General features: G+C 71.0%; 31 protein-coding genes, 2 pseudogenes and 1 riboswitch (1 of these 34 only partly in view). Of the genes and pseudogenes, 12 read left to right on the top strand and 21 right to left on the bottom strand.

What is annotated here, in order from left to right; translation table 11 throughout:
* Positions 1–174 precede the first annotated feature (174 nt).
* The gene (locus tag ACZ4LX_RS14175; protein WP_467649672.1) at positions 175–2769 is read right to left on the bottom strand and encodes a SpoIIE family protein phosphatase; all 2595 of its coding nucleotides are present in this window, start codon (positions 2767–2769) and stop codon (positions 175–177) included.
* 604 nt (positions 2770–3373) lie between these two features.
* Between ACZ4LX_RS14175 and ACZ4LX_RS14170 the strand changes: the two genes are divergently transcribed.
* On the top strand, positions 3374–4699 hold the full coding sequence (locus tag ACZ4LX_RS14170) for a geranylgeranyl reductase family protein (protein WP_467649668.1): 1326 nt from the start codon (positions 3374–3376) through the stop codon (positions 4697–4699).
* Between the two features lie 124 nt (positions 4700–4823).
* Here the strand turns inward: ACZ4LX_RS14170 and ACZ4LX_RS14165 are convergent, their stop codons facing one another.
* Positions 4824–7385, bottom strand: a complete 2562-nt coding sequence (locus ACZ4LX_RS14165) for a SpoIIE family protein phosphatase (protein ID WP_467649667.1) — start codon at positions 7383–7385, stop codon at positions 4824–4826.
* 133 nt (positions 7386–7518) lie between these two features.
* On the opposite strand from ACZ4LX_RS14165, the gene ACZ4LX_RS14160 reads away from it, so the two are divergent.
* Complete coding sequence (locus tag ACZ4LX_RS14160; protein ID WP_467649666.1) at positions 7519–7689, top strand: hypothetical protein; 171 nt, start codon at positions 7519–7521, stop codon at positions 7687–7689.
* Positions 7690–8017: 328 nt separating this feature from the next.
* Here ACZ4LX_RS14160 and ACZ4LX_RS14155 read toward each other — a convergent pair whose 3' ends face one another.
* On the bottom strand, positions 8018–8206 hold the full coding sequence (locus ACZ4LX_RS14155; protein WP_467649665.1) for an antitoxin: 189 nt from the start codon (positions 8204–8206) through the stop codon (positions 8018–8020).
* Positions 8207–8397: 191 nt separating this feature from the next.
* On the opposite strand from ACZ4LX_RS14155, the gene ACZ4LX_RS14150 reads away from it, so the two are divergent.
* A complete protein-coding gene (locus tag ACZ4LX_RS14150) occupies positions 8398–10041 on the top strand; it encodes a GMC oxidoreductase (RefSeq protein ID WP_467649664.1) in 1644 nt (547 codons plus the stop codon).
* 154 nt (positions 10042–10195) lie between these two features.
* Here ACZ4LX_RS14150 and ACZ4LX_RS14145 read toward each other — a convergent pair whose 3' ends face one another.
* The 8 genes from ACZ4LX_RS14145 to ACZ4LX_RS14110 form a co-directional block, all read right to left on the bottom strand.
* Entirely contained in the window at positions 10196–10675 is a 480-nt protein-coding gene (locus tag ACZ4LX_RS14145; RefSeq protein WP_467649663.1) for a carboxymuconolactone decarboxylase family protein, read from the bottom strand.
* On the bottom strand, positions 10672–11751 hold the full coding sequence (locus ACZ4LX_RS14140; protein ID WP_467649662.1) for an NAD(P)H-dependent amine dehydrogenase family protein: 1080 nt from the start codon (positions 11749–11751) through the stop codon (positions 10672–10674). The genes ACZ4LX_RS14145 and ACZ4LX_RS14140 overlap by 4 nt, the downstream gene beginning before the upstream one ends.
* 284 nt (positions 11752–12035) lie before the next feature.
* Positions 12036–12914 carry a transglycosylase SLT domain-containing protein gene (locus ACZ4LX_RS14135; RefSeq protein ID WP_467649661.1) on the bottom strand — a complete coding sequence of 293 codons (879 nt, stop codon included), beginning with the start codon at positions 12912–12914 and terminating at the stop codon, positions 12036–12038.
* 3 nt (positions 12915–12917) lie between these two features.
* A riboswitch (cyclic di-AMP (ydaO/yuaA leader) is annotated at positions 12918–13103 on the bottom strand.
* 415 nt (positions 13104–13518) lie between these two features.
* On the bottom strand, positions 13519–16317 hold the full coding sequence (locus ACZ4LX_RS14130; RefSeq protein WP_467649660.1) for a DUF5682 family protein: 2799 nt from the start codon (positions 16315–16317) through the stop codon (positions 13519–13521).
* The gene (locus ACZ4LX_RS14125) at positions 16314–17426 is read right to left on the bottom strand and encodes an ATP-binding protein (protein WP_467649659.1); all 1113 of its coding nucleotides are present in this window, start codon (positions 17424–17426) and stop codon (positions 16314–16316) included. The genes ACZ4LX_RS14130 and ACZ4LX_RS14125 overlap by 4 nt, the downstream gene beginning before the upstream one ends.
* Before the next feature lie 184 nt (positions 17427–17610).
* Positions 17611–19086 (bottom strand): VWA domain-containing protein, encoded by a 1476-nt coding sequence (locus ACZ4LX_RS14120; RefSeq protein WP_467649658.1) that lies wholly within the window; start codon positions 19084–19086, stop codon positions 17611–17613.
* Positions 19083–20471 carry a hypothetical protein gene (locus ACZ4LX_RS14115; protein WP_467649657.1) on the bottom strand — a complete coding sequence of 463 codons (1389 nt, stop codon included), beginning with the start codon at positions 20469–20471 and terminating at the stop codon, positions 19083–19085. Before ACZ4LX_RS14115 ends, ACZ4LX_RS14120 begins: the two co-directional genes overlap by 4 nt.
* Complete coding sequence (locus ACZ4LX_RS14110; RefSeq protein ID WP_467649656.1) at positions 20471–20974, bottom strand: hypothetical protein; 504 nt, start codon at positions 20972–20974, stop codon at positions 20471–20473. Before ACZ4LX_RS14110 ends, ACZ4LX_RS14115 begins: the two co-directional genes overlap by 1 nt.
* Positions 20975–21217: 243 nt before the next feature.
* Here ACZ4LX_RS14110 and ACZ4LX_RS14105 point away from each other — a divergent pair, with 243 nt between their 5' ends.
* Positions 21218–21649, top strand: coding sequence for a DUF6083 domain-containing protein (locus ACZ4LX_RS14105; RefSeq protein ID WP_467649655.1), 432 nt, complete (start codon positions 21218–21220; stop codon positions 21647–21649).
* Positions 21650–21744: 95 nt separating this feature from the next.
* On the opposite strand, the gene ACZ4LX_RS14100 is transcribed toward ACZ4LX_RS14105, so the two are convergent.
* Together ACZ4LX_RS14100 and ACZ4LX_RS14095 are read right to left on the bottom strand one after the other, a co-directional pair.
* A complete protein-coding gene (locus ACZ4LX_RS14100) occupies positions 21745–22530 on the bottom strand; it encodes an SGNH/GDSL hydrolase family protein (RefSeq protein ID WP_467649654.1) in 786 nt (261 codons plus the stop codon).
* A complete protein-coding gene (locus ACZ4LX_RS14095; RefSeq protein ID WP_467649653.1) occupies positions 22517–23086 on the bottom strand; it encodes a PadR family transcriptional regulator in 570 nt (189 codons plus the stop codon). The genes ACZ4LX_RS14100 and ACZ4LX_RS14095 overlap by 14 nt, the downstream gene beginning before the upstream one ends.
* Before the next feature lie 522 nt (positions 23087–23608).
* Between ACZ4LX_RS14095 and ACZ4LX_RS14090 the strand changes: the two genes are divergently transcribed.
* Positions 23609–25819, top strand: coding sequence for a HelD family protein (locus tag ACZ4LX_RS14090; RefSeq protein ID WP_467649671.1), 2211 nt, complete (start codon positions 23609–23611; stop codon positions 25817–25819).
* Here ACZ4LX_RS14090 and ACZ4LX_RS14085 read toward each other — a convergent pair.
* From ACZ4LX_RS14085 to katG, 3 genes are all read right to left on the bottom strand, one after another.
* Entirely contained in the window at positions 25782–26303 is a 522-nt protein-coding gene (locus ACZ4LX_RS14085; RefSeq protein ID WP_467721180.1) for a hypothetical protein, read from the bottom strand. The two genes, ACZ4LX_RS14090 and ACZ4LX_RS14085, sit on opposite strands and share 38 nt — an antisense overlap.
* A 77-nt stretch (positions 26304–26380) precedes the next feature.
* The gene (locus ACZ4LX_RS14080) at positions 26381–26929 is read right to left on the bottom strand and encodes a nitrobindin family protein (protein ID WP_467649651.1); all 549 of its coding nucleotides are present in this window, start codon (positions 26927–26929) and stop codon (positions 26381–26383) included.
* Between the two features lie 144 nt (positions 26930–27073).
* Entirely contained in the window at positions 27074–29305 is a 2232-nt protein-coding gene (gene katG, locus ACZ4LX_RS14075) for a catalase/peroxidase HPI (protein WP_467649650.1), read from the bottom strand.
* A 236-nt stretch (positions 29306–29541) separates the two neighbouring features.
* Between katG and ACZ4LX_RS14070 the strand changes: the two genes are divergently transcribed.
* The 3 genes from ACZ4LX_RS14070 to ACZ4LX_RS14060 all read left to right on the top strand — a co-directional run bounded on the left by ACZ4LX_RS14070 (position 29542) and on the right by ACZ4LX_RS14060 (position 33694).
* Entirely contained in the window at positions 29542–29958 is a 417-nt protein-coding gene (locus ACZ4LX_RS14070) for a Fur family transcriptional regulator (RefSeq protein WP_467649649.1), read from the top strand.
* Positions 29959–30047: 89 nt separating this feature from the next.
* Positions 30048–32117, top strand: coding sequence for a DUF4139 domain-containing protein (locus tag ACZ4LX_RS14065; protein ID WP_467649648.1), 2070 nt, complete (start codon positions 30048–30050; stop codon positions 32115–32117).
* Between the two features lie 8 nt (positions 32118–32125).
* Positions 32126–33694, top strand: coding sequence for a mucoidy inhibitor MuiA family protein (locus tag ACZ4LX_RS14060; protein WP_467649647.1), 1569 nt, complete (start codon positions 32126–32128; stop codon positions 33692–33694).
* A gap of 118 nt (positions 33695–33812) precedes the next feature.
* Here ACZ4LX_RS14060 and ACZ4LX_RS14055 read toward each other — a convergent pair whose 3' ends face one another.
* A complete protein-coding gene (locus tag ACZ4LX_RS14055; RefSeq protein WP_467649646.1) occupies positions 33813–34199 on the bottom strand; it encodes a VOC family protein in 387 nt (128 codons plus the stop codon).
* A 183-nt stretch (positions 34200–34382) separates the two neighbouring features.
* Here ACZ4LX_RS14055 and ACZ4LX_RS14050 point away from each other — a divergent pair.
* Positions 34383–35143 (top strand): annotated as a pseudogene (locus ACZ4LX_RS14050) (aminotransferase class V-fold PLP-dependent enzyme).
* A 55-nt stretch (positions 35144–35198) separates the two neighbouring features.
* Here the strand turns inward: ACZ4LX_RS14050 and ACZ4LX_RS14045 are convergent.
* The 4 genes and pseudogenes from ACZ4LX_RS14045 to ACZ4LX_RS14030 all read right to left on the bottom strand — a co-directional run bounded on the left by ACZ4LX_RS14045 (position 35199) and on the right by ACZ4LX_RS14030 (position 39696).
* Positions 35199–37060 (bottom strand): annotated as a pseudogene (locus tag ACZ4LX_RS14045) (CocE/NonD family hydrolase).
* Between the two features lie 465 nt (positions 37061–37525).
* On the bottom strand, positions 37526–38428 hold the full coding sequence (locus ACZ4LX_RS14040; RefSeq protein ID WP_467649645.1) for an SAM-dependent methyltransferase: 903 nt from the start codon (positions 38426–38428) through the stop codon (positions 37526–37528).
* Positions 38429–38737: 309 nt separating this feature from the next.
* Positions 38738–39226, bottom strand: coding sequence for a hypothetical protein (locus ACZ4LX_RS14035; RefSeq protein WP_467649644.1), 489 nt, complete (start codon positions 39224–39226; stop codon positions 38738–38740).
* Positions 39217–39696 (bottom strand): molybdopterin-dependent oxidoreductase, encoded by a 480-nt coding sequence (locus tag ACZ4LX_RS14030; protein ID WP_467649643.1) that lies wholly within the window; start codon positions 39694–39696, stop codon positions 39217–39219. The genes ACZ4LX_RS14035 and ACZ4LX_RS14030 overlap by 10 nt, the downstream gene beginning before the upstream one ends.
* A gap of 306 nt (positions 39697–40002) precedes the next feature.
* Here ACZ4LX_RS14030 and modA point away from each other — a divergent pair, with 306 nt between their 5' ends.
* The 3 genes in view from modA to ACZ4LX_RS14015 are tightly spaced (each overlapping or abutting the next) and all read left to right on the top strand, a layout consistent with a single transcriptional unit that may run on beyond the window.
* Entirely contained in the window at positions 40003–40830 is an 828-nt protein-coding gene (gene modA / locus ACZ4LX_RS14025; RefSeq protein WP_467649642.1) for a molybdate ABC transporter substrate-binding protein, read from the top strand.
* Positions 40827–41684 carry a molybdate ABC transporter permease subunit gene (gene modB / locus ACZ4LX_RS14020; RefSeq protein ID WP_467649641.1) on the top strand — a complete coding sequence of 286 codons (858 nt, stop codon included), beginning with the start codon at positions 40827–40829 and terminating at the stop codon, positions 41682–41684. The genes modA and modB overlap by 4 nt, the downstream gene beginning before the upstream one ends.
* Positions 41681–42377, top strand: the 5' portion of a protein-coding gene (locus ACZ4LX_RS14015; protein WP_467649640.1) for an ABC transporter ATP-binding protein. 392 nt of this gene lie beyond the right edge of the window; 697 of the gene's 1089 nt are visible here — the first part of the coding sequence; the start codon lies at positions 41681–41683; the stop codon falls past the right edge of the window. Before modB ends, ACZ4LX_RS14015 begins: the two co-directional genes overlap by 4 nt.

Raw genomic sequence — 42377 nt, 5'->3', positions numbered from 1 at the left:
CTCGGCGGCCAGGGCCAGTACGAACACGTCATCAACAACACCGGATCCCCCACATCCGGCACCACCACCGTCCCGTCGAACGTGGTGTCCTTCCCCTGACGCCGTGTGCGCGGTGAACGAACCCTGCGGGGCCCGGCAGTTGCTGCCGGGCCCCGCCCTGTCGGGGGACAGCCCTCAGCCGGAGGGCGGGGAGCCGTCCAGCGTCTGCTCGGACCAGATGACCTTGCCGCGCTCGGTGTAGCGGGTGCCCCAGCGCTCGGCGAACTGGGCGACCAGGAACAGCCCTCGCCCGCCCTCGTCGGTCGTCGCGGCATAGCGCAGGTGCGGGGAGGTGCTGCTGCAGTCCGACACTTCACAGATCAGCGCCCGGTCGTACAGCAGCCGCACCCTGATCGGCTCGGAGCCGTACCGGATCGCGTTGGTGACGAGCTCGCTCAGGATCAGTTCGGTGACGAATCCCTCCTCGTCGAGGCCCTGGTCGGCGAGCCAGCGGATCGCCTCCTTGCGAACGCCCGCGACGGCTGCGGGGTCCGGTTCCACCTGCCACTGGACGCGGCGCGCCGGGTCCAGAGTGCGGGTGCGGGCGACCAGCAGGGCGACGTCATCGCCCGGGCGGGCGGGCAGCAGGGCCTCCAGCACGTCGTCGCAGGTCTCCTCCGGCGTGCGGTCGCGTCCTGCCAGGGCGTTCCGCAGCTCTGCCAGACCCTCGTCGATATCCCGGTCGCGGCGCTCCACCAGACCGTCCGTGTACAGCACCAGACGGCTGCCCTCGGGCACCTCCATCTCGATCGCCTCGAAGGGCATGCCACCGATCCCGAGTGGGAGACCGCCCGGGATGTCGGGGAACTCCACGGTGCCGTCGGGCAGGACGAGGGCCGGTCCGGGGTGGCCGGCCCGAGCCACCGAGCAGCGTCCGGTGACCGCGTCGTAGATCGCGTACAGGCAGGTGGCCCCGGTGATCCCTCCGCCGGTGGACCCCTCGTCCTGGTCCATCCTGCCGACGAGTTCGTCGAGATGGCCGAGGAGTTCGTCCGGCGGCAGGTCCAGTGTGGAGAAGTTGTGCACCGTGGTACGCAGCCGGCCCATGGTGGCCGCGGCGTGCAGACCGTGCCCGACCACATCCCCGACGACGAGCGCGACCCGGGCGCCGGACAACGGGATCACGTCGAACCAGTCCCCGCCCACCCCTGCCTGGGCCGGCAGATAGCGGTAGGCGACGTCGAGGGCGTTCTGCTCGGGAAGGCCGCTCGGAAGCAGGCTGCGTTGCAGGGTCACCGCCATCTCGTGCTCGCGGGTGTAGCGCCGGGCGTTGTCGACACTGACCGCCGCCCGGGCCACCAGTTCCTCGGCGAAGGACAGGTCCTCGGAGTCGAAGGGGGCTTCGTTCTGCGCGCGCCAGAAGTTCGCCATGCCGAGAATGACCCCGCGCGCGTGCAGGGGCACGGAGAGCAGCGAGTGGAATCCGTACGCGAGGATCCGCGCGGCCTGCTCGGGGTCGGCCCGGCGCCACTGCTGGGACGTGGTCAGGTCGGGCACCACCCAGGTGTGGCCGCCGCTGCTGCCGAGGCCTTCGGCGCTGGTGGGCACGAAGCCGACCACGCGGCCCAGCGGGTAGAGCGGATGCCCCGGGCCGACGCCGCCCACGGCGGTGCGGCGCATGTCCATCACGTCTCCGGCCGGTGTCTCCGGTTCCTCCCCGCGCAGCACGGAGTCGGCGAGGTCGACGGTCACGCAGTCGGCGAACTCCGGCACGGCCACCTCTGCCAGCTCCTGCGCGGTCGTGGTGACGTCGAGGGTCGTGCCGATGCGGGCCCCCGCCCGGTACAGGAGCAGCAGCCGCTCACGCACGGTCTCCGCCCGGCCCGTGACAGCCTGCAGTTCCGTGGTGTCCCGAAGGGTGGCGACCATGCCGGGCGGACCGCCGCGTTCACCGGTGGGGCGGAGGTTGACGGCAAGCAGCCGCTTCCCGGCGGGTCGCACCTCGTCCGTGGCGATGTGCCCGGAGGCCAGCAGCTGCGCGGTGCGGGGGTCCAGTCCCAGCTCCGTCATCTCGCGGCCCTCGGCGCCGGGGGGCAGCTCCAGGAGCCGGCGGGCCTCGTCGTTGGCGAGGGCCAGCCGGCTGTCGGCGCCGATGATGAGGACGCCTTCACGGACCGCGTGCAGCACCGCGTCGTGGTGTTCGTACATCCGGGTCATCTCGGCCGGCCCGAGGCCGTGCGTCTGCCGGCTCAGGCGGCGGCTCACCAGACCCGCGCCACCCGCTGTGAGGGCGAGTGCGGCCACTGCGGAGCCGAGGGCGAGCGGGATGCTCGGGTAGGCGAGCTTGTTCACCGTCTCGACCTTGATGCCGACCGACACCACCCCGGCGGCCGTGCCGTCGCGCCGTTCCACGGGCACCACCGAGTTGACCGCGAGTCCCCGGCTGGCGTTGACGGTGCGCGTGATGGTCTCGCCCTCCAGCACCTCTTTGTACGGGCCCAGAATGTGTTTCCCGATCAGTGCGATGTCGGGGTGGGTGTACCGGATGCCGTTGGTCCCGGCCACGACGACGTACTCCACGCCCGCGCTGCGCCGGACCTCCTCGGCCCGGGGCTGCAGGACGGCTGTGGGATCCCGGCTGTCCAGGGCGGCCGCTACTCCGGGCGCGTGGGCGAAGGTCTCCGCGACGCTCAGCGACTGGGTCCTCGCCTCGTGCATGCTGTCCCGTCTGCCCTGCACCAGCAGGGCGACGACGGCCACCACGACGAGCAGCGTCACGATGCCCAGCATGAGGACGAACACCTGGCCGGCCACCGAGTGGACGCTCAGAAGGGAGCGCAGCCGAGCGCCGCGTGAGGACCGCCCGGGGTCCCGGCCGGAGGTCGCACGCTCGCCACCGCCCGGGGGTCTTTCAGCCTGCCGATGCGGCTGCCGGGCGGAGTGGTGAAATCGCGTCCGGAATCGACCTGTACCACCCACATCTTCAGGTTTAACACGATTCGCCGTGGCCGCCCGTCCGGGACTGGGCGCGTTCATGACCGCCGGACGTGTGAACGGCGCACGGTGCGGGCATATGACGGATTACCGACAGGAGGTGGTACCAGTGGGCCGCATCAGGATCGTCCGACGCCCCTCACTTCCGTCCCGGCCGCCGCCGCTCGATCTGCGCACTCCGTCCGGACGCCCGCTGCCGTACTGACTCTCGCGCTCCGCTCATCCGTTCCCCTCGGGGCCGCACTCCGTGCGGCCCCGAGGCGCGTTCCGGAGAGGTTCCGACTGCCTTCGGGTCCCGGGGTGTTGATCACCCTCCGCGGAGTGGGGTGAACCGGCAGGATGTCGGTGTACAGGGTCACCGTCCGCGGGCGGTCGCCGGCCGTACCAGGAAAGGGTTCCCATGCGGGAAGCGCACGCAGACCGGTCCGCCCCGGACGAAAGCTCCGCCCCCGGCCTGTCCGAGGAGGCTCAGGTGATCGTGGTGGGGGCGGGCCCGGCCGGCTCGTCCGCCGCCTTCCACCTCGCCAGGGCGGGCGTCGACGTGCTGCTGCTGGAGAAATCCGTGTTTCCCCGCGAGAAGGTGTGCGGTGACGGCCTGACCCCGCGCGCGGTGCACCAGCTGATCCGGATGGGCGTCGACATCAAGGCGCCGGGCTGGACGCGCTCGCGTGGGATGCGCTGGGTGACGGGGAGCCGGCAGGTTCAGATCGACTGGCCCGCACTGGGCGGCTATCCGGACTTCGGCCTCACGCGGAGCCGCCACGACTTCGACGACATCCTGGCCAACCACGCGGTAGCGGCAGGGGCCCGGCTTCGTACCGGCGTGAAGGTGACGGAACCCGTGACCGACCGGGCCGGCCGCATCACCGGGGTCACGGCGGAATCCGTTGCGGGAGAGGCGGTCGTGCACCGCGCGCCGCTCGTCATCGCCGCGGACGGCGCTTCGGCGCGGCTCGCCCTCGCGATGGGGCTGGAGCGGGACACCAAGCGGCAGATCGCCACGGCGGCCCGCCGCTACTACCGGAGCCCCGAGCGTTCCCGGGAGGAGTTCCTGGAGCTCTGGGCCGATCTCCGGTATCCCCGGAGCGACCGCTATCTGCCGGGGTACGGCTGGATCTTCCCGATGGGTGACGGCCGCGTCAACGTGGGCCTCGGCGCGATCCCCCACCGCCGCCACGGCAAGGCCGACCTGCGGGCCGCCCTCGACCGGTGGCTGGCCCGGACGCCCGAGGCGTGGGGGCTGCGCGAGGAGAACGCCGAGGGTCCGGTCCGCAGCGCGGCGCTGCCGCTGGGCTTCAACCGCCATCCGCTGTACACCAGGGGGCTCCTGCTGGTGGGAGACTCGGGCGGCATGATCAGCCCCTGGAACGGTGAGGGCATCGGTCAGGCCCTGGAAGCGGGCGAGGTCGCGGCCGAGGCGGCCGCGCTGGCACTGGCCCTGCCCACGGGGCCGAGGCGGGAGAGGGCTCTCCATCACTACCCGGTCGAGATGAACCGCCGCTGGGGCAGCTACTACCGGCTCGGCAACACGGCCGCGGACCTGGTATTCAGCCGTTCGGGCTTCCAGCCCGTACTCAACCGTTATGTGCTGGGCTCCCCGTTCCTCCTCAACACCCTGGCCCGGCTGCTCACCAACCTCACGGACAAGCCCTCGCGCGATGTGATCGACCACGTCCTGAACACCGCGGTGCGTCTCGTCCCCGCCCCGAACGCGCACCGGCGCTGAGCGACCGCCCAACGGCACCGGAGGGGACCGGTGCCTGCACGGACGCGCGCGGGACCAGGTCCGTGCGCGGTTCGTCGATGCCGTGCGGCCGGGTCACCGGGGGTGGTGCGCCTGTGGCACCGGGTCACCCGGCCGGTGCGCCCGGTGCCACCTGTGGCGGGTCAGGAGGCGGTGGGGAGAACGCCCGGGGCCACCGGGCGGCGAGAAGCAGGGCGATGTCGTCGGGACGGTCCGCCGCCTGCCTGGCACGGCCGATCACATGGTCGGCGGTTTCGGCCAGGGAAGCCGGTCCGAAATCGGCGATCGTACTGCGCAGCCGCTCGACGCCCACGTCGATGTCCGTCCCCGACTCCTCGACCATGCCGTCGGTGTACAGCGCGAGCATCTCGCCGGGGGCGAGGTGCAGATCGGCGACCGGGTAGGACGCTTCGGCGTCGATCCCGAGGACGATGCCGCCCGGCAGGTCCATGACCTCGGCCGTGCCGTCGGGCCGGCGCACCACGGGCTGCGGGTGACCGGCCCGGACGGCCTGCGTGCTGCCGTTGGCCGGGTCCATGACGATGTAGCAGCAGCTGGCGAACAGCCCGGGGTCGAGATCGATGAGGAGCCGGTTGGTGCCGCTCATCACCTCCTGCGGATCGTGCCCGCTGAGCGCGAAGGCCCGCACCGCGCTGCGCAGCTGGCCCATGGTCGCGGCCGCCGTGACTCCGTGCCCCTGCACGTCCCCGATGACCAGGGCGAGCTTCCCGCCGGTCTCGATCACGTCGTACCAGTCGCCGCCGACGTCCATTCCCTGGGTACCGGCGAGATAGCGGCCGGCGGTGTCGACGCCGTCCATGACGACGGGCAGCCCGTGGGGAAGCAGGACGTCCTGGAGTCCACGGGCCAGGGCCGCCTCGGTGTCGTAGCGCTGGGCCCGTTCCAGTGCCTGCGCGATCAGGCCGGCGAGGGCGGTCAGGACCGTACGCTCCTCGGGGCTGAAGCCGCGCGGCTGGTCGAAGCCGAGGATGCAGGAGCCCACGTGCCGTCCGGACGCGATCAGGGGCAGGAAGGCGCGTGCGCCGACGTCCGTCTCCATGGGAATGCCGGGGTATGCGGCGGCCAGTCGCTGCATGGATTCGAAGAAGATGGGACGGCCGGTGGTCAGTGTCTCGACGCCGGGGATGCGGGCGTCGAGGGCGACGCCGTCGAACCGGTCGAGGAAGCCGTGGGGGAAGCCGGTCTCCCACTCCAGGTAGAGGTGTCGCTCCTTCAGCAGGTAGATCGCGAGCTGGCGTCCTCCGAAGGCGGGGAGCAGTTCCTCGGTGACCACTGCGGAGACCTGCCTGGCGGTGACCGCCTCGGTGAGGGCGATGGCCAGGGCGACCGGCCGGTAGAGCGCGGCGGAGCGGTCGGCCGGGGAGCCGAGGCCCAGCCCGGGTGAGACGACGGAACCCGGCGCGTAGACCGGCTCCTCGGTGGGGGTGAGTACGGCGGAGAGGCCGTCGCGACCGGGGTACAGGGAGACCGAGAGCCAGGGAGGAGGGGTGCGCCTGGCAAGGAAGTGGACCGGGGCGTCGGAGAGCATGGCGGCACGGTAGTGGTCCTCGTAGGCGGGGTTCGCGAACCACGGCAGGGCCTCCCAGAGCACCCGTCCGACCAGCTCGGACCGGGTGTGCCCGAGGATCTCCTCGGCCAGGTGGTTGACGTAGGTGATACGGGCGAAGCGGTCGAGGGAGAAGATGCAGCGCGGCAGCCGGTCGGCGGCCTCCGCGACGACCGGGCCGATCCCGAGGTCCACCAGGAACCCCGTCAGACGGGTGGTGGTGCCGGGGTCCGCGGCATTCTCCGTGCGGCCGGAGATCTCCAGCAGGTGCGAGCGTCCGTCTGGTCCGCGCAACCGCATCCTGCGGACGACCGCCCCGCCCGAGCCCACGGCCTGGCGCCCCAGTGCCCACAGCCCGTGGACGTCCTCCGGAGCCAGCCGTGCCGCCAGCGCTCCGACGGTTCCGGGGAACTCCTCCGGCCGGGTGCCCAGGATGGCGCACAGCTCGTCGTCCGCGTCGACGGCGCCACTTGCGAGGTCCCAGTCGAAGCGGCCGATCCGTACGGGTGGCGAACTGCCTGCCGGAAGCTGAACGGGAAGCGGCTCCTCGTTCCACTCCGGCTTCGTCCCCGCGGACTCCAGTCCGGCCAGCGCGGAGCCGAGTCCTTCGGCGACGCTCCGGAGTCTGCGCCGGTCGGCTGTGCTCACCGGCTTCCCGGGCGTCGCCGGGCGCATGACGACCAGGACCCCGACCGGTCTGTCCCCGCTGATGACCGGGACATAGAGGGAGCCGAAGGGGAAGGGCAGGCCTGCCATGAGCTGCGGGAAGCGGCGCATCGCCTCCTCCGCGTCGGCGAGGTGCACGGCGTGGCCCGAGCGGAAGGCTTCGGCGACCGGGAACGGGCGGTTCACGTGCATCCGCCACCAGGGACGGAACAGCGATCCCGGCAGCCCCGCGAGCACGGCCAGCCGCAGGAGCCCCGGGGTGAGGGAGGTCAGGTAGACGCCGCCCGCCTGTCCGCCGGCGGATTCGATCGCGTTCACGACAGCCTGGGCGAGCACCAGAGACAGTTCGTCCGGCGCCCGGCCGTTGTCCCGTCCCCCGGAAAGACCGCCGCTCGCGTTGAGCGGGATACGCCGGGCAGCGCCGTACCAGGTCACACAGCCAGCATGCTCCTCGGCCGCTGTGCCGCGCACTTCAGAGAGCGAGGTGCCGGTGGCCGAAATGCACCCTTCGCTCTTCTGTGTGAGCCTGGAGGCGACCCATCATCCGACATCCGCGAGGAGGCAGATCATGGGCAAGAAGCAGAGCCGGCACAATCGCGGTGCCCGAACCGGGGGTCATGAGCACGCCGCGGCCACCGAGACCAAGACACAGACGGACTCGAACCCCGAACCCGACGCGGTGAAGGCGATCTCCGAGCAGGTCTCCCACAAGCGCGAACGGAAGTTCGGCCACAACTGACCCCAGAGTGAACGCACTTGCGCGATCCGCGGGACGGCAACGGCGGAGCGGCAGCGACCGGGCCCCAACCGGGCCATGACGTTGCCGCCGCGCCGTGGCCGTCCCGCGCCCTGAACCCACCCTCACACCGCAGCCCTACCCTCGGACGCCGCCCCGGCGTTGCCGTCGATTTGAGATCGGCGCCGCTGCGGCCCGGCGTCGCCCGCGCCGCCGGAAGCGGGCTTGTCCAACAGACCCCCGGAAGTGGGCTTGTCCAACAGACCCCGGGCACAACGAACCCCAGGCCTCCGCCCGAACGGGCGGAGGCCTGTTGGAGGGTTCCGGCGCTCTACTGCTCGCCGGTGGGCGGGCGGCGTTCGCCGATCTGGTCATTGAGCTTCTGCTGGGCGGAATCGACGTGACCGCTGTGCTTGCCGCCCGTCTTCTTGTCGATGAAGTCGCCACCCTTCTCGACTCCCTGGCGGGCCTGGTCAGGATGGCCCTTGATCAGGCCCTTGATCTTGTCGAGCATGCTCATGACTTTCCTCCTGACGGAGCGCTGACCCTCCCAGCATCCACGCGATACCCCGCCGTCGCACCCCGGGACGTGACGGCCCGCCACCGGCCACAGCCGTTCGGGGCCCGGAAATTACCCACAGGTATGTAGTGACTTCTCGCGCGGACGCCAGTAGAACTCGTTCCCATTCGATCGAAAGTGAGGAACGTCACATGACGGCTTCGAGCTTACCCCACAAGGGATCGAGCGGTGTCTCGCGACGCAGATTCATCACTGGAACAGGTTCCATACTGGGAGCAGCGGCACTCTCGGGGAACGCCGCCTCGGCCCAGGCACGTACCACCGGGGCAACCGCCACCCTCGGCAGTGGGGACCACATCCCGGTCCTGGTGATCGGCACCGGGTACGGGGGTTCCGTCGCCGCCCTGCGGCTCGCCCGTGCGGGAATCCCCGTCCACATGGCCGAGATGGGAATGGCCTGGGACACCCCCGGGGCGGACGGGAAGATCTTCGCCAACACGACAAGTCCGGACGGCCGTTCGTACTGGTTGCGCACCAAGTCCAAGCAGCCCCTCAGCAACTTCCTCGGCTTCCCCATCGACCGGGCCATCCCCCGCTACACCGGCATCCTGGATGCCGAGGACTTCAGCGGCATCACCGTCTACCAGGGGCGGGGTGTCGGCGGCGGGTCGCTGGTCAACGGCGGAATGGCGGTGACGCCCAGGCGCGAGAACTTCGGTGCGATCCTCCCCTCGGTGAACGCCGACGAGATGTACGCGACGTACTACCCACGCGCCAACTCCGGGCTCGGGGTCGCCACCGTCGATCCGGCATGGTTCGACAGCGTGGACTGCTATCAGTACGCCCGGGTCGGCCGCAAGCACGCCCAGCGCTCCGGCTTCCCGTTCGTGTTCGTGCCGGACGTGTACGACTGGGACTACATGGAGCAGGAGGCGGCCGGCACCGTACCCAAGTCGGCGCTGGACGGGGAGATCCTCTACGGCAACAACTACGGCAAGAAGTCCCTGCAGAAGACCTACCTCGCCGAGGCCCGGGCGACCGGAAAAGTCACCATCTCGCCTCTGCACCAGGTGACTTCGGTCGCACCGGCCACGGGTGGCGGCTACACCGTCGTCATCGACGAACTCCGCACCGACGGAAGCGTGGCGACCACCAAGACGGTCACCGCGGACAAGGTGTTCTTCGCCGCCGGCAGCGTCGGCACGAGCAAGCTGCTGACCCGGCTGAAGGCCACGGGCGCGCTGTCCGCTCTGAACGACGAGATCGGCAGGGGCTGGGGCGACAACGGCAACGTCATGTGCGGCCGCGCCAATCACGTGTGGGACGCGACCGGCGCGGTCCAGTCCAGCATCCCCTGCGGAGGCATCGACAACTGGGCCGCCGGGGGTGCGTTCGCCGAGGTCGCACCGCTGCCGACCGGGATCGAGACGTTCGCCTCGTTCTATCTGTCGATCACGAAGAATCCGAACCGTGCCCAGTTCTCCTGGAACGCCGCCACGGGCAAGGTCGATCTGAACTGGCAGACCGCCTGGAAACAGCCCTCCATCGACATGGCGAAGACAATCTTCGACAAGATCAACGCCAAGGAGGGGACGATCTACCGGACCGACCTCTTCGGCGTCTACAAGATCTGGGGCGACCACCTCACCTACCACCCGCTCGGCGGCGCGGTCCTGAACAGGGCCACCGACAACTACGGTCGCCTGCACGGCTATACGGGCCTGTACGTCATCGACGGCGCACTGATCCCCGGCAACACCAGCGTCAATCCGTTCGTCACCATCACCGCGCTCGCCGAACGGAACATCGAGAAGATCATCGCCACCGACCTGTGACAGCGGGCCCTCGACCGGCCCGTGACGGCGGTGCCATGGGGCGAACCGTCCAGTAGGAGGCAGTGGTCGGGCCTCCTGCTGGATACGCGCCACGACCCGGTCCGTTCGTCCGGCAGGCAGGCACGCAGGCAGGCAGGCAGGCAGGCAGGCGGATTCAGTGCCCCGGCAGCACGCACACGGCATCGAGACCCAGCACATGGTTGAGCCTGCCGAACGCGAGCCAGGAGCCGATGCTCATACTGAGTTCGACGATCTCGTGCTGGCTGTAGTGCGCGGTCATCCGGGCCCAGAAGGCGTCATCCAGGCCGTGGTGATCCAGGGCGTACCGCTCGGCGTACTCGGCCGCCAGCCGGGTCCGGTCGTCGAAGGCATCGGTGTCGCGCCAGTCGCTCACCGCACCGGCGAACTCCTCCTCGACCTTCTGACCGTCGCGTTCGGTGCGCCAGTCCAGACAGAAGAGACAGCCGTTGATCTGCGCGACGCGCAGCCTGGCCGCCTCGAACTCCCGAAGCCCCAGCGTCGTGTGCTGGTACACCGACAGGGAGAAGTTCGCGGCGGCCATGCCGATACCGGGAACCATGTCGCCCCATACGTAGCCGATCGGCTCCTGGCCCTCGGGGATGTCGATGATCATGGCTGCTTCCTTCCGAGTCGGCCGGCTGCGGGACGCAGGGGGACGTCGAGCGCGTCGTAGAGTCCGGGTTCCGCTTCCACCAGCCAGTCGACGGCGTTCACCAGCCGGCCGACCGCGGTGGCGTTGCCGCCCGCCGACCGGTTCTCGTCCTCGTCGGTGGCCTCGACGGTGACCTCGATACGCGGGCGTCCCTCGATGATCACGCGGTGGGCACCGGCCCCGTCGGGCGGCGACGGCCAGTCCGGAGCGCAGGACGGATGGATGCGGGTGATGTGCTCGATGACGATGCGGGGTTCACCCTCGACGATGCCCTGCACCTCGAAGCGGACCGCGCCCTGGGTACCGGCCCCGAACTCGCCCATCGTCCGGGTGGTGACGGTCGCTTCGAGGGGCCGCCTGGCCATGGTCTCGCGGATGTCGTCGAGTTCCACGCCCAGGGCCCGGGCCATCAGCCGTATCTGGCCGCCCCACACCATGGTCGGGATGGAGGCCGCGAGCATGAGCGGCTCGTACTCCATGGGATGTCCCATGCCGATCAGGTCGCGGACCGCGGCCGGCTGATCGTAGGTGGAGTAGTCGAAGATCTCCTGGCAGCGGATCGCGTCGACCGTGCTGCCGAGTCCGCTGATGAGCAGGGGCAGCACGTCGTTGCCCCAGCCGGGATCGACTCCGGAGACGAAGAGCGAGCCGCCGCCGCCGGCGACGGCGGCGAGCAGGGGTTCGCGGAGTTCGGGCGGGGCACCGCGCTGGTCGTAGAGGGCGTAGAGGGCCGGCGTGACGACGACCGCGCCGCCGGCCACCGCCCTGGTGATGTCGGCCAGGGCCTCGTCGGGGCGGATGTCACCGGAGGCCGCGTACACGACGGCTCGGGGGCCGGTGGCCAGTACCGCGTCGATGTCGCCGGTCGCGGCGACGCCCAGATCGCGGTCCAGGCCGGCCAGGCGGCCCGCGTCCCGGCCTGCCTTGGCGGGGTCGTGGACGATGACGTGCGCGAGTTTCAGGGCCGGATGGGCCTCTACGGCGCGGATGGCCGCGCGGCCGACATTGCCGGTACCCCAGACCACCGTGGAAATCATGCGGCGGAGGGTAGCGCGCGGGATGAAAGGTTCATAGTGCCATCGCGCACCGGGTTCGGAGCGGGCCGGGCCGGGCCCGGCGCCACTCACCGGCCGGCCTGACCGGGCTGTGGCGGAGGCCGTACGGGGTCCGGCCCGGCGCCCGCGGGGAGCGGTGCGCGGTATCCGTACGTCACGGCCCATGAGCCGGATCACGTGGAAAAGGGGCAGGAGGGAGCGTTTCAGCTCCCTCCTGCCCCTTTCACCTGGTCACCGCTCCGCGCGGGAGAGGGACCTCGGGTGGCTCAGTAGGCCCCGAAGACGTTGTCGATCGAGCCGTACGTGGCTGCGGCGTAGTTGCACGCTGCGGTGATGTTGGCGACCGGGTCCAGGATGTCCAGCGAGGTGCCGGGCACGTGGTAGGCGTCGAACGTGGGCTGGATGACCTGGAGGAGACCCTTGGACGGGGTGCCGGCGGCGGCGTTCGAGTCCCAGTTGTTGACGATCTGCGGGTTGCCCGAGGACTCGCGGATGACGTTGCGGTAGATGCCGTCGTAGCTGCCGGGGATACCGTTCTCGGCCATGACGGCGAGCGACTCCTTGATCCAGCCGTCGAGGTCGTTGGTGTACGTCGTCGCGGCCTGCGTGGAGGCGCTCGCAACGGTCTCCATGGCGACGGGCTCCGCCGTCCGCTCCGAACGGTCGGCGCGGTCGGTGCTCTCGGCGCGGTCGGCCGACTGCTGCGAGGCCTCGGCGGAGGAGTTGTCCGCCTTGAATTCGCTCTTGGCCGCAGCCTTGGGGGCGGCAGTCGAGGACTTGGCGCCGATGGTCAGCTTCAGGCCCGGGTGAATGAGGTCGGGGTTGTCGCCCACCACGCTCCGGTTGTCCTGGTACAGCCGCTCCCACCCGCCGCTGAGGGAATACCCCCGGGCGATCTTGGAAAGGGAATCACCGGAGACCACGGAATAGCTGGAGGACTTGGCCCCCTGTGCGGCAATTTCCCTGACCGACACGGAAGTCGAGGCTGCGGCCTTTTTCGCGACGACCGCCTGGGCGGGTGCGGCGGAAGCCGACCCGGCAGCGATCAGGGGGAGCGCCAGAACGGCTCCGCCCGCGCTCACGGCGATGAAACCGCGGGTCAGGGTGGTGGACTTGAAACGGCTGTGCTGACCCTTGAAGGGCATGGCGCTTTTCCTCTCCGCCGCCTGCGAGGTGAGCTGTCGGGTTCGGACTGGAGATGTCCGGCCGCACATGGCGACTTCACCCCTAGCCGTTCCGGATTCCGGAACGGCGGCAAACCTGGGTCCCCCGCTCCTGCCGCACGTGAAGTGGTCGGGTTACCGGACGGCGGCAGGATTCGGCGTTCCATCCGGATTGACGGTGACCGTAAGCGAGAAAGGCAGGGCGAAACAAGCCCGGAATTGGTGATCACAATTGATTCGCAAGATCAATAAAAGGAAATGTGCGACGCCGGTCACACCGGGGCGGGGCAACTTTCTTGGCGCGACAGGGAACCGAGGTCCGCGGATCCGCGTCGGGGGGCGAAAACGTGATGCCGACCACTGTGACCGAAAAGGGCGATTTGCCACGCCTTCGGGGATCATGAGCCACAGGCAAGCCGCTTTCGCGAACCTGTCACACCTTCCCGGCATGTCGCACAAACAGGACAGCTGGGGGCTCGCGGCCCGTGCGGCGCAGGCCGGCGCCTCAGCACCCCGTAGGGGCCCGGCCCACCGCGTGACGCGGTGGGCCGGGCCCCTACTGAATCCGTAGGCCGCTCCCCTGACCTCAGCCGGCCAGCAGCGCCTCCAGCGCCACCGCGGTGTCCGGGTACCTGTCCGCCAGGGCCACGCCCGACCCACCGGAATCGGGGCCCTCCCACGTCCCTTCCCAGCCCAGCAGCGCCGCCACCGCGTCGCAGGTCCCGGGGTGCGCGGCGAGCAGCGTGCAGCCGCGGGCGGCCTCCCGGCGGCCGGCCGCCGGCGCCTCCGGCTGCACCCGCCACGGCGGTATCCATGTGTCGAGCGCCCCGAGACGGCCCGGAAAGGTCCGTCCGGCCTCGCGGATGAGCAGGGGGGCCAGGTCGGCACCGCCCGCGCGCAAGGTGGTGACCAGAGTCGGCAGCCAGGGCAGGAGCACCGGGTCAGGCAACCGTCCGAACGCCTGCGACACCGCCTCCACCACGAAGTCCGTGAGCCCCGGTACGGGTTCCAGCGCGTGGACCAGGCCGCTGAGGTAGCGCGGGTACGCGGGCACCACGAGGGGGTTGTCCAGCAGTTCGTCACACCGCGACCGCAGCTCCGCACGGGAGAGCTGCCCGAGCCGCACCTGCGCCGCCCACAGGAGCGCGGTCCTCGACGGCTCCTGGGGGTGCGACTGGGCCAGGGCCAGCTGGAGCTGGGCGCGGTCACAGCCGAGCGACAGGGCCAGGTTCTCCATGCTGAAGAGGAAGCCGAGCATCGCCGCGACGTGGCGGACCGTGGCGTCGTCGTCGGTGAACGACATGGGCAGCAGGGTGCAGTAGTGCGCGTACCCGGCCTTGACGAAGGACTCGATCCAGGGCGGCAGGACCGGCTCACTGGTGCGGTAGTAGGCCAGCAGCCGCCGCACCCGGCGCAGTACCTCCGGTGCCCCGTCGACGTTGCGTTCGGCTCCCAGCACCTCCAGCGCGCGGGTGCCCAGCTCGTCGGCCAGGCGGCTGCTGCGCAGGTACAGCGTCGCGTCCTCGACGGCTTCCAGCACGCTCGCAGCGGTGGCCTGCGGAGCGTAGGCCGAGCGGCGCAGCCGCTGCTCCAGGACCTGTTCGATGCTGACGCCCTCGTAACCGAGCTCGATGAGGGCCCGCTGGTGGGTGCCCAGCGCCAGGTCCCACGACTCCTGGATCGACCGCTCCCCCAGACTCCGCTCGCCCATGATCGGCCTCGCGGCGCCCGGTGGCATCAGCCGGCGCAGTATCCACAGGACGTCGGAACACCGCTCCAGCTCCGGCCGGGCGGCGATGTCCAGGAGCGCCCTGCGCACACCGCGCTGCTCCAGTCGGAGATCCAGAGACGCGAGCCGGTCGTGCACATCGCGGGCCAGCGGCGGGAGGGAGTCGTAGCCGACCTGGCCGACCCGGTCGCCCCCCATCATGATCTCCACCAGACGGCGCACATCGCGCCGCCCCGGCACGGTGTCCTTCTCGATGCAGGTGACGGCCGCGTCCTGGAAGTCGTACGGCGTCGGCCTGGCCCGGTCGCGCATGCCGGCCAGCAGGATCGACGTCTCGAACACCGCGATGGCGTCGGCGGTGGAGGCGAGATAGCCGTTGCGGCGGGCGGCGCGCACGATCTCGACGCACCAGCCGAGCAGTTCGGCCTCGTCGAGCCGGTCGAGGACGGGCGGCTTCCGGAGGAAGCCGGACAGCTTGTCGGAGGGGTCGGCCGCCGGTCCCGAAACCGGCGCGGGCACGGTCTTCCTGGCCCTCGGCTTCTTCCCGCCCGCCTGCCCGGTCAGACGGAACGGCTCCACGCGGGTGCGCCGCAGGTTCTTCGCCCAGAGAGTCGCGGCGATCGAAACCGAGCCGGCGACCAGACCGAACTGTGCCTCGATCGCCGCGTGGCTGGACGGGATCAGTCCGTGCTGCCACTTGGTGGCGGTGCGCGGGGCGATCTCGAAGGTGTCGCTGCCGTGGACGCCGAACTCCGCTACGCGGCTGGCCGCGTGGAAGGCACCGCAGACGTAGAGACCGTCGGCGGGGTCGGTGCCGCTCGCGGCCAGGTGGGTGCGGATCCGCGTCCACATGTGGCGTTCGCGGTCCTCGTCCACGCGTACCCGGTGCGGGTCGCCCGGAGCGAGGTGGCGGAAGAGGCTGCCGATCAGAAGCATGACCTGGCGGTAGGTGTCGTGGTCGCCCTCACCCAGCGGCAGTTCCACGTACTGGTGCCACCACTCCGACCAGTGCCGCACCTTGCCGTGCCGCAGCAGGTGCTCCTCCAGCTCGGCGAAGCGGGGCCGCAGGTCACCGATGCCCACACCGACCGCGTCGCCGTGCAGTGCGGTCTCCTCCTCGGCGGGCGGTGTGTCGGAACCGGACGGCTCCGGGCCGTCGTCGGGGTGTTCCGCCCGGGCGTCCCATTGGTGGACATGGTCCGACGAACGGTCCACGAGGACCAGTTCGACGCCCGGTGTATCGAGTGCGTAGGCGATCGCCTGGTACTCGGCCGAGGCCTCGGTGATCGGGGCGACCACCGACAACGGGGCCCATTCGGCCGGGAACCCGTCGATCTCGGTCGCGAACGCCTGGACCGCCACGGGAAGCCTGCAGTTGCGCAGCTCGGCCAGGAGCGGAGCCATGTCCTCGCACAACTCCAGGTAGATCACCTTCGGCCGCTTCTCCCGCAGCCGGCGCGCCATCGCGATCGCCGAGGCGGGTGAATGATGGCAGACGGGAAATATCTCCAGGGGCTCCCGCACGGCACGGTCCACGTCGTCGACGATGCCGAGAAGGATGGACTCCAGGGCGTCGGGTCCGTCGGCGAACGTCGCGGCGGCCTCCCTCAACTGGGTGCGCAGCTCTTCGAAGCTCCGCTCGTGCGTGCCGGTCACGACAGGGTGGCGATCGTCTCGCGGCCGCCCTCCAGGAACTCGGGCCAGGCTCCGCCCTCTTCCTTGCTGCGGGGCTCGACGACACCGTGCAGGTACTTGTTGAGGATGGCCAGATCCTCGGGATCGCGCCGGGCCAGGGAACCGACGAGTGAGGATGCCAGTGTGCGGGCGGTCAGATCGCGTTCGCCGAAGAAGTTGCCGTGCAGGATCGCGTCCTCCAGTACGCCGATCTGCTCGGCGGTGGACAGGGCGGACTCCAGTTTCTCGTCGTCGCTGCCGGCCGCGGCCGCCGAGGCCCGCAGGTCGGCGAAGCTCTGCAGCAGCACGTCGAGGAGTGTCGGAGGCACGTCGAGCTCGATGCTGTGCCGGCGCAGCAGTTCCTCCGTACGGAAGCGGACGATCTCCGCCTCGCTCTTCTTGTTCGTCACCACCGGGATGCGGACGAAGTTGAAACGGCGCTTGAGCGCGGACGACAGGTCGTTGACACCCCGGTCACGGCTGTTGGCGGTGGCGATGACCGAGAATCCGGGCTGGGCGAAGACAATGCTGTCGCTGTCCAGCTCGGGAACGGAGATGTACTTCTCGGACAGGATCGAGATCAGCGCGTCCTGGACGTCACTGGTGGAGCGGGTCAGCTCCTCGAAGCGGCCGATCGCGCCGGTCTCCATCGCCGTCATGATCGGTGAGGGGATCATGGACTCCCGCGACTGTCCCTTGGCGATGACCATGGAGACGTTCCAGGAGTACTTGATGTGATCCTCGGTCGTGCCTGCCGTGCCCTGGACGACCAGCGTGGAGTTGCGGCAGATCGCGGCGGACAGCAGCTCGGCCAGCCAGCTCTTGCCGGTGCCGGGATCGCCGATGAGCAGCAGGCCTCGGTCGGAGGCCAGGGTGACGATGGAACGCTCGACGAAACCCCGGTCGCCGTACCACTTCTGTGTGATCTCACGGTCGAGGCCGTCGGCACGTTCGGAGCCCAGGATGAACAGCCGGACCATCTTCGGCGAGAGACGCCAGGAGAAGGGCTTGGGGTTGTCGTCGACGGACTCGAGCCACGCCAGTTCCTCGGCGTACTTGATCTCGGCGGGGGCGCGCAACAGGTCGGACATGAGAGGCCCTTTCCAGGAGTTCTGGTCATTGGTGGGTGGAAGAAGGAGCGGTTCCGGGTGCGTGCGGCTGTGCCGCGAAGGGGTCCCTTTGTCCGCGGAGCCATGGGGGGTGACCGGACCGCGGCAACGCCGCGGCTGGGCGTGTAGTACTGACGTGTGATGCCCCCGGTTGCCGGGACAGCCCTTAGGCGAGGAACGTCTTGAGCTCGTGGACGAGCTTGCGGATGTGGCCGGAGATGACCGGCGTGCCGAGGGCTTTGAAGCGCTCGCGGAACCAGGGATTGACCTCCTGGCGGCCGGAGCTGGTGACCGAGCCGACGGGGATGAACTTCACTCCGGAACGGTGGACGGCCTCGATGCCCTCGAAGAGCGGCTGGGAGCGGTCGAACTCGTAGAAGTCGGAGATCCACACCATCACGGTGTCCGCGGGGTCGGTGATCTTCGGACGGGCCATCGCCATCGCCACGGGACCGTCGTTGCCGCCGCCGAGCTTGGTGCGCAGCAGGGTCTCGAAGGGGTCGTGCACCCAGGGGGTGAGGTCGAGCGCCTGGGTGTCGTACGCGATCAGGTGGACGTCCACCTTCGGCAGTCCCGCGAAGACCGACGCCAGGATGGTGCAGTTCACCATGGAGTCGACCATCGAGCCCGATTGGTCCACGACGACGATCAGCCGCTGGGGTGTCGTCTTGCGTGCGGTGTGCCGGTAGTAGAGGCGGTCCACGTACAACCGCTCCTCCTCCGGGCTCCAGTTGGTGAGGTTCTTCCAGATCGTGCGGTCGAGGTCGAGATTGCGGAACACCCGCTTGGGCGGGACGGAACGGTCCACGGCTCCCACCGTCGACTTCTCGACCTGGGTGCGCAGTACTTCGGCGACCTCGTCGACGAAGCGGCGTATCAGGGCCTTGGCATTGGCCAGGGCGATACCCGAGAGGTTGTCCTTGTCCTGGAGCAGTTGCTCGATGAGCGACATGCTGGGGTTGAGCCGCGCCGCGAGGGCGGGGTCGGCCAGCACCTCGCGCAGGTGCATCCGCCGGACGAGGTCGGCTTCGAGGGCGCCGAGCTCCGGCCCGATCGCGGGAATCAGCTGGGCGAGGCCGGGACTCGGAACGCCTGCGGAGCCCGCTCTCCCGCTGCGGCCGCCGCGCAGATCGCCGGGGGCGCAGCCGAGCGCACGCTCCAGCCAGCCCGCATCGGACTGCCAGCGCGCCAGTTGTCCGGCGGTGACCGTGCCGGAGCCGGAGGAGAAGACGTTGAGGAGCACCTTCGACACCAGCGCCGCCCTCCGCACCTCCGCCGCCCGGTCCCGTGCGCCGTCGTCGTCCGTCCCGGGGGTCATCAGGCCGTCGAACTCGTCGGCCAGTTCGGGGTGGCGCTGCACGACCGAGTCGACCGAGGTCTGCGGGTCGAGCAGCGCGGACGGCAACCGGAGGTCCTCGACGACGGCAAGGCTCGCCGACTCCAGCGCGGGCTGCTCCTCGGGGTCGAAGAGCCGGGCGAGGAGGCGCCAGTACAGGACCTGACGGCGGTTCTCGTGCGGATCGGCCTCGGGGGCGCGCGGCGACACGGCCGGGTCCGGCGTCGGCGCGGGCGCGGCGGGCCCTGTCCCAGCCGGGGCGGGCAGGGCGGGCGGGTCCGGCTGGTCCGTCATGTACTCCGTCATTTCCGCAACAGCCTTCCCGCGCGCTCCCTGAGTACGGTCACGGCGTCGGTGGCCGCCTTCTCGGCCTTGGCGCCGGACTTGTCCGTGGTGCCGCCGGCCCAGCCACCGGCGTGCAGCGCGACGGTCTTCTTCCGCACGGTCGTCTCGACGGCCAGGGGCTGGAGGCGGTAGGCGCCGGCATCCCAGCGGAGCAGGGCGATACACGCGCCGGATCCGGCGACGGCCTCCGGCGTGAGCGGCCCGGCGGCCGGGATGCGGTCGGTGTCGACCTCCAGTGGATGGCCGGCCACGGTGAACGTCAGTGCGCCCTCGCCCTGTTGCACGGTGTATCCCTCAAGGAACACCGGCACGGCGATGCGTGCCGGATGGCGGTCCAGCGGTGCCGTCACCGCGGCGGTGGCAGCGGGCAGGGCGACCCGGGCCGAGACGAAGGCGTCGGCGGGCTCTCCCCGGCGTGCGTGCGCGTCGCTCCAGATCAGATCGCCCTCAGCGGTGACCGGCATGGCGTCGAGATCCATCGAGCGGCCTTCACCGGCAGCTGTCAGAAGGGACATGTGCGGCCGGAGCAGCTGCCAGAGGCCCGCTCCGACCACCGTGTCGGGCTTGGGCGCCGCGACGGCGGCCCGCACCAGACGGGGTGCGCTGCCGTCGGCGGGCTCGAACACCGCGTGGACCTGGGCCTGCGCGGCGGTGGGGTGTTCGTGCAGGTCGACGCCGAGGGGCAGGAGCCGTCCGGTGACCGTGTCCGTCACGGACGCCTCCGCCGCACCGGGCAGCGTCAGCAACAGCGCGCGTGACCACAGGTCGGCCCAGCGGCGCGCCGGCACCCGTTCCGTGTGCCCACCCGGGCAGGACGCCGCGAGTTCGGCCAGGAATCCGTCCAGCAGCATCGCGAGCCGTCGCAGCGCGGGGTCCGGGAGCATCGCGGAGACCACGGGCGCCGCCCCCGCGACGATGTCGTGGTCCATTCCGTGCCAGCCCGCGCGCGCCAGATCGGCGAGCCAGGAGCGAGCGGCGGCAAGCAGATTCACCGGGGTCCGGTCCTCGGGTGCGGGTACGGCGGCCCCGCCGCCCGGTCTGCCGGTGGCTTCCTCGACGCGGCTCATCAGCGCGTCGTGGACGGAGCCGAGCAGCGCGGTGCGGGCGGCTGCGAGGGCGACGAAGTCGTCCTCGTCCGCGGATCCGTCCGCGGTCCTCCCGGCCGCCTCGGCGACTCGTGTGGCCAGTGGCGTCCCCGCGACGGCGTGGGCGAACTCGGCCAGTCCGGCAGCCCGGTCGGGCCGGGGGCGCAGCAGACCCTCGGTGAGGGCCTGGTCGAAGAGGTCGACGGCCGTCAAGGCCTCGTCGAGCCCCGGAACGGTTTCGAGGAGCGGATCGGTACGCATCACGCCACCGTCCTGGTCGGCGGGAACCACTGCATCTCCGGCAACGGCGAGGTGCTCGGCCCGAGTTCGAGGTAGGCCAGATGGCGCAGGAAGCGGCTGAAGACGGGGGCGGCTTCCTCGGTGTCCCCCTGCGAGGGCCAGGTCCCGCTCATGCGGGCTGTGATGTTCTGCGCGCTCGGCTCCTCGTCCTCGGTCTCCACCTTGAGGTAGCCGGCCACACGCGCGGCGCCGTACTGGAGCACCGCCTCGTTGATCAGAGCCTTGATGTGATTGCAGAACGAACCCCGCGCGCCGCCGCAGGGCCTGTTGTTGTTGGTACTGCAGGCGAACGCGTACGCGCCGGCGGCGACCGACGAGACGTAGACCCGCCCGATGTCCGAACCGCTCGACACGACGCCCTGCAGGCGCCCGTCGGCCAGCTCGACGAACGGGACCTTGGCCAGTTTGCGTGGTCGCGCGGGGGCTGTCACCCGCGCCGTGCTCGACCTCTCCCAGTCCGACAACGCACCATCTCCTATGCACCGAGGGGGTGTCCGCGCCACATCGGCGGAACACCACTGAACCTACGCGCGACCACTGACAACGCCGGTGGCTCACGTACTCGGGACAGGACGGCCGGACCGGTGCCGCCGGCTCCGGTCCGTTCTCCGTACGGTGCGTGGCGGCGCACAGAGCGGGTTCTTCCGGCCCGGGACGGCCGAATCGCGGCCTACCGGACCCAACGGCACGTATGGACCCTGTGGAGTATGGGGGACATCGAGAATTCCGCCACCGGTCCGGACCGACCCGACGACGCGACGCAGGCGGCTCTCGAAGGCGCCACCGCCCCGCCTCCGCCCGCCCCGCCCTACTGCCCGCACTGCGGCCTCGCCCAGGACCGCCGCGCGACCCACTACGACGGCCACTGGGTCCTCCTGGAACCGCACGTCCTCGTGGCCGCCCATACGGTCCCGCCGCGCCGGCGCTGGCACCTCACCCCGGACGGCAGGGCCATGAACCTGTGGGACGCCGAACCGCTGCCCGGTGCCCGGTGCCGCATCGCGCACCGCTCCGTCTGTCCCTGTCTCGCCCGTGAGGACGCCCCCGCGTGGGTCACCGGTCTCCGGCAAAGGAACGAGCGCCGGGCACAGCGGCTGTTCGAGCTCCCGGACGAACAGGACCCGCCCGACGCCTGCTGAGGGTGCCCGGCTCCTGCGGCCACCTCGGTCACGCGGCCCGGCGGACGTACGGCTCCTGCCCGTCAGGCGGCGGGACAGCCCTTGCGCGCCCCGGATCAGCGTGGACCGGCGCCCAGCGGCAGAAGCTGCGGACGCTTGGCGGTACGGCCGTCGCCGGACGACCGGCCGCGCAGGCGGCGTCCCAGCCATGGGCCCAGGAACCCGGCGGCCCAGCGCAGTTCGGCGCCTGCGGCCTCCAGCCCCCTGGGGCGCGCGTGGGGCGGAAGGGGGTGTGTCCAGGCGTCGTCGCTGCCGGGGAGGCCGATGGCCTGGGCGACGGCAGCGGCGATCCGCGCGTGACCGAGGGGGCTGGCGTGCAGCCGGTCCGTGCTCCACAGCCGTGGATCGGTGGCGACAGGGTGCAGGGCTGTTTCGGCGACCGCGACCCCGTGGCGGGCGGCCGCGGCGCGGATGTGGGTGTTGAGTTCCAGGACCCGGGACCTGACCGGCCGGGCGATGGGCGCGATCTCTGCCACGTCGGGAACGGTCACGGTCGCCACCTGCGCCCCGGCGGCCGTGAGCGCGGCGAACATCTCCTCCAGCTGCCCGGCCACCGCGACGACGTCGAACCTCGGCCGGAGCAGGTCGTTGACCCCTGCGACGACGGTGGCCAGGTCGGGGCGCATGTCCAGTGCGGGTTCCAGCTGTTCGGCGCGGACCTGGCCGGCGATACGTCCGCGGACGGCCAGATTGGCGTACTGGACACCGGGGTTGACAGCTGTGAGCTGCTCGGCGAGCCGGTCGGCCCAGCCGCGCAGGCCGACGGTGTCGTCCCCGTCGCCGACCCCTTCGGTCTGGCTGTCGCCCAGCGCGACGTACCGCAGGTACTCACCGTTCGGCATGGGTCGACTGCCTCTCCCGCAGCACGGCCGCGATCCGCAGGCACCAGTCCCGGTGGCCCTGTTCGAACGCGACTCCGCGCAGGCACGTCAGGTAAGGACCGATACGGTCACCGTGGCGGAGGAACGCGTCTTCGTCGGCGTCTCCGCGCATCTGCCGCAGCAGCTTGTCGAGAAGCCCGATCTTCGCTTCGGCGGCGGACACGCGGTCTTCGAGCTGTTCGATCACCCGCGCGGTGCCGATGCGGTCGGCGGACTGGACCTTGACGAGGAGATCGTCGCGTATGAACGAAGGTTTCGACGGTGTCGCGGCGAACTTCTCCAGCTCTTCCCGCCCGGCGTCGGTGACGCGGAAGAGCCGCTTGTTGGGCCTGGTCTCCTGAACCACCTGCCGGCCCACGACCAGCCCTTCCTTCTCCAACCTGGCCAGCTCGGTGTACAGCTGCTGGGGCAGGGCGTGCCAGAAGTTCGCCACGCCGATGTCGAACGCCTTCGCCAGTTGGTATCCGCTGTACTCACCGTCCAGCAGCGCCGCCAGCACGGCATGTCGCAAGGCCATCGAAGCAGCCCCTCCCTCTCGCGCCCGTCGGGACCGGTGACACCGGCCGCAACCCATCGTACTCAAGAATATGACTAGTCAAATCCTTACGTACAAGCTTGAGCACTCGACCTGCTTCACGGTCACAGGCGGCTCACCATCTCGGGGGTGAGCCGCCGCGCCGGCACATCAAGGGCCCCGGTGACCTCGCACAGCCGGACGCGCTCACGCGGGCACGACCGGGGCGGCGGGCGGACCCGGCCCCCGAACGGACACCGGTTCGCCGCCCGGGGCAGCACGGGCGCCCCGACGCGGAGGACCCGGGACAGAGGGCTCGCAGCGGTTGAGGGAAAGCCAGGATTCCAGTGGCCCAACTCTTGACGGACAGCGCAAGAAAGCCTCCGTTCCACAATTGTGGAGTGGAGGCTTTCCCGGGTATATTGATTCTTTCTGTGCACTCACAGAAAAGGCCCCTCAAGGGGGGCCACTAAGAAGCACCATATCCGTCAGGGAGCAATGTTGTCAACTCGGGAAATCGATGAACTGCAAAAGGAGCAGGAATTCATCGACCGGCTGTACGGCCGTGTCGACGCGCTGCGCGGGATCGCCGCTCAGCATGTGGAGGACGCTCTGACGCCGGTCGGCAACGGGTTGCAGGCCCGTCTCGAACGCGATGTTCTCGTCGCCGAACGCTCGGGTCTGCTGGCCGCCCTGAATGCGGTGGACGGCTCACTGTGTTTCGGTCGCATCGATCTCTCCGACGGCACCGCGCACCATATCGGCCGCATCGGAATCCGCGAGGACGACACCGCGCACACGCCCCTGTTGATCGACTGGCGTGCGCCGGTCGCCCGCCCCTTCTACCTCGCCACCGGTCACACGCCCATGGGTCTGCGCCGGCGCAGACATATCACCACCGAGGGCCGTTCCGTCACCGAGCTGCACGACGAGATCCTCGACGTCGGTGACCGGCAGCGCACCGGATTCGAGGACCCGAGCGGCGACACCGTACTGCTCGCGGCCGTGAACTCGGCACGCACCGGCCGCATGGGCGACATCGTGCGGACCATCCAGGCGGAGCAGGACCGCATCATCCGCGCCCCGCACCGCGGTGTACTCGTCGTCGAGGGCGGGCCCGGTACCGGAAAGACGGCGGTGGCACTGCACCGGGCGGCCTTCCTCCTGTACGAGCACCGTGAGCTGCTCGCCAAGCGTGCCGTCCTGATCGTGGGCCCCAACCCGGCCTTCCTCAGCTACATCGGCGAAGTACTGCCGGCGCTCGGCGAGACCGGAGTGCTGCTCGCCACGCAGGCCGAGCTCTATCCCGGGGTCCACGCCGACGGGACCGACACTCCCCGTGCCGCCGCGGTCAAGGGCGGTACGCCGATGGCCGAGGCACTCGCCCTGGCCGTGCGGGACCGGCAGGTGCTGCCCGAGCCCGGTGCCCCGCTGGTCATCCGGCACGACGACGGGGACCTGATCCTCGACTGGGAGATCGCCTACGAGGCACGGCAGGCGGCTCGCGACACCCTGTTGCCGCACAACCTCGCCCGCCCGCACTTCGCGTTCCGGATCATCGACGCCCTCACCGCACAGCTCACGGAGCGCATCGGGGCCGATCCGTACGGCGGTCCCAACCTCCTCGGCCCCGACGACATCGCGCAGCTCGGCAAGGGCGTCGCCGTCAGCAGGGCGGTGCACGGCGCCGTCGACGAGCTGTGGCCGCCGCTCACTCCGGAGGGATTCCTCGGCGACTACCTGGCCGATCCCGTCCACGTACCGGAGGCGGACGCCGAGGCGATCCGGCGCGCGCCCGGCGAGGGACGGTGGACCCCTGCCGATGTGCCGCTGCTCGACGAGGCGGCGGAGCTGCTGGGCGTCGACGACAGTGCCGAGCGGGCGGCCGCGGAGGCCGAGCGCCAGGAGCGGATCGCGTACGCGCAGGGCGTCCTGGAGCTGTCGAGGGGTTCGGAGTCGTTCGAGTTCGAGGACGAGGAGTCCGAGGTCCTGGCCGCCCACGACATCATCGACGCCGAGCGGATGGCCGAGCGGCAGGAAGAGGCCGATCACCGCAGCGCGGCCGAGCGCGCCGCCGCCGACCGCACCTGGGCGTTCGGGCACATCATCGTCGACGAGGCGCAGGAGCTGTCGCCGATGGCGTGGCGGCTGCTCATGCGCCGCTCGCCGACCCGTTCGATGACCCTGGTCGGCGACCCCGCGCAGACCTCGGAGGAGGCCGGCGTCGGCTCATGGGAGAGGATCCTTGACCCGTATGTCGGTGACCGCTTCGAGCATGTCTCGCTCAAGGTCAACTACCGTACGCCCGCCGAGATCATGGAGCTGGCCGCCGGAGTGCTGCGCGCCCACGACCCCTCCTTCGAGCCGCCCGCCTCGGTGCGGTCGACCGGCGAGACGCCGTGGCTGAGGGAGGCCGGGGACGACCTGGCGGGCACCGTGGCCCGCGCGGTCCTGGAGCTGACGCCCGAGGAGGGACGACTCGCGGTGATCGCGCCCCGGGCGCTCCACGAGGAGATCAGTGCTCCGCTGGAGGGCGTCACGGCCGGCGCCGAGCCCGATCTGACCCATCCGGTGGTCCTGCTCGACCCCCGGCAGGCCAAGGGGCTCGAATTCGACCATGTACTGGTCGTGGAGCCCGCCCTGTTCGGGACCAGTGACCTGTACGTGGCGCTGACCCGGGCCACTCAGCGCCTGGGCATCATCCACCGGGAGGCACTGCCCGAGGCACTGCGCTGAGCCCGCTCACGCGAGAACGGGGTCGGTGAGGTCGAGGCGCGGCCGGTTTCTCCAGTTCATGGGTGAAAACGGCGGTCGCGCCCTCGTAGCGCACTCCCACGAAGGGGTTGGACTTCCGCATGACGGCCACCCACCGCAAGGAGCGGTCGCTGCCGAGCCTGGCGAGGTAGCCGACGTTGCCCATCCCGCTGCCGCCGCCGCGCATCCATCCCGTTCCGTCCGGAAGCGGGCTCTCGAAGTGGGGGTCCACCTCGGTGGTCCCGCTCTCCCCGATGAGCCGGGCCACGTCGACCGGCCCTCCGAGGCGGAACGGGATCGGCCTGCCGGCGTCCGGGTGGTAGGCCCCGGGACCCTCGACATGCACCTCCAGGCCGGCGTCGTCCGGCCGGTACAGCGCGTCCTCGTAGGGCATCTCACCGGCCGCCCACAGCCGCCCGACCATTCCCACCGATCCACTCCGCCGCTTCCATGGTCCCGTACGCACGGCACGATTTCCTCACGTCGCCCCACCGCACCCGGCTGTCCGGACCTGCTCTCCACGACACGCTTGCGGAACAGCCCTCAGTCCCGGTCCGTCCGGTGAAGCCGCGCCGAGAGGTGGTGCTGGAGCGGCCGGCCGACCGCCGCGAGGTCGTGGACGAAGTCGAGCGTGCCGTCGGCCGTGAGCGTGTAGCGCCGGCGGGTGGCGTCGACCTGCTTGGCGGTGGGAGTGAGAGCGACCTGGTGGGTGGCGAGGTCCGCCACGCCGTCGGCCGCGTGGCCGGTCAGCATCTCCGTGACACCGGTGGGCTGAGTGACCAGCGCCTCGACACGCCCGTCCGGCTGCATCCGCCACCAGCCGCTCTCCCGCGCCGAAGGCCGCAGCGGGTCGCCGTCCGCGTCCAGCAGCCAGGCGCGCGCCTCGTAGCGGAGGAACGGCCGGCCGTCATGACTGAAGGTGACCTCCTGCCCGTACACGAATTCCTCGGCAAGGGTCGGATACCCACCGCGGCCCCCGCCCGTCCAACTGCCCAGGAAACCGAGCAGGGGCTCCAGCAGGGGGTGCGGTGCGGGCAGCGCGTCCGGCCGAAGGGCATCGGCGTACGGGGGCTTCCGGGCGGGGTCGGACATGAGGTGCGCTCCTGGGTCGGGGCCGTTGCCGGTTGGCAGCGTAACCAGGCCGCCCGCCCGGGCGAAGTATCCGGGCCCGTTCCGGCGACGTTCCGGGGCCGCAGTGTTCCGGGCCGGCCCTCATGGACCGGCCCGGACTCACGCTCAGACGAGGTCGAACCGGTCCAGGTTCATCACCTTGTCCCACGCGGCGACGAAGTCCTTGACGAACTTCTCCTTCGCGTCGTCGCTCGCGTAGACCTCCGCGACGGCGCGCAGTTCGGAGTTCGAGCCGAAGACGAGGTCGGCACGGCTGCCGGTCCACCGGACCTCGCCCGTGGCGGCGTCACGGCCCTCGAACGTGCTCTGGTCGTCGGACGTGGCCTTCCACGTCGTGCCCAGGTCGAGCAGGTTGACGAAGAAGTCGTTGGTCAGGGACCCGGGCGTCTCGGTGAGAACACCCAGTGAGGACTGCTGGTAGTTGGCGCCCAGGACACGCAGACCACCGACGAGGACGGTCAGCTCGGGGGCACTGAGGTTCAGCAGATTCGCCCGGTCGAGCAGCAGATACTCGGCGGGGAGCCGGTTTCCCTTGCCGAGGTAGTTGCGGAACCCGTCGGCGGACGGTTCCAGCTCGACGAATGACTCCACGTCCGTCTGCTCCTGCGACGCGTCGACGCGGCCCGGCGTGAAGGGCACCGCGATGTCGAAGCCGGCGTCCCCGGCGGCCTTCTCGACGGCGGCGCCGCCCCCGATCACGATGACGTCGGCGAGGGAGACCCGCTTGCCGCCCGACTGGGCGGAGTTGAAGGCCTCCTGGATCCCCTGAAGGGTGCGCAGCACCGTCGCCAGCCGGTCCGGGTCGTTGACCTCCCAGCCGCTCTGCGGTTCGAGGCGGATGCGCGCACCGTTGGCGCCGCCCCGCTTGTCGCTGCCCCGGAAGGACGAGGCGGACGCCCACGCGGTGGAGACGAGCTCGGACACGGACAGGCCCGAAGCGAGGATCTGCGCCTTGAGGGAAGCGATGTCCGCCGCGTCGGCAGGCTCGTACGTCCGGGCCGGAAGCGGGTCCTGCCAGACAAGGGTCTCCGCCGGGACCTCGGGACCGAGGTAGCGGACGACCGGGCCCATGTCGCGGTGGGTCAGCTTGAACCAGGCGCGGGCGAAGGCGTCGGCGAACTGGTCGGGGTTCTGGTGGAAGCGCCGGGAGATCTCCTCGTAGGCGGGGTCGAACCGGAGCGACAGGTCCGTCGTCAGCATCGTCGGCGCATGGGTCTTCGACGCGTCGAACGCGTCGGGGACCGTACCCGCGCCGGCACCGTCCTTCGGCCGCCACTGGTGGGCGCCCGCGGGGCTCTTGAACAGTTCCCACTCGTAGCCGAAGAGGATGTCGAAGAAGCTGTTGTCCCAGGCCGTCGGGGTGTCGGTCCAGATGCCCTCAAGACCGCTGGTGATGGCGTCGGCGCCCTTGCCGGTGCCGTACGCGCTCTCCCAGCCCAGGCCCTGCCGCTCCATCGGGGCGGCCTCGGGATCGGGGCCGACGTTGTCCGCCGGTCCCGCACCGTGGGTCTTGCCGAAGGTGTGTCCGCCCGCGATCAGGGCGACCGTCTCCTCGTCGTTCATCGCCATGCGGCGGAAGGTCTCACGGATGTCGCGGGCCGCGGCGATCGGGTCCGGAGTGCCGTTGGGGCCCTCGGGATTGACGTAGATGAGGCCCATCTGCACCGCGCCGAGGGGGTTCTCCAGCTCACGGTCGCCCGTGTAGCGCTCGTCGCCCAGCCAGGTGGTCTCGGGGCCCCAGTAGACGTCCTCGTCGGGCTCCCACACGTCCGCGCGTCCGCCGCCGAAGCCGAAGGTCTTGAAGCCCATGGTCTCCAGGGCCACATTGCCGGTCAGGATGATGAGGTCGGCCCAGGAGAGGTTCTTGCCGTACTTCTTCTTGACCGGCCACAGGAGTCGGCGGGCCTTGTCCAGACTGGCGTTGTCCGGCCAGCTGTTGAGCGGGGCGAAGCGCTGCTGACCGGCTCCGGCGCCGCCTCGGCCGTCACTGATGCGGTAGGTGCCGGCGCTGTGCCACGCCATCCGGATCATGAAGGGGCCGTAGTTGCCGAAGTCGGCGGGCCACCAGTCCTGCGACGTCGTCAGCACCTCGGCGATGTCACGCTTCACCGACGGAAGGTCGAGGCTGTTGAACGCCTCGGCGTAGTCGAACTCCTCGCCGAGCGGATTGGCCACTGCGGGGTTCTTGGCGAGGATCTTCAGGTTGAGCCGCTCCGGCCACCACTGGCGGTTGCCACCGCCCTGGGTCGGGTGGGGCGCACGGCCGTGCGCGACCGGGCAGCCACCGGCCTCCTCGGCCTTCGGGTCGGTGACGATCGCGTCGTGGTTCTCAGTCATGGAAATCCTTCCGGACGGGGCGGATCACGGTGCTGAGGAACTCCGGACGGTGGAAAAGCCGGGCCGGGATACCGGGGCGGGCCCCGTCTCCTGACGTCTCGTACTTTTCCGCGCTGCTGTCCTGTCCCTTGGCCGTCGGCCGGAACCGATCCTACGATGGACATAGTCCAAGTCAATACGAACGACAGGCGTGTACGGATCCATTCGTCGGACAACGCACAGTTAGGCTGGTGAGCATGAGTGACCTGCTGCAACGGCTTCGCGCACGTGGCTGGCGGATGACCTCTCAGCGCAGGGTGGTCGCCGAAGTGCTCGCCGGTGAACATGTCCACTTCACCGCGGACGAGGTGCTCGCACGCGCCGCTTCCCGGCTGCCGGAGATCTCCCGCGCCACCGTCTACAACACACTCGGCGAGCTCGTCGCGCTGGGTGAGGTGACCGAGGTGGCCACCGACGGCCGCGCCAAGCGCTACGACCCGAACGCCCACCACCCCCACCAGCACCTCGTGTGCTCGGGCTGCGGCACCATCCGGGACGTCCATCCCGTCGGCGATCTCCTGGCGGAACTGCCGGAGTCGGAACGGTTCGGCTTCACCGTCTCCGAGGCCGAGGTGACCTATCGGGGCCGGTGCCCGGAGTGCGGCCCCGTCTGACCCGCACGGATGACCCGCACGGAACGGCGGACCGGCGGGCCGGCCGGGCGTAGGCTTCGCTCACCATGGACGCGGCGGGGGCGGAGCGCATGACAGCTGAATCAGTACCGAGGTGGGAGTCGGCCCTCGATTCCGTCGTCGTGTACGCACAGGGCGCGCTCTGCCGCCGCCTGGCCCGGGGCGGCGTGCCGTCCGGTGGCCGGATACGCGTGACGGGGCTGCCCCGCTCGCTGGACCCGGGCTCGTTGCGGATACGGGCCGCCGGCGCCCCGGGGGTGCGTGTCACCGAGGCCCGGGTGGAAGCCGAGGCCGAGTTGACCGGCGCGGACGCGCCGGACACCGCACGGGCCGAGTACGAGCGGCTGAGCGACGCGTGCGCCGCGGCGCGGGCGCGCCGGGACCGGCAGCTGAGTGCGATCGAGGAGGTGAGGGCAGTTCAGCCGGTGCCGCCTCCCCGCAGGCGCGAGGACCCGCACCGCCGCACCCCGGCCGACGCGTGGCTGGAGCTCGCCGACTTCGTCGAGGAGCGGCTGACGGTGCTGCACGACCGCCTTGCCGGACTGGAGGAGGCGCTGCGCCGGGCCGAGCACGAACTCGCGGTCGCCACGGACAGGCTGGAGCGCGGCTCCACCGACACACCCTCAGCACATGTGGAGACCACGGTCTGCGCTCTCCTGACGCTCGTCGGTGCCGGTGACACCGACGGCGCCGAGGTGGAACTGGAGCTGGAATACGGGGTGCCCGGCGCTGTCTGGGTGCCCACGTACCGCCTCGCTCACCGTCAGGGAGACGGCAGCGGCCGACTGGTGCTGCGTGCCTCGGTCGCCCAGCGGACCGGCGAGGACTGGACCGGCGTACGTATCGCCCTGGCCACCGCCGACCTCAGGCGCCACACCGGCCTGCCGAGGCTCCGCTCGGTCCGGATCGGGCGCGGCCAGCCCGCCCCCGCGCCCTCCGGCTGGCGCGAACCCCCGGCGGGGCTCCTCGATCTGTTCAACGGTTACGACGCGGCCGGTCCCGCCCCGGAGAGGGCGACCGGACCCGTGGCCGCCGGGGCGGGCGCGGCCCCCATGGGCGCGGCGGCCGGATCCGCGCACAGCCCCGGTCCGCCGCCTCCCCCGCCGCCTCCCCCGCCGTCGCCGGCGGCACCGGGCGGCGTTGTCCCGGAGACCCTGGGCCATGGGATGCCCGCCTTCGCGCAGCCGCCGGCGGGCCTGCCGCACCACAGGCCCCGTTCCGGGGGCCGGTCCTTCGGGGACGCCCCCGCGCCGCCGGCTCCCGGTGCGGCCACGCCGACGCCCCCCGCGCCGCCGGTCACCGGTCCGCCGCAGCCGAGCGGCGCCGAGCTCGACTACGCCGCCCTCACGCTGTGCGGCCCGGACGAGCAGGGCGGTCGCAGAGGCCGGCTGTTCTCCGGCTCGCCCTCCGATCCGGTGGCGGCCGAGTTCCGCCGCCGCGCCGAAGCGGTGGCCGCGCTGCCGTTGCCCGGACACGCCGTGCGGCCACGCGAGTCGGCCGGGTCCTTCGACCACCGCTTCGATGCCGCGGCGCGCGCCGACATTCCGTCGGACGGCACCTGGCACACCGTCACCGTCGGCGAGATCCCGGTCGGGCTGCGCACCGAGTACGTCTGCGTGCCATCCGTGGAACAGGCCGTGTACGCCACGCTGCTGCTCTCCAACGCCACCGGCCAGGCACTGCTGGCCGGCCCGGTGGAGGTCAGCGTCGACGACGAGTTCCTGCTGACCGCCGCGCTGCCCACGCTGGCCCCCGGCGGGGTCCGCCGGGTGGGGCTCGGGCCCGCCGAGGGCATCCGGGTGACGCACCGTACGAGCATGCGGGAGTCGACGTCCGGCCTGCGCAACAACACCTCCGTGCTCGACCACCGGGTCCACGTCGAGCTGGCCAACCGGCTCACGAGGCCCGTCACCGTGGAAGTCCACGAGCGGATCCCGGTGACCTCCGAACCGGACGTGAGGATCGAGGAACGGGCCAGCTGGACGGCACCCGACGAGGGCGTGGGACCGGACCGGCACGCACCGGGCACCCGGGTCTGGCGGCTGGACCTGCCGGCAGGGGCCACCGCCGCTCTCGACGGCGGCTACGAGATCCGTATCCCGGCCGGCACGTCCCTGGTCGGCGGCAACCGCAGGAGCTGACACACCTCATGTCCACGGAACCGAACCCGAAGCCGGTCGCCCTTCCGGTCACCGCTGTCACCTGTCTCGAGGATCGCGCCCATGTCGAGCGCGCCGCCGTGGTCGGCCTGGAGGCCGGCGTCCAGCGGCTGCGTCTCGGGCCGGTCAGTGCGCAGGCCGTCGACCGGACCCTCCATGCCGAGCTGACATCCGAGCACCCCGCGACCGTGCTCGACGTGCGGATCGTGCGGAGCTGGACGCCGCGCGACCCGTCGCCGCCCACGGCCGACGCCTCCGCTCTGCTCCGGCGCGCGCACCGCCTCGAAGAGGAGCAACTGGCCCTGGAGCAGCGACGCGACCGGCTACGCACCCGCCTCGGTCTGATCGGCCGCCTGGCCGCCGATCTGCTGCGGGACATCGGCGAAGGCGCCGGATCGGGGGAGACGGAGCGGGACCGGTGGACCCGCGAGCTGGACCGGATCGATGCCGAGCGAGAGACTCACGGCGAGCGACTGCGCGCACTGGAAGCCCGGTTGTCCTCCCTCACCGACGAACTCAGGGACGTGCAGCAGGCGCTGTATCTCTCGGAGGACGAACCTGCTGAGCTGTCCGCCCACATCGAGCTGACCGTGGAGGCCGCGGTCGCCGGGCCCGTCGGGCTGCGGCTGAGTCATCTCACTCCGTGTGCGCTGTGGCGCCCCGCCTACCGGGCCGTTCTCGAAGGGGACTCGCTGACACTGGAGACCGACGCGATGGTCTGGCAGCGCACCGGCGAGGACTGGTCCGGTGTGCGGCTGACCTTGTCGACGGCCCGCTCGGCGCAGGCCACCGAACCGCCACGGCTGAACGAGGACCGGCTCACCCTCAGGGACCGCTCGGCGGCGGAGCGCCGCACGGTCGACGTCGCACTGCGCGAGGAGGAGACCGCGTCCCTCGGGCCGGCCTCCGTTCCGGGACTGCCGGGGGTGGACGACGGCGGCGAGGCGCGGGTGCTGAAGTCCCCCACGCCGGTCACGGTGCCCGGTGACGGCCGCGCCCACCGGGTGCCCCTCTCCGCGTTCACGACGTCAGCGCCCAGCGAGTACGCCTGCTCGCCGGAGCTTTCCCCGCTGGTCACCCAGGTCGTGCGGTTCGACAACCTGTCCGGCCACGCCCTGCTCGCCGGACCCGTCGACCTGGTCCGGGGCAACGGATTCAGCGGTCGCGGCACGCTGGACTTCACCGCCCCCGGCGCCCCGGCCGAACTGGCCTTCGGCAGCCGCGACGACTACCGGGTCGTCCGCAGGGCGGCCGAGTCCCGCGACTCGACCGCCCTCACCCAGCGGACCGTGGTCACCCGCACAGTCCGGCTGCACCTGTCCCGGTTCTCCGCCCCGGGCGAGCACGGAGACCGGGTGGTCGCGCTTCGGGAGCGTGTTCCCGTCTCCGAAGTCGAGGCGGTGACCGTACGCGTACACAAGGATTCCTGCTCCCCGCCGCCCGACACGATCGACGCCGACGGCATCGCCCGCTGGGACGTCACCCTCCCGCCCGGCGGCCGGAGCACGGTGACCCTGGTCTACGAACTGTCGGCGAGCGCCAAGGTCACCGGGCTCTGAGGCGAGGGCGGGCCACCGTCGCCGGCCCGGCGGTCCGCCCTCGGCCGATGCCCCCACCACGCGCGTCATCTCCCGTCGGGCGGGCTCCCGGCGTGGCCGCGGCTTCGCCCCGGCCTCCTCAGGAGTGCGACATCGCCGCACGCTCGGCTTCGCTGCGGAGCACACAGAACTCGTTGCCCTCAGGGTCAGCCAGGACCGCCCAGCCCGCCCCGTCGGGTTCACGGCGATCGGTGACAAGAATGGCTCCGATACCCAGCAGCCGTTCCACCTCCTCCTCGCGCGACGCCGTCGGGCGCAGGCACAGGTGCACCCTGTTCTTGACCGTCTTGGGCTCCGGCACCTGGTTGAAATGCAGCACGGGGCCCACGGGCAGCATCACCTCGGTCTCCAGGGCGCCCGGTTCGTCCTCCGGATGCAGGGGGCAGCCCACCACCTCGCTCCAGAAACTTGCCAGGGCATAGGCGTCCGCACAATCGATCGCTACGTTCTGCACTACCGAGATCATGGAGATGAGCCTGCCTCAGGCGACGCGGGCAGCACCAGCGAAAGGCGTCGCACCTCTGTCGGTCGGGCGGGGGACGCCGGCTCCGGCGCCCCGGCCGTATGCCCCTGTATACGGCCGGGGCAGGATCGTTCCGGGAGCCGCCCCGGCCCTCCAGCTCAACCCCACTCATGCCAGGGAGAACGCATGCCCCTCGACGTCACCGCGCTCCGCGCGCAGATTCCGGCCCTGACGACGGGGTCGGCCCGCTTCGACGCGCCCGGCGGTACCCAGACCTCGCAGCCGGTGATCGACGCGGTCGTGGACGCCTTGTCCCGGCCGCTGGCCGTACGGGGCAGGCAGAACGAGGGCGAGCGGAACGCGGAGGCGATCGTGGCCGGGGCGCGGGCTGCGCTCGCGGACCTGGTGGGTGCGGAGCCACGCGGCATCGTGTTCGGGCGCAGTTCCACCCAGCTCACCTACGACCTGGCGCGGACCCTGGCCAAGGACTGGGGACCGGAGGACGAGGTGGTGGTCAGCCGCCTCGATCACGACGCCAACATCCGCCCCTGGATACAGGCGGCCGAGGCCGTCGGCGCGACGGTCCGGAGCGGCTGGCGGCGGCCTTCGAGCAGATCGAGGCCCACGAGGACGCCCTGCGGGTCCGTATCGAGAAGGGCCTGTCCGCTCTCGACGGGGTCGTCGTACGCTCGCGCGCGGCCGTGCGCACCCCCACCCTGCTGATCACCTTCCCGGGCCGGTCGGTGGCGGACGCGTCGCTGTTCCTGGCGGAACAGGGTGTCGACGCGCCCGCAGGCTCGTTCTACGCCCTCGAAGCCTCACGCCACCTGGGGCTGAGCGACGCGGGAGGGCTGCGGATCGGCCTGGCCCCGTACAGCAGCGAGGAGGACGCCGACCGGCTGCTGGCAGGTCTTGCGGCCTTCCTCGCGCAGACACCGTGCGGCTGACACCGGCCACACGTCCGCCCGGCGTACCGGCTGACGTCCCGGCTGACGTTCCCGCTCAGCGGGAGCGGCCGGGTGTCAGCCGGAACGATCCCTCCGCCGCGGGGAGCCGCACCGTGTACTGACGCAGGTAGGTGTCCAGGAAAGGGGAGCGGGCACCGGCGGTCGCGACATCGTTCGCCGGGTCGTCCAGGGCCAGTGCGAGCCCGGCGCCCTTCACCTGGACCGTCTCGCCCGAGGGGGTGTCCCGCCAGGAGCCCGACTGGATGGAGCCGATCTCCACCGCCAGGACATGTCCGGCGGCCAGCGTCCAGTCGGTGGCCTTGAGGTCGACGGTCAGCCTGCCTGTCTCCACCAGGGACACCTGCTCGTCGAACATGACGGCCGTGCCGTCCGGGGCGACGTCGTACAGCTTCACCATGACGTTGCCACTGCCCTTCGCGGTGAAGGAGAGCCGGGGGTACCCGTGACGCGGACCGCCCTGGCGAGCGGTTCGGACCGGACGAAGAAGCTGGATGCCACCTCGCCGGCGGCCCGGCGCCCGGCGGGTGTCACCGGTGCGGCCGGGTCGAGGGAGGGGGCGTTCTCCATGTCCCACTCGCCGGAGGGCCGCAAGTAGGCACGCGGCCCCGGGCTGCCGCTCCCGGCAGCGGCGCCGAGTGCCGACGCTCCCCCGTCGTCCACGTACGCACCGTCGCCGAGCGCGACGTCCACCGAACGGGACTCGCCCGGCCAGGTGCGCTGGGCGCGCCAGGTGCCGGTGGAGTCCTCCACGGAGTAGGCCGGGTACGAGACCGTGGGCCGCTTGCCCTTGAGGTACTGGTCGTAGAAGGAAAGGGTCTCCTCGTACCACCCTTCGCGGCCCATGGAGAGGCGGCCGTCGGGGGCACGGTCGCCGCCCCGGACGTGTTCCCACTGCCCGAGCCAGCCTCGCTCGGGGCCCTTGTGGTTGTCGAGGTACTCCTCCATCTCCTCGGGTTTGGTGTTGTTCTCGATGAACCCCTGGGTGACGAAGAGCGGGGTGTCGGAGCCCTTGGCCTTCCTGGCGAGGTCGCGGGAGGTCCAGTAGCGGCTGTACTGATCGGTCGTCCGGTAGCCCGCGGCGTTCTGGGTGAGGCATTCCGGATGCGCCTGTTCGTAGGCGGCGTTGGCCCGGTAGCGGGCGTCGTCGTCCGCCAATGCGGCGAGCGTGGCTATGGAGTTGTAGGCGTTCGCGGTGCCGGTGACGTTGGGGCGGGGCACCCCGTTGGAGTAGATGTACTGGTACATGTCCCAGACCGGTTCCTGTGCGACGACCGCCTTCAGCGCACGCTGGTCCAGGTTGTTGCCGATGAGGCCGGTGGAGGCGTCGTAGGACTTTCCGTACATGCCGACGGCGCCGTTGGACCACGGCCGGTCCGCCGCCCAGTCGATGGCCGCCCGGACATCGGCCTGTTCACCGGGGCCCGCCCAGTCGAGGCAGCCGGTGGAGCCGCCGAAGCCGCGCAGGTCCACCATGACGAAGGCGTAGCCGTGGGCGAACAGGCCCGTGCCTTCGATGAAGTCCTGGAAACGGGACGAGGGACCGGTGTGACTCCAGCCCTCGGGACCGGTCTGGCCCGAATGCCCGAAGTAGGGACCTACCGACAGGATGACGGGGACCCGCGCACCCTTCGGCAGCCCCTCGGGGAGCAGTACGTCGGCGTGCAGTTCGGTACCGGAGTGATCCGAGGAGGGGAAGTAGTGCTGTGTCCAGACAGCGCCCTCGGGAACCCGGTCGTTCTCCTCGTGGGTGACGGGACCGGACGGACCTGCGGTGCCGGCGACGACGGCGGGCTCCGCCGCCGCGGCGGGGGTGACCTGCCCTGCCAGGGCGCCGGTCAGGGCGAGAGTGGTGACAAGGACCGAGGTAGCCAGGGCTGCCGCGCGATGTGCTCTCACATGCTCCTCCGGTGTGTGGTGAGCCATGGTGCGGGCGGCGCCGATCGCTGTCGGCCCGCCACCCGTCGAGACTGCTTCACGGGCCGCAACACATCCGCGAATAGACGCGAACATGTCAACAAACTGACAGTGAGGGAGCCTACGATCACCGTGTTCACGGATCAACGCCTCCACATGTACGGCTTGTTACCGCCGACCGTCCGGTAGCGGCGGTCGGCGCCGGGAGCCGGATCCGAACCGGCGGTGAAACCCGACAGGAAGGCGTCGTACGTCCGCCCCCGGTCGCGCCGCGGACCTTCCCGCGTCCCGGCGCTGAACGTCACCACGGCCCCGGCCGACGCCGGCACCGCCCCACGGCGCGGAGTCCCCCGTCCGCGGCAACGCGAGGGCCGACTGCGGACAGCCACCCGCTCCTTGGCCACGCCACCGGAGCCGTGATCCGGGCGCCGGCACCGCCGAAGGACATCAGACCTTGATGCCCAGCCCCCCGTACACGTTGATGTCGGCGTCCGTGACGTCGTTGATGTCCTTGTACCGGACCTTCTCGATGTCTTCGAGACCTGCCAGATAGGCCTCTTCGGGCTGCTCGGGAACCGGGGCCGCGTTGTCCGCGCGCCAGTGGTGCACCGGCACCACCCCCGGGGCCGCGACCTCCAGTCCGGCCTCCGTGAAGAAACGCTCGACATCCTTGCGGCCACGGAGCACGAAGGTGAAGCCCCGCTCCGTGTAAGTGCGTTGGACCGCGCGTATGTTCGCCGGATTGAGGTCCTCGGTGAGGTGACTGAGAACAAGCCGGCTTCCGGCGGGCAGCGCGTCCACCAGCTCGCGAACGATCGGGTACGCCTCCTCGTCCTCCACGAAGTGCAGGATCGCGACGAGACACAGCGCGATGGGGCGGCTGAAGTCAAGAGTCTGCGCGGCCTGTTCAAGAATCTGCGCCGGACTCTTCAGATCGGCGTCAACATAGTCAGTACGTCCCTCGGGGCCACTGGTGAGCAGCGCGCGGGCATGGGCAAGGACGACCGGATCGTTGTCGACATAGACCACCCGCGTCTCAGGGGCAGCGCGCTGAGCGATCTGGTGCACGTTCTCCGCGGTCGGCAGACCGGTGCCGATGTCGAGGAACTGGCGGATGCCGTCGTCCTCGGCCAGCGTGGTGACGGCGCGCCGCAGGAAGTCGCGGTTGTGCCTGACATCGAGATAACCGCGCGGGTTGGCGGCGAGACCGGCGGCTGCCGCGCCGCGATCCGCGGGATAGTGGTCCTTTCCGCCGAGGAAGACATCGTAGACGCGGGCCGGGTGTGCCTTGCTGCTGTCGATCCTCCTTCTCAGCTCCGCGGGGTCCTGCTTGAGGGCGTCACCGGACATGGTGCCTCCTGATATGGCGAACCGGAGTAATGGTCAACAACCTAACGCCCAGGCCGACGTGGTGGTGCCCGCACCTGCCCGCCACTTTGCTCCGCACCCGCCCGGCGTCTTCGCCCGCTCCTCCCCGGTACCGCCGTCCTTCCCCCGACCGCTTCCCGACAGCGCGCGCGGGGCACCGCCCGGCCCGTCCCGGTGTCTGCCGCTTCGTCATGTGATGCGGTGTGCCAGGGACTTCCGGTCCCGGTCACCCAGGCGCCGCCTCGCACCCGCTGTCCCGGTCACCCAGGCGCCACCTCGCACCCGCCGCGGTCAGGCCCCGGACGGTCCGCCGGATCCGGCGCACTGCCCCGCGCCCGGATCCCCGGCCAGGAACTCCCTCACCAACCCGGCCGGATTGGCATCCCCGGTCAGCCGGAACATCGCGTCCGGGTCGAACATGTCGTAGAGGATCACCGGCGGCGGCTGCCCCAGGGTCCCGGTGATCCGACCGCTCGCGTGGAGGCGCCGAGCCGCCCCGACGCACACCTCGTAGAACCATTCGGCCAGCGGCTCATCGCGCTCGTGCGGCTCTTCGCCGTCCTCGTACCAGAGCCCCCGGCGCTCCGCCTCCCGCCGGTGCGCCTCCGCACCTTCCGGATCACGCCCGACGCTCCGGACGCCTTCGAGCCCCGTCCCGGGGAAGTACGCGTAACTCCAGCGCGTCTCCCAGGAGTCCGCAGCCGTCCGCGCCGAACTCGCCGCGTCGGCCCCGGTCGTGCAGCCCACACTCGTACGGACAGCACCGGGTGTCACTCCCACGAGGAGTACCCACCGTCCACGCGTACGGCGTTGATACCGCTGATGTGCCGCGCGCCGCAGCGGTCCTGCGGCAGGACGAGCTGGGGGCCCGCGTGGTCGAGCGGGGTGCCGTCGATGGTCACCGCGAGCAGCACCCGGGCCCGTCCGAAGTCGGGATCGATCTCCGCCCAGGACAACAGGGCATGGTGGCCGTCCGCGCCGGACACCGCGACCAGGAAGCGGAGGCGGTCCTTGCGGCGTCCCAGGTCGAATCCGGGCCCGGCGCCCACGAGTACGTCGTACAGCAGCGGGCCGGTGAAGCGGTGATGCCGGATTCCGCTGGTGGCGCACTCGAAGCTGACGTCCGCCGCGTGCTGCGGCCAGGCGAACAGATCGGCCACCGTCAGAAGGACCGGGCGGGCCAGATCGCCGCCGAGGGCGATTTCCGGGACAGCGCCGGCCGTACCGGCACCCGGGAGGGACTGACTCATGGGCTACCACCTCCCGGGAAACCGTACCCGGACCCACCCCCCGTATAAACGCACATGCCAGCCACCGCGATCACGATTCCGACTGATGCGAACCAACAGCAGACTTCCTCCTGGCACCTGCGGCAGTATGATCAGCGCATGCACGGCTGCCGGGCGGTCTGCCGCGAGCCGGTGGGAGATCCAGGGCCGGAGCCCGGCGCTCGGGCGAGTGCTGTGAACGATTCGGCCGACGTGGCCGTCGAGTAGCCGTAGACGGTGCGCGAGGGCCACAGGGGAAAGTCCGTCAGAACAAGAGGGAGCAGATCCGTGACAACCCGTACTGCGCGCCGGACCCGCCGGACCGTTCGGGCGGCCGGCGCAGGAGCTGCCGCCCTGCTGGTGCTGAGCGCCTGTTCGTCGTCGGACGACTCCTCGTCGACGACATCGGACTCCTCCGCGTCCGGCTCTTCCCGGAAGCTGTCCGGGACAGTCACCGTGTTCGCCGCCGCCTCCCTCAAGGAGAGCTTCACGGCCCTGGGCGAGCAGTTCGAGGAGGCGCACCCCGGCACGAAGGTCACCTTCAGTTTCGGCGGCAGCGACTCCCTCGCCGCGAGCATCACCGGCGGCGCCCCTGCCGATGTGTTCGCCGCGGCCAGCCCCAAGACGATGAAGATCGTCACAGCCGCGGGGGGCGCCTCCGGCGCACCGGCCACATTCGTCCGCAACCAGCTGGAGATCGCCACCCTGCCGGGCAACCCGGACAAGATCGCCTCTCTGAAGGACCTCACCAAGTCCGGCCTCAAGGTGGTCCTCTGCGACAAGGAGGTGCCCTGTGGCGCGGCGGCCCAGAAGGCCCTCGACGCCAGCAGGCTCGAGCTCACGCCCGTCTCCTACGAGCAGGACGTGAAGTCCGCCCTGACCAAGGTCGAGCTGAAGGAGGCCGACGCGGCCGTCGTGTACAGGACGGATGTCCGCACGGCGGGTGACAAGGTGGAGGGCGTGGACTTCCCCGAGTCGGCCGACGCCATCAACGACTACCCGATCGTCCAGCTCAAGGACACGAAGAACGCCGAGGCCGCGAAGGCCTTCATCGCTCTGGTGCAGTCCTCCGCAGGCCAGGAGATCCTGACCGGGGCCGGGTTCCTCAAGCCGTGACGACATCCGACAAGCTCGACGCCGAGGCCGGACCCCTCCGGGGCCGGCCTCGGCGTCGGCGCGTCCGGAAGGGCGGCGGAGCCGCGCCGCTGCCGCTCCTGGTGCCCGCGCTGCTGGGTGTGGCGTTCCTGACGGTGCCACTGATCGCCTTGCTGGTGCGGGCTCCCTGGCGCAGCCTGCCCGAACTGCTGACCAGCGCCGAGGTGTGGCAGGCGCTCCAGCTGTCGCTGGTCTGCGCCACGGCCGCCACCGCCGTGAGCCTGGTCATCGGTGTGCCGCTGGCCTGGCTGCTGGCCCGCGTCGAGTTCCCCGGCCGCGGCCTCGTGCGAGCCCTCGTCACGCTGCCGCTCGTCCTTCCTCCCGTGGTCGGCGGTGTGGCCCTGCTGATGGCACTCGGCCGCAACGGCATCGTGGGCACGTACCTGGACGACTGGTTCGGGATCACTCTGCCGTTCACCACGGCGGGGGTCGTGATCGCGGAGGCCTTCGTGGCGATGCCGTTCCTGGTGATCAGCGTCGAGGGCACCCTGCGCGCCGCCGACCCGCGCTTCGAGGAGGCTGCCGCCACTCTCGGCGCCTCCCGCTTCACCGCGTTCCGCCGGGTCACGCTGCCGATGATCGCGCCGGGCATCGCCGCGGGTGCGGTACTGGCCTGGGCCCGCGCCCTGGGCGAATTCGGCGCGACGATCACCTTCGCCGGCAACTTCCCCGGCCGGACCCAGACCATGCCGCTTGCCGTGTACCTGGCGCTGCAGAGCGATCCGGAGGCGGCCATCGCCCTCAGCCTGGTCCTGCTCGCCGTGTCCGTCGCGGTGCTGGCGGGCCTGCGCGACCGTTGGATGACAGCAGGATGAACAAGACGTCCGATTCCGCCCGTAACGCCCGCTCCGGAGTGTCCGAGGAGGGCCTTGACGCCCGTCTCGTCGTCGAGCGCGGCACCTTCCGGCTCGATGTGACGCTGACCGCCGCACCCGGCGAGGTCGTCGCCCTCCTCGGCCCCAACGGCGCGGGCAAGACCACGGCCCTGCGTACGCTCGCCGGTCTGACACCGCTCTCCGAAGGCCATCTGCGGCTGGACGGAGCGGCGTTGGACCGCATGCCGCCCGAATCCCGCCCCGTCGGTGTCGTCTTCCAGGACTATCTGCTCTTCCCGCACCTCACCGCCCTGGACAACGTGGCCTTCGGACCGCGCTGCCACGGGGTGTCCAAGGCGGCTGCCCGGGTCCAGGCCGCCGAGTGGCTCGACCGTCTGGGGCTCGCGGACCACGCGGGTGCCAAGCCGCGCAGGCTGTCCGGTGGGCAGGCCCAGCGGGTCGCCCTGGCCCGCGCGCTGGCCACCCACCCGCGTCTGCTGCTCCTGGACGAGCCCCTGGCGGCGCTCGACGCCCGTACGCGACTGGAGGTCAGGTCGCAACTCCGCAGGCACCTGGCCGACTTCGAGGCCGTCGCCGTTCTGGTCACACACGATCCGCTGGACGCCATGGTGCTGGCCGACCGCCTGGTCGTGGTCGAGAACGGCCGCATCGTCCAGGAAGGCGCACCGTCCC

Source organism: Streptomyces sp. NPDC026062, assembly GCF_055568375.1.
Note: the sequence above shows the minus strand (reverse complement) of the source record. Positions and strands in the feature narration are given on the sequence as shown.

What these genes read in the sequence shown, in the direction of transcription:
- ACZ4LX_RS14040 (WP_467649645.1), bottom strand. Translation starts at nt 38,428, where the DNA reads ATGTCCGGTGACGCCCTCAAGCAGGACCCCGCGGAGCTGAGAAGGAGG.
- katG (WP_467649650.1), bottom strand. Translation starts at nt 29,305, where the DNA reads ATGACTGAGAACCACGACGCGATCGTCACCGACCCGAAGGCCGAGGAG.
- ACZ4LX_RS14030 (WP_467649643.1), bottom strand. Translation starts at nt 39,696, where the DNA reads ATGAGTCAGTCCCTCCCGGGTGCCGGTACGGCCGGCGCTGTCCCGGAA.
- ACZ4LX_RS14120 (WP_467649658.1), bottom strand. Translation starts at nt 19,086, where the DNA reads ATGACGGAGTACATGACGGACCAGCCGGACCCGCCCGCCCTGCCCGCC.
- ACZ4LX_RS14095 (WP_467649653.1), bottom strand. Translation starts at nt 23,086, where the DNA reads ATGGCCTTGCGACATGCCGTGCTGGCGGCGCTGCTGGACGGTGAGTAC.
- ACZ4LX_RS14135 (WP_467649661.1), bottom strand. Translation starts at nt 12,914, where the DNA reads ATGCCCTTCAAGGGTCAGCACAGCCGTTTCAAGTCCACCACCCTGACC.
- ACZ4LX_RS14150 (WP_467649664.1), top strand. Translation starts at nt 8,398, where the DNA reads ATGACGGCTTCGAGCTTACCCCACAAGGGATCGAGCGGTGTCTCGCGA.
- ACZ4LX_RS14125 (WP_467649659.1), bottom strand. Translation starts at nt 17,426, where the DNA reads ATGTCCGACCTGTTGCGCGCCCCCGCCGAGATCAAGTACGCCGAGGAA.
- ACZ4LX_RS14060 (WP_467649647.1), top strand. Translation starts at nt 32,126, where the DNA reads ATGTCCACGGAACCGAACCCGAAGCCGGTCGCCCTTCCGGTCACCGCT.
- ACZ4LX_RS14065 (WP_467649648.1), top strand. Translation starts at nt 30,048, where the DNA reads ATGACAGCTGAATCAGTACCGAGGTGGGAGTCGGCCCTCGATTCCGTC.
- ACZ4LX_RS14080 (WP_467649651.1), bottom strand. Translation starts at nt 26,929, where the DNA reads ATGTCCGACCCCGCCCGGAAGCCCCCGTACGCCGATGCCCTTCGGCCG.
- ACZ4LX_RS14140 (WP_467649662.1), bottom strand. Translation starts at nt 11,751, where the DNA reads ATGATTTCCACGGTGGTCTGGGGTACCGGCAATGTCGGCCGCGCGGCC.
- ACZ4LX_RS14055 (WP_467649646.1), bottom strand. Translation starts at nt 34,199, where the DNA reads ATGATCTCGGTAGTGCAGAACGTAGCGATCGATTGTGCGGACGCCTAT.
- ACZ4LX_RS14160 (WP_467649666.1), top strand. Translation starts at nt 7,519, where the DNA reads ATGGGCAAGAAGCAGAGCCGGCACAATCGCGGTGCCCGAACCGGGGGT.
- ACZ4LX_RS14155 (WP_467649665.1), bottom strand. Translation starts at nt 8,206, where the DNA reads ATGAGCATGCTCGACAAGATCAAGGGCCTGATCAAGGGCCATCCTGAC.
- ACZ4LX_RS14175 (WP_467649672.1), bottom strand. Translation starts at nt 2,769, where the DNA reads ATGCTGGGCATCGTGACGCTGCTCGTCGTGGTGGCCGTCGTCGCCCTG.
- ACZ4LX_RS14145 (WP_467649663.1), bottom strand. Translation starts at nt 10,675, where the DNA reads ATGATCATCGACATCCCCGAGGGCCAGGAGCCGATCGGCTACGTATGG.
- ACZ4LX_RS14070 (WP_467649649.1), top strand. Translation starts at nt 29,542, where the DNA reads ATGAGTGACCTGCTGCAACGGCTTCGCGCACGTGGCTGGCGGATGACC.
- ACZ4LX_RS14115 (WP_467649657.1), bottom strand. Translation starts at nt 20,471, where the DNA reads ATGCGTACCGATCCGCTCCTCGAAACCGTTCCGGGGCTCGACGAGGCC.
- ACZ4LX_RS14100 (WP_467649654.1), bottom strand. Translation starts at nt 22,530, where the DNA reads ATGCCGAACGGTGAGTACCTGCGGTACGTCGCGCTGGGCGACAGCCAG.
- ACZ4LX_RS14105 (WP_467649655.1), top strand. Translation starts at nt 21,218, where the DNA reads ATGGGGGACATCGAGAATTCCGCCACCGGTCCGGACCGACCCGACGAC.
- ACZ4LX_RS14170 (WP_467649668.1), top strand. Translation starts at nt 3,374, where the DNA reads ATGCGGGAAGCGCACGCAGACCGGTCCGCCCCGGACGAAAGCTCCGCC.